Annotated in this window: 41 protein-coding genes and 2 pseudogenes; 13 read left to right on the plus strand and 30 right to left on the minus strand. The window is 38.2% G+C overall.

The window, feature by feature from the left end:
• Nucleotides 1–484 precede the first annotated feature (484 nt).
• The 3 genes from pyrF (at nt 485) to ACFIK6_RS06515 (ending at nt 4,277) form a co-directional block, all read left to right on the plus strand.
• Entirely contained in the window at nt 485–1,330 is an 846-nt protein-coding gene (gene pyrF / locus ACFIK6_RS06505) for an orotidine-5'-phosphate decarboxylase (protein WP_375642277.1), read from the plus strand.
• Nucleotides 1,331–1,679: 349 nt separating this feature from the next.
• The gene (gene hisS / locus ACFIK6_RS06510; RefSeq protein WP_375677476.1) at nt 1,680–3,167 is read left to right on the plus strand and encodes a histidine--tRNA ligase; all 1,488 of its coding nucleotides are present in this window, start codon (nt 1,680–1,682) and stop codon (nt 3,165–3,167) included.
• Nucleotides 3,168–3,731: 564 nt separating this feature from the next.
• Nucleotides 3,732–4,277 (plus strand): replication protein, encoded by a 546-nt coding sequence (locus ACFIK6_RS06515; protein WP_273790937.1) that lies wholly within the window; start codon nt 3,732–3,734, stop codon nt 4,275–4,277.
• 879 nt (nt 4,278–5,156) lie between these two features.
• On the opposite strand, the gene ACFIK6_RS06520 is transcribed toward ACFIK6_RS06515, so the two are convergent.
• Nucleotides 5,157–5,681: a peroxiredoxin gene (locus ACFIK6_RS06520; protein WP_375642279.1), complete on the minus strand. Its 525-nt coding sequence runs from the start codon at nt 5,679–5,681 to the stop codon at nt 5,157–5,159.
• A 217-nt stretch (nt 5,682–5,898) separates the two neighbouring features.
• Between ACFIK6_RS06520 and ACFIK6_RS06525 the strand changes: the two genes are divergently transcribed.
• Nucleotides 5,899–7,527: an alpha-D-glucose phosphate-specific phosphoglucomutase gene (locus ACFIK6_RS06525; protein WP_375642280.1), complete on the plus strand. Its 1,629-nt coding sequence runs from the start codon at nt 5,899–5,901 to the stop codon at nt 7,525–7,527.
• A 1,066-nt stretch (nt 7,528–8,593) separates the two neighbouring features.
• Nucleotides 8,594–8,929, plus strand: coding sequence for a zinc ribbon domain-containing protein YjdM (locus ACFIK6_RS06530; RefSeq protein ID WP_375642281.1), 336 nt, complete (start codon nt 8,594–8,596; stop codon nt 8,927–8,929).
• Between the two features lie 1,042 nt (nt 8,930–9,971).
• Here the strand turns inward: ACFIK6_RS06530 and ACFIK6_RS06535 are convergent.
• From ACFIK6_RS06535 to murJ, 4 genes are all read right to left on the minus strand, one after another.
• A complete protein-coding gene (locus ACFIK6_RS06535; RefSeq protein WP_375642282.1) occupies nt 9,972–10,550 on the minus strand; it encodes a NifU family protein in 579 nt (192 codons plus the stop codon).
• A 59-nt stretch (nt 10,551–10,609) separates the two neighbouring features.
• Nucleotides 10,610–11,101 (minus strand): universal stress protein, encoded by a 492-nt coding sequence (locus tag ACFIK6_RS06540; protein ID WP_375642283.1) that lies wholly within the window; start codon nt 11,099–11,101, stop codon nt 10,610–10,612.
• 63 nt (nt 11,102–11,164) lie between these two features.
• Nucleotides 11,165–12,235, minus strand: a complete 1,071-nt coding sequence (gene trpS, locus ACFIK6_RS06545; RefSeq protein ID WP_375642284.1) for a tryptophan--tRNA ligase — start codon at nt 12,233–12,235, stop codon at nt 11,165–11,167.
• Nucleotides 12,236–12,294: 59 nt separating this feature from the next.
• Nucleotides 12,295–13,866 (minus strand): murein biosynthesis integral membrane protein MurJ, encoded by a 1,572-nt coding sequence (murJ, locus tag ACFIK6_RS06550; protein ID WP_375642308.1) that lies wholly within the window; start codon nt 13,864–13,866, stop codon nt 12,295–12,297.
• A gap of 326 nt (nt 13,867–14,192) precedes the next feature.
• Here murJ and ACFIK6_RS06555 point away from each other — a divergent pair.
• Nucleotides 14,193–14,422, plus strand: a pseudogene (locus ACFIK6_RS06555) (integrase); the annotation flags it as partial.
• Nucleotides 14,423–14,743: 321 nt separating this feature from the next.
• Here ACFIK6_RS06555 and ACFIK6_RS06560 read toward each other — a convergent pair.
• From ACFIK6_RS06560 to ACFIK6_RS06655, 20 genes are all read right to left on the minus strand, one after another.
• Complete coding sequence (locus ACFIK6_RS06560; RefSeq protein WP_375677477.1) at nt 14,744–17,953, minus strand: BID domain-containing T4SS effector; 3,210 nt, start codon at nt 17,951–17,953, stop codon at nt 14,744–14,746.
• A gap of 315 nt (nt 17,954–18,268) precedes the next feature.
• Nucleotides 18,269–20,098, minus strand: a complete 1,830-nt coding sequence (locus tag ACFIK6_RS06565) for a BID domain-containing T4SS effector (protein ID WP_375677478.1) — start codon at nt 20,096–20,098, stop codon at nt 18,269–18,271.
• A 309-nt stretch (nt 20,099–20,407) separates the two neighbouring features.
• A complete protein-coding gene (locus ACFIK6_RS06570) occupies nt 20,408–21,700 on the minus strand; it encodes a BID domain-containing T4SS effector (protein WP_375642287.1) in 1,293 nt (430 codons plus the stop codon).
• 342 nt (nt 21,701–22,042) lie between these two features.
• The gene (locus ACFIK6_RS06575; protein WP_375677479.1) at nt 22,043–22,873 is read right to left on the minus strand and encodes a BID domain-containing T4SS effector; all 831 of its coding nucleotides are present in this window, start codon (nt 22,871–22,873) and stop codon (nt 22,043–22,045) included.
• A gap of 340 nt (nt 22,874–23,213) precedes the next feature.
• Nucleotides 23,214–24,521, minus strand: coding sequence for a BID domain-containing T4SS effector (locus tag ACFIK6_RS06580; protein ID WP_375657026.1), 1,308 nt, complete (start codon nt 24,519–24,521; stop codon nt 23,214–23,216).
• Between the two features lie 313 nt (nt 24,522–24,834).
• A complete protein-coding gene (locus ACFIK6_RS06585) occupies nt 24,835–26,433 on the minus strand; it encodes a BID domain-containing T4SS effector (protein ID WP_375642309.1) in 1,599 nt (532 codons plus the stop codon).
• 10 nt (nt 26,434–26,443) lie between these two features.
• Nucleotides 26,444–26,644, minus strand: a complete 201-nt coding sequence (locus ACFIK6_RS06590; protein ID WP_273723696.1) for a hypothetical protein — start codon at nt 26,642–26,644, stop codon at nt 26,444–26,446.
• Between the two features lie 1,052 nt (nt 26,645–27,696).
• Entirely contained in the window at nt 27,697–29,613 is a 1,917-nt protein-coding gene (gene traG, locus ACFIK6_RS06595) for a Ti-type conjugative transfer system protein TraG (protein ID WP_375677480.1), read from the minus strand.
• A 156-nt stretch (nt 29,614–29,769) separates the two neighbouring features.
• On the minus strand, nt 29,770–31,404 hold the full coding sequence (locus tag ACFIK6_RS06600) for a BID domain-containing T4SS effector (RefSeq protein ID WP_375677481.1): 1,635 nt from the start codon (nt 31,402–31,404) through the stop codon (nt 29,770–29,772).
• A gap of 10 nt (nt 31,405–31,414) precedes the next feature.
• Complete coding sequence (locus ACFIK6_RS06605; protein WP_273723692.1) at nt 31,415–31,630, minus strand: antitoxin VbhA family protein; 216 nt, start codon at nt 31,628–31,630, stop codon at nt 31,415–31,417.
• Between the two features lie 66 nt (nt 31,631–31,696).
• Nucleotides 31,697–32,767, minus strand: a complete 1,071-nt coding sequence (virB11, locus tag ACFIK6_RS06610; RefSeq protein ID WP_375657031.1) for a P-type DNA transfer ATPase VirB11 — start codon at nt 32,765–32,767, stop codon at nt 31,697–31,699.
• Nucleotides 32,764–33,924: a type IV secretion system protein VirB10 gene (gene virB10 / locus ACFIK6_RS06615; protein ID WP_375677482.1), complete on the minus strand. Its 1,161-nt coding sequence runs from the start codon at nt 33,922–33,924 to the stop codon at nt 32,764–32,766. The genes virB11 and virB10 overlap by 4 nt, the downstream gene beginning before the upstream one ends.
• Complete coding sequence (gene virB9 / locus ACFIK6_RS06620; protein ID WP_273723689.1) at nt 33,917–34,783, minus strand: P-type conjugative transfer protein VirB9; 867 nt, start codon at nt 34,781–34,783, stop codon at nt 33,917–33,919. Before virB9 ends, virB10 begins: the two co-directional genes overlap by 8 nt.
• Nucleotides 34,780–35,484 (minus strand): virB8 family protein, encoded by a 705-nt coding sequence (locus ACFIK6_RS06625; RefSeq protein WP_375642295.1) that lies wholly within the window; start codon nt 35,482–35,484, stop codon nt 34,780–34,782. The genes virB9 and ACFIK6_RS06625 overlap by 4 nt, the downstream gene beginning before the upstream one ends.
• The gene (locus ACFIK6_RS06630) at nt 35,438–35,752 is read right to left on the minus strand and encodes a type IV secretion system protein VirB7 (RefSeq protein WP_375642296.1); all 315 of its coding nucleotides are present in this window, start codon (nt 35,750–35,752) and stop codon (nt 35,438–35,440) included. Before ACFIK6_RS06630 ends, ACFIK6_RS06625 begins: the two co-directional genes overlap by 47 nt.
• A 210-nt stretch (nt 35,753–35,962) precedes the next feature.
• Nucleotides 35,963–36,949 carry a type IV secretion system protein gene (locus ACFIK6_RS06635; protein WP_375642310.1) on the minus strand — a complete coding sequence of 329 codons (987 nt, stop codon included), beginning with the start codon at nt 36,947–36,949 and terminating at the stop codon, nt 35,963–35,965.
• Nucleotides 36,936–37,421 carry a type IV secretion system protein VirB5 gene (locus ACFIK6_RS06640; protein ID WP_375642297.1) on the minus strand — a complete coding sequence of 162 codons (486 nt, stop codon included), beginning with the start codon at nt 37,419–37,421 and terminating at the stop codon, nt 36,936–36,938. Before ACFIK6_RS06640 ends, ACFIK6_RS06635 begins: the two co-directional genes overlap by 14 nt.
• Nucleotides 37,418–39,772, minus strand: a complete 2,355-nt coding sequence (locus ACFIK6_RS06645) for a VirB4 family type IV secretion/conjugal transfer ATPase (RefSeq protein WP_375642311.1) — start codon at nt 39,770–39,772, stop codon at nt 37,418–37,420. Before ACFIK6_RS06645 ends, ACFIK6_RS06640 begins: the two co-directional genes overlap by 4 nt.
• 22 nt (nt 39,773–39,794) lie before the next feature.
• A complete protein-coding gene (locus ACFIK6_RS06650) occupies nt 39,795–40,103 on the minus strand; it encodes a type IV secretion system protein VirB3 (RefSeq protein WP_212112790.1) in 309 nt (102 codons plus the stop codon).
• Nucleotides 40,104–40,424: a TrbC/VirB2 family protein gene (locus ACFIK6_RS06655; RefSeq protein ID WP_375642298.1), complete on the minus strand. Its 321-nt coding sequence runs from the start codon at nt 40,422–40,424 to the stop codon at nt 40,104–40,106. It abuts the gene before it with no gap.
• Nucleotides 40,425–40,821: 397 nt separating this feature from the next.
• Between ACFIK6_RS06655 and ACFIK6_RS06660 the strand changes: the two genes are divergently transcribed.
• Entirely contained in the window at nt 40,822–41,547 is a 726-nt protein-coding gene (locus tag ACFIK6_RS06660) for a hypothetical protein (protein WP_375642299.1), read from the plus strand.
• A 1,053-nt stretch (nt 41,548–42,600) separates the two neighbouring features.
• Entirely contained in the window at nt 42,601–42,837 is a 237-nt protein-coding gene (locus ACFIK6_RS06665) for an EexN family lipoprotein (protein WP_375642300.1), read from the plus strand.
• 832 nt (nt 42,838–43,669) lie between these two features.
• On the opposite strand, the gene alr is transcribed toward ACFIK6_RS06665, so the two are convergent.
• Nucleotides 43,670–44,785, minus strand: a complete 1,116-nt coding sequence (alr, locus tag ACFIK6_RS06670) for an alanine racemase (RefSeq protein WP_375642301.1) — start codon at nt 44,783–44,785, stop codon at nt 43,670–43,672.
• A 1,104-nt stretch (nt 44,786–45,889) separates the two neighbouring features.
• Between alr and ACFIK6_RS06675 the strand changes: the two genes are divergently transcribed.
• Together ACFIK6_RS06675 and ACFIK6_RS06680 are read left to right on the plus strand one after the other, a co-directional pair.
• Nucleotides 45,890–46,717: a ferredoxin--NADP reductase gene (locus ACFIK6_RS06675; protein WP_375642302.1), complete on the plus strand. Its 828-nt coding sequence runs from the start codon at nt 45,890–45,892 to the stop codon at nt 46,715–46,717.
• 18 nt (nt 46,718–46,735) lie between these two features.
• A pseudogene (locus tag ACFIK6_RS06680) lies at nt 46,736–47,181 on the plus strand (ferredoxin--NADP reductase); the annotation flags it as partial.
• Here ACFIK6_RS06680 and eda read toward each other — a convergent pair.
• Nucleotides 47,160–47,825, minus strand: a complete 666-nt coding sequence (eda, locus tag ACFIK6_RS06685; protein ID WP_375642303.1) for a bifunctional 4-hydroxy-2-oxoglutarate aldolase/2-dehydro-3-deoxy-phosphogluconate aldolase — start codon at nt 47,823–47,825, stop codon at nt 47,160–47,162. The pseudogene ACFIK6_RS06680 and the gene eda overlap by 22 nt on opposite strands.
• Before the next feature lie 115 nt (nt 47,826–47,940).
• Between eda and ACFIK6_RS06690 the strand changes: the two genes are divergently transcribed.
• The 3 genes from ACFIK6_RS06690 (at nt 47,941) to ACFIK6_RS06700 (ending at nt 52,346) form a co-directional block, all read left to right on the plus strand.
• The gene (locus ACFIK6_RS06690) at nt 47,941–48,858 is read left to right on the plus strand and encodes a rhodanese-related sulfurtransferase (RefSeq protein WP_375642304.1); all 918 of its coding nucleotides are present in this window, start codon (nt 47,941–47,943) and stop codon (nt 48,856–48,858) included.
• Nucleotides 48,859–50,561: 1,703 nt separating this feature from the next.
• Nucleotides 50,562–51,695 (plus strand): type III PLP-dependent enzyme, encoded by a 1,134-nt coding sequence (locus tag ACFIK6_RS06695; protein WP_273788590.1) that lies wholly within the window; start codon nt 50,562–50,564, stop codon nt 51,693–51,695.
• 66 nt (nt 51,696–51,761) lie between these two features.
• Nucleotides 51,762–52,346 (plus strand): GNAT family N-acetyltransferase, encoded by a 585-nt coding sequence (locus ACFIK6_RS06700; RefSeq protein WP_375642305.1) that lies wholly within the window; start codon nt 51,762–51,764, stop codon nt 52,344–52,346.
• 1,086 nt (nt 52,347–53,432) lie between these two features.
• Here ACFIK6_RS06700 and ACFIK6_RS06705 read toward each other — a convergent pair.
• The 3 genes from ACFIK6_RS06705 to ACFIK6_RS06715 form a co-directional block, all read right to left on the minus strand.
• A complete protein-coding gene (locus tag ACFIK6_RS06705; RefSeq protein ID WP_375677483.1) occupies nt 53,433–55,004 on the minus strand; it encodes a DHA2 family efflux MFS transporter permease subunit in 1,572 nt (523 codons plus the stop codon).
• Between the two features lie 22 nt (nt 55,005–55,026).
• Nucleotides 55,027–56,121: an HlyD family secretion protein gene (locus tag ACFIK6_RS06710; protein WP_375642307.1), complete on the minus strand. Its 1,095-nt coding sequence runs from the start codon at nt 56,119–56,121 to the stop codon at nt 55,027–55,029.
• Nucleotides 56,122–56,272: 151 nt separating this feature from the next.
• Nucleotides 56,273–56,665, minus strand: a complete 393-nt coding sequence (locus ACFIK6_RS06715; protein ID WP_375612302.1) for a Fur family transcriptional regulator — start codon at nt 56,663–56,665, stop codon at nt 56,273–56,275.
• Nucleotides 56,666–56,930 lie beyond the last annotated feature (265 nt).

The raw sequence follows: 56,930 nt of genomic DNA on the forward strand, positions 1-56,930 counted from the left end.
TTCCATGTTTTATCTCCTTGAATATGCTGGAGATACAATGTCTTTTTGCCAATTATGTTCCAAAAGGGATAAAGAGCAGATAAAAAGGAATAGGAAAAATATAAAGTTAAGATCGAGATCATCATGGCAAGGCATTTTCTTTTTAAACTCTTGTTTAAAGCGCGCTCATAGAGAGTTTTTGTTGATCATAAAAAGGGGCGTGGAAACGACAACGCTCGCTATTAGGCTTTATACGTTCGTTATAATATGGATGCTTTTTTGTTTATATTCTTTCATAAATTTGAATTTTTGTCTCATGATAATGTCTTGGTCGATAAACATGTGATAAGCGTTACGAATGGGAATATATTTATGTTTCATAAATAAAAGCACATTTTATATAGAGAGCCCTTTCTTTGTGTTTTCGCTATTGTATTTTTTTGACAAATGCTTTTCTTTTTGATTGTATCAAAAAGTTTAAAGAGAGACCTTGTTAGGATATAAAATGTTTTGTTCAACTTTTTTTAAAAATCGTGAAATCTATGGACCACTTTGTATTGGTTTTGATCCGAGCCATAAAGTTTTGCAATCATGGAATTTAAGCTGTGATTATAAAGGTCTAAAAGATTTTTGCGATATCCTCTTAACAGCGGTTGTGGGTAAAGTGGGGATGATAAAGCCTCAAGCAGCATTTTTTGAGCTATATGGAGTGGAAGGGCTTCAAATTCTCAAAGAACTTATTGAAAATGCGCAGGCACAAGGTTTGTTGGTTCTCGTTGATACGAAAAGAGGGGATATTGGCTCTACTGCTGAGGCTTATGGTAAAGCTTGGCTGGGTCCAAGTAGTGCGTTCAAAGCTGATGCCATAACTGTCAATCCCTTTTTAGGATTTGATGCTCTTATTCCTCTGATAAAAGTTGCAGAAGAAACAGGAGCAGGGGTTTTTGTGGTTGTTCAGTCTTCTAATCCAGAGGGGAAACAAATACGAAATGCGCTTATTGGTGATCAAACGGTTTCTGCTCATTTGGCGCAGCGTATTTTTGAATATAATAGCCAATCTTCAAGTCAATATCATTATATTGGTCCTATTGGGGCAGTGATTGGAGCGACATTGGGATCTGAATCAAAAGATACAATCGAGCAGTTAAAAAATAGTCTGTTTCTCGTTCCTGGCATTGGGGCTCAAGGGGGAACAATAACACAATTGACTCAGCAGTTTCCACAAAGACTTTGGCAGAATGTTATTCCCTCTGTATCACGCTCTATTACAGATGCTGGACGAAATAGTGTTGATTTAAAAAATGTTATCAATCATTTTGTAGAACAAGCGCAAAGCACACTGATATCTTGAGGATTTTTGCATCTGTAATCAATCTGAAAAGTTCTGAGAAAGAAGGCTTTTTAGGAGGGGGCTTCCAGTTTATCCAGAATCAGCAGTTGCTTTGTGATTTCTTTCAAAAAGCACGGATGTCTTTTCATTGAATGTTAAGCGGGCATTTCATGTTGAGCAAGAGGCTATGCTCTTATTGAAAGTGCAAATATTTTCAGCAGATTGCCTTAAGGATAAAGGTTTACATCTTTTAAAAGCAAAAGCTTATGCATATTGTTACCAGTTTCCAGTTGATAAAGTTATTGCAGCGTTTGTTTCTATAAGATAGACAAACATTATCTGTGAATACATATTGTTGTTAGAGAAAAACATGTCATCAAAACAAGAAAAAACCAAAGCCCGTTTACCCCGTGGTTTTGTTGATCGTACAAGTGCACAGTTGTATGCCGCTGAAACTATGATTGCGCAAATTCGTGAAGTTTATGAACTTTACGGCTTCGAAGCATTGGAAACACCGATTTTTGAATATACGGATGTGTTGGGCAAGTTTTTACCGGATGAAGATCGTCCCAATGCGGGCGTTTTTTCCCTACAAGATGATGATGAGCAATGGATGTCTTTGCGCTATGATCTAACGGCGCCTCTTGCTCGTTATTTTGCTGAGAATTTTGAAACGTTACCAAAGCCTTATCGCAGTTATCGTCTTGGCTTTGTTTTTCGCAATGAAAAACCAGGTCCAGGGCGGTTTCGGCAATTTATGCAGTTTGATGCGGATATTGTTGGAACACCAACCGTTGCAGCTGATGCCGAAATTTGTATGATGGCAGCGGATAGTTTGGAAAAATTAGGCATTCACCAGCATGATTATGCCATTCGCTTGAATAACCGAAAAATTCTGGAAAGTGTTTTAGAGTTGATTGGTTTGGGGGAAAGGGAGCAGATTGAAAGACGCTTAACTGTTCTTCGGGCAATGGATAAACTGGATAAATTTGGTCCTGAAGGCGTGCGTTTGCTCTTGAGCAAGGGGCGTTTGGATGAAAGTGGTGACTTTACAAAAGGGGCAGAGCTTAAGGATAAAGAGATTGAGTGTATTCTTTCCTTACTGACTGTAAACGCGAAAACGGCAGAAGAAACGCTTGAGGCTCTCAGACAAGTCGTTGGTCAGAGTGCTCAGGGGCTTGAAGGCGTTCGCGAGCTTGAAGAAATGCAAGCAATTTTTGTCGCTAATGGTTATCACAATCGTATCAAGATTGACCCTTCGGTGGTTCGTGGACTGGATTATTATACGGGACCTGTTTTTGAGGCGGCATTGCTTTTTGATGTTCTCAATGATGATGGGCAAAAAGTTGTTTTTGGTTCTGTTGGTGGTGGGGGGCGCTATGACGGATTGGTGGCACGCTTTCGTGGTGAAAATATTCCGGCAACAGGTTTTTCAATCGGGGTTTCGCGTTTGATTGCTGCTTTGCAAAATCTTGGAAAGTTGCCTATGAAGGAGATAACAGGACCCGTTGTGGTGCTGATGATGGATAAAGAGCCAGAGGCAGTTGCGCGCTATCAAAAAATGGTGATGCAGTTGCGTGATGCGGGAATTCGTGCTGAGCTCTATTTGGGGGCATCGGGGATAAAAGCACAGATGAAATATGCAGATCGACGTCAAGCGCCTTGTGTGGTGATCCAAGGCTCACAAGAACGTGAGAGTGGAAAAATACAGATTAAAGATTTGATTGAAGGGGCGCGTTTATCTCATGAGATCAAAGATAATCAAACATGGCGTGAAAGTCGACCAGCACAAGTGACGGTTGATGAAGAGAATTTGGTTCAAACAGTACAAGATATTTTAGCAGTCCAAAAACGATAATGATAAAAGGTTTATAGAAGCGATAGCTTGAAGTATTCTGGAAATTTGAGATTCAATTTTTAAAATCTGTACTTTTCTTGTTTAGGCGGACTTACGTATGCGTTTAAAATCGCGTTTTTTGAGCTGGTATGGCATAAAAGAGAATTTTTTTAAGAGGTAAATAAGCTCCATTTACTAAAAACGTGTCCTTCTGAGGATGCGATGATAACATCTTGGTGAACAAAAAAATTGAGGAACTCAAGAGGTTTAGGGAATACTTTCCCAAAAGTTTATAAAAATATTGACAGTTCATATTGGCTTCATCTTTGAATTCTCATCTATGAGCATCAAATTCTTTGATGTTCTCTTCTTGGACATTACAAAATCTAGCATTATTGCAAAAGAAGGGAGAACGAGAGCGTTTTATCCTAAAAGACTTTTTAAGCTTCAAAAAACAATGGAATGACTTAAATCGAACAATTTTTTACAGGAGCATGGTGGGATGAATTGTAAGCTGCCATAATGGTAACTGACTGATAATGTGCATTATTTCAATAAAATCAATTCTTTAATGGAGAAATGAAAATGGCCCAATATGATTTTACCGTGCTCTATGAACGAAATCCCTTTATTCTTGAAAGACCTGAGAATATTGGAAAATCATTTAAACTCCCTCCTTCAAACTTCGGATTTGAAAATCTTCCGCAAATTACCTTTTCAGGAGCGTCCGATAGCCGGCGTATGATTTTTGGGCTATCATTTAGTGGTATGAAAGCATTTTTGGTGATGTTGTGGCAAGTAGGGAAAATGTCAGATGAAGATGATGTGGATTTATGGTTTGATCAGATAACATTGGATCATGATATTCTTGAGGAATTTTTGACTTGCGATCTTTCAATTCAAGAACCAGAATATCTTGATTTTGAAAGTTTTAAAGAAGGTATCAAAGAATTAGAAACAAATAAAATTGTAGCGAAGGGGACAAAAAAAGATTGTTATTTCATTAATCCAGATATTTTTGGTCTTCCTGAATGTGATGAAGATTTTGAGTTCGATGAAGAGGAAGAGATAGAAGAGGAAGAAATGAAAACACATTTTATGGTAGAATATCCCAATAAACGCCTTCTTTAATCGTTTCTCTCTTAGAGAAAAATAAAAGCTTAGAATAAATGGCTATGAGAACAGCAATGAGTCCGTTTATGGTATGTGGATTGGAATGTTTGCGGGTTTTGTTTTGATTTAATATTCTTCATGAACGGTTTTTTATGCAGAGCAGTTTTTATGCCATATTCGCTTCTTTTTATGAGATATAGGGTAATTTGAACTGTGCGCCTCTTCAAACAAATGTTTGATCTGTATTTTCTTTCTTGATGCTATTGTAAACTTTGCAGTAATGATGTTCATAGCTCTTGTATTTTAGAGCATTTACGAGACGCATGTTTATTCATTTATTCATATGCCAATCTCACTTACTAATGAGCGAGAAAATAGTTTTAAGGGATTCAATATAAGAATGGATAAAATAAAACAATCTTATGATATTCGGCTCCTCTCATTCAATATGCAAAATGATAAATTATCCTTATAAATCAAATTATTGTTTGACATAAAGTTTTTTTCAATATGAGAAATTTACATTGTTCTTGCATATTTCATCGATACGTTAGCTCTTGATGTTTCTGAGAGAGTTTTTGCATGAATTTGCACATTTCGCAATTGCATTCTCATTTTTTGATCGTGTGCAACAGTTTTTAGCTTTTTATTCTTTTAGCACGATGATTGGTTTGGATTTTTTTTACTGGAAATTTTCCAAGCTTTTGCAAAGTCGTTAAAACGTGAAATATTTATTGAAAAAATTATTGCTGGAATATTTTTTCACTGAAAAAGCACAATCAACTTATAGTGTTCGCCTTGACAAATAGATGTTGCAAAAAATAAACGACACAAATTTCCGGAGGAGGAAGGTTTGTGTCGTAAAATTTTGTTTAAATGGATAATTTTTGGGCTGGATTAGCTTTTCAAGGCTTTTAAAACATTTTGTGGTGAAGAAACTTCATAAGGATCTGTTGCACAATTATCTGAAAAACCTGCTTCTTCAAACCATTTCTCAACCACACCATCATTAATAACGGCAGCATAGCGCCATGATCGCATGCCGAAACCAACATTGTCTTTTGCAACTAGCATACCCATTTTGCGTGTGAATTCACCAGAGCCATCGGGAATTAATTTCACGTTTTTGATATTTTGTGTTTTTCCCCAAGCATTCATGACAAAAGCATCATTGACGGAAAGGCAATAAATTTCATCAATACCAGCTTGTTTAAATTCATCATAGAGTTTTTCAAAGTCAGGCAGCTGAAAGGTTGAACAAGTAGGGGTAAATGCTCCAGGAAGAGAAAAAAGAATAACACGTTTTCCTTTAAAGTAAGCATCGCTGTTAACTTCTTGCCACCGATAAGGATTGTTTCCATCTATTGATTCATCGCGTACGCGTGTGTGGAATGTTACATTGGGAACTGTTTTTTTCATCATCTTGATGCTCCTGTATTCTTTTACAAAAATTTTGTTTTAAAACAGCCTTCGTCTTTAAAAACATATGGCAAAAAGCGTTTTAAATAAAAGGGCTTCTTTAAAAATTCTGACTTCTAACGAGTGTGCAAATATTTCACACTTCCGTCAAGTAGAATTAATGGTCGACTTTGGATACTCTTCACCTTAAAATTAAAGGAAAGAATATAAAGGTATGACCATGACCATAAAGACAGTTTTAACCACGGCTTTTGAGGGGCAAAAACCGGGAACGTCTGGTTTGCGCAAAAAAGTGTCTGTTTTTCAGCAACCCCATTATGTAGAAAACTTTATACAGTCTCTTTTTGATAACATTGGGCCTCTTGAAGGAAAAATGTTGATTCTTGGGGGGGATGGTCGCACTTTTAATCGCACTCTTCTTCAGATTGTGTTGAAGATGGCGGCGGCGCATGGTGTTTCTTGTGTTAAAATGGGAAGGGGGGGTATTCTTTCTACACCTGCTGTTTCGCATCTTATTCGTAAAACTCATGCCCATGGTGGACTTATTCTTTCTGCAAGCCATAATCCTGGTGGTCCAGAGGGAGACTGTGGTATTAAATACAATGTTTCCAATGGTGGACCCGCTCCTAATTCTTTATGTGATGCTATTTTTGCAACATCGCAACGTCTTTCCTTTTATAAAATTCTTGAAGCACCAGATATTGATTTAGATAGGCAAGGTACGATCTTTATGGGAGCTATGCGGATTGATATTATTGATCCTGTCGCTGATTATGTTGCTTTGATGCAGGAGCTTTTTGATTTTGACTGTATTGCCAATGCCGTTGCTCGAGGTCTTACTTTACGGTTTGATGCCATGCATGCGGTAACAGGGCCGTATGCTCATGAAATTTTTGAAAAATGCTTAGGATTTTCTGAAGGGACGGTGGTTAATGGTATTCCCTTGCCAGATTTTGGAGGTGGTCATCCAGATCCAAATTTGGTTTATGCCAAGGCTCTTTATGATTTATTGATGTCAGAGCAAGGACCAGATCTTGGCGCAGCCTCTGATGGTGATGGAGATCGTAACCTCATTATTGGTCGTGGGCAATTTGTCTCGCCTTCGGATTCTTTGGCTATTATGGCTGAACATGCACACCTCATTAAAGGATATCGAAAAGGTGTTGTGGGGATAGCGCGTTCTATGCCGACGGGGCGTGCTGCTGATCTGGTTGCGGAAAAACACGGATTAAACTTTTTTGAAACGCCAACGGGATGGAAGTTTTTTGGAACTCTTTTAGATGCTGGGAAAATAACCTTTTGTGGTGAAGAAAGCTTTGGAACTGGCTCTCATCATATCCGCGAAAAAGATGGTTTATGGGCTGTCTTATTTTGGTTAAATCTTTTAGCGGTAACAGAAAAAACTGTCGCACAAATTGTTCAACAGCATTGGTACACCTATGGGCGTTTTTACACGTTACGGCATGATTATGAAGAAGTCGAAGCAGATAAAGCTTTGGCATTAATAGAACATTTGCGGGAGAACTTACCACATGCAGGAACTGAAATTGCTGGCTTTTTCGTCAAAAAAGCAGATGATTTTACATATCATGATCCTGTTGATCAGAGCGTTAGCACGCGGCAAGGTATCCGTATTTTTTTCGAGAATGGAGCACGGTTGGTGGTCCGTTTATCGGGAACAGGGACGTGTGGTGCTACTTTACGACTTTATTTTGAACAATATGAAAGTGATCCGCGCAAACACAATTTTAATCCGCAAGAAGTTCTCCAACCTTTGCAACAGGTGGCACTAAAACTATTAAACATACAACAAGCATTGGGACGAGATCGCCCTGATATTATCACCTAAGATCATTGGAATGTTTTTTGTAAAGCTATGATGATTGATCACATGGGGTATGATTTTAGGGGCGTGATTTCTTTGCTATAAGAGAGAGCCTCCATTTTCAAGCTCGCTTTGTTTTTTCCTCTTTCTTTTACATGTCAATTGAATTCCTAAAACTTCTGGTTTCTTAAAACCGAATGCTGTAGGTAATTATAATCAGGCATAATCGGGGAATTTATGTCCAATGATTTCTAATGGTTTGATAGCAATGTTTGTTTAATAGGGGGATATTCCTCATGCAAAAAAAATACGATCATTGTTGCACCTTTCATATGGTTGTTTTAAAGAAGGCGTCTTTCTCAAAACACTAAAAACGCATCTTATGCGTGTTGCTTTTGAAAGGGATAAGCGGACATCCCATTGAGCAGCACCATTTTTACGCTTATGAGAGAGTAGGTCGGCATCATCATTCACTTTGCCCGCTTTCAATGTTGGCTCTTATATTTGAGAGTATTTAGTATTTTGAATAATCGTTTTACACGGCTCTTCTTATTTGTAACATGCAAGTAAAAGGCTTTGGTTTATTCAATGTAAAAGGGGTTGAGAGAATCTCATCTTATTTATTGGCTCTCATTCAATATACAAAATCATTAACTATGATTATAAAGCAGTCTGTTCTCTAACATTATGACTGTTATCTTTACTTAAATAAAAGGTTAAGTTGAGGGCATCGTTTGCTTGTTTCTCAGTTTTTAGCTCTTTGAGAGCGTTTTATTCAGAGATGTTCCTTTTCTAATTGTTTTTATCCATTCGTTAATTGCATTGGTGATTTGTAAGAAAATGATTTTGATTCATTTATGAGAGAGAATGAAGTGAGTAAATTTTATGATATGCAGGGGGCTTATTTAAGTTATATAATGATCAATCATTTTTATAAACCCATGTATGGTATGTGATGATAGCATTCATGAACACAGTTGGCAGATGAGGGTTGAAACAAAGAGAAATGTTTTTCTAAAATATGGACAATAAGCACTTCTTGCTTTATGACCAGTCATAATGAACGATTTTTCTTTTAAAAGGGGAATTTATGACCCAATATCCCAAATGTCCTCGTTGTGATTGTCTTTATACTTATGAAGATGGTGAAAATTTTGTGTGTCCTGAGTGCGCACATGAATGGCCACAAAAAAACGATGATACGGTTCTTTCCGATACTGTTTATGATGCCAATGGTCAGATTTTAACAAACGGAGATACCGTTATGGTGATAAAAGATCTGAAGGTAAAAGGCGCTTCATCTGTTTTAAAAGGTGGTACTAAGGTAAAGAATATTCGTTTGGTGGATGGGGATCATAATATTGATTGCAAAATTCCAGGAATTGGTCAGACGAGTTTAAAGTCGGAGTTTGTGAAAAAAGTTTAAGCCTTTATCCTCTTGCAATTGTTTTTGCATTTCCTTGGTTTCTATTTTTACATTCTTCTCTAATTGGGCATATTTTCCTCCAATGGCTTCTTTTCTTTTAATATGCGGTTATGGGTGAAGTTGGATGTTGAATTGCATGCAATAGTAAAAGTATGCGCTTTATGAGAAGAACTATGCGGTAAAGTAGATAAACTTATTCTTGCTGAATTAAAGAAATATTCTCATTTTTTTATCAGATAATTTCTCAAATAACTATAATAGATTTGGCTTCAATGTATTTATTTTTTATGGGTAGTTACACCGTTTGCATCATGTTTATGGAAATGAGATTGAAAATGATAGAGGGGGAATTCTTGATTTTAAGAATGGAAAAAGGAAGCTATGATCTTGATAAGGTCGTATTGCCATGCATTTTCCAGCTATTAGAACAGCCTCTTATAAAAGTATGCATGAGAGCTATTAAAATAGTTTTTATTATTATCCAGTTTGTGCTGTGTAAGCGGATGGTTTTTATTGATGCAATAAAAACAGAATTGAAATAAGAAGAATGTCAGAATTCTCATTGCAAGTTGCAAAATGTGATCTGTGTCGATTAACTGCTACAAGAAGTATTTTGCGTGATTTATCGTTGGAAGCACTGAGAAAGATAGAGCAAATGGACACTTTAATCTTACAATGTTTTCCTTTTTTGGGTTTTCTTTTTCTGTAACGGGTCGTGTTAATTGCGTGACAAGATTATGAAACAAAATAAATTTAAAGTGCACATCCATGCCTTGTACTTCTGTGTATGTAAATTGGTTTGTTGAAACAACTTATGCTTCTTAAAGGGGGCTTTGAAACCTTTTTAAGGCATATGTGGAGGTGAACGGTGAGTGAAGGTATCATTATTAGACAGATTTTTTAACAGTACTGTATTTTTATGGCTGCATAGCTTACTTCTAAAATTTCAGGAATAAAATGACGTAAGATTTTTGCACTCCATGTTTGAGCGCTGTTGAAGAGGGGCAAGCGGTGTGGTTATTTTATCTATTGAGGTCAATATTTATTGTGGCATGGCTTCAACGCCTAAAACTTCAGGGATAAAATGGCGTAAAAGATTTTCAATACCATGTTTGAGGGTTGCCGTTGAAGAGGGGCATCCAGCGCAGGAGCCCCGCATATTGAGATAAACAATACCATTTTCAAATCCGCGAAAAGTAATGTCTCCACCATCATTGGCAACGGCTGGGCGGATCCGCGTTTCAAGCAGCTCTTTAATGGTTAAGACAATATCAGCATCTTTTTCGTCATAAAATTCTTCGTTAAGGGCATGGGTTTGTGCTTGTGTTGTAGCGTTGGTGGTAATTACTGGCTCATTGGATAGAAAATGTTCCATGATTGTGCCTAAAATGATGGGTTTGAGATGTTGCCATTCCCCTTCTTTTTTGCTTACGGTGATAAAATCATAGCCTAAAAAAACACCATTGATATTAGGAATATTAAACAGTTTAGCCGCCAAAGGTGAGTTTTTAGCTGCTTCTTCAGGGTCACGAAATTCTAATACGCCTTCAGAAAGAACCACGCGTCCTGGCAGAAATTTAAGTGTTGCAGGGTTTGGTGTGGTTTCAGTTTGAATAAACATAGACTCTCCTTTTATAATGAAGGATTAGGAAGATCTTACATTGTAGAATATTATATTTTTTAGGCAATAGATCTAATATCTTCATCGGCAAGATTGCTAGGAATAACAATGACAGGAATTGAAAAAGCTGTCCCTTTATTTCCGATTAATTGAACAAGGGGTCCTGGTCCTTCTGTATGTCCACTGGCTGCTAAAACAATGAGTGCAATCCTTTTATCTTCGTCGATCAGTTTGGAAATCTCATCAATTTTTTTTCCTTCACGCACCACTATTTCTGTTTCAAGCGCATGGGTGGTGCGGACTTCACTGGCAATGCCACCTAATATTTTATGAGCACTTTGCGTTGATTCTGTGCGCATAACGTTGTTTACACCCAGAAAGTGTTGAAATTCCACACTATCAACGACACAAAGTAACACCAATGTTCTATTGGTATTTTGGGCATGCTGTGCGGCAAACACAACGGCACGCCGACACTCTGGTGTTTCATCAATAATGACTAAGTTCTTTTTCTTGGGTTCTTTTTTCGGATTTTTGGGTTTGGAAATCATGCACTTTCTCTATTTTGTACAAACAATTTTTTTGCTCTCTACAGTTTTTAGTTTTATTATTTTTTATGTATCGTGCAAAAATCCAATAATTTCACGAATTTTTTTCATATTTTCTTCTGCGAGCATACTAGCACGTTTAGCGCCATCATGCAAAACAGAGTCGATATAATCACTTTCTTGATGCAGTCGACGTAATTCTTCTGTTATAGGGGCAAGCTTATGGACAGCAAGGTCGGCTAGAGCTGTTTTAAAATGCGAAAATTGTTGACCAGAAAATTCTAAAAGAATCTTTTCTTTGCTGACGTTAGCAAAGGCGGCATAAATACCAAGAAGGTTATCCACTTCTGGTCGTTCTTTTAAAGCGGTCAGGGTATCGGGAAGAGGAGCCGAATCCGTTTTGGCTTTGCGTATTTTTTTTGCGATAAGATCAGCATCATCGGTCAAATTAATGCGTGAAAAATCTGAAGGATCTGATTTTGACATTTTTTTCGTCCCATCGCGCAAAGACATAACGCGTGTCGCTGTTGTTCCAATAAGCGCCTCTGGGAGGGGAAAAAAGCCTTGTCTTTTTTCTTCATCCGTTTGCATAGAGATACCAAAATTTAATTCGGCAATACGTTGTGCATAGTCGTTGTTAAATTTTTGTGCAATATCGCGTGTAAGTTCAACATGCTGTTTTTGATCTTCGCCTACTGGAACATGCGTTGCACGATAGACTAAAATATCAGCGGCCATCAAAGTGGGATAGGCAAAAAGTCCTAGGGATGCTTTTTCGCGATCTTTACCTGCTTTATCTTTAAATTGTGTCATGCGTTGAAGCCAGCCGATACGGGCAACACAATTAAAAATCCAGGCGAGTTCAGCATGTTGAAAAACACGTGATTGGTTAAAAATAATGTGTTTTTGAGGATCAATACCGGAGGCTAAAAAGGCGGCTGTCACTGTTCTGGTGGATTCGCGCAAAGTAAGGGGATCAGGGTTGACTGTGAGCGCATGCATATCCACAACACAATAGAGGCAGTGATGAGAGTTTTGCAGTTCAACCCAACGCTGAATGGCTCCAAGATAATTGCCAAGATGTAAATGACCACTCGGTTGTACGCCGGAAAAGACAAGTGGTGTGAAGGTATCCATAGGAGTGCTCTTTCCTCAATTAAAGTTATTCGTTTTATTGTTTTTGACAAAGTATGATACTATGAGTGTTTTTTCAAATTTTTAAGCGTGTGAAAAAAGGAACGAGTGTTGAATAAAAAATAGGCACTAAAATAGATCAAGTATATGCCAAGCATGATCCCAGCTAAGGTGCTGGCGCGCAAGAAAAAGGATGCTTGTGAGGATAAAGGAAAAGACAAAAACTCAAAAGCATTCAATCCATAATAGAGGGCTAGTGCACTCAAAAGGGTTGCCATCATGAGACATAATATTCGCTTTATCAGTTGGACGTCGTATTTCCAATAACCGCGTTTGATAAGGACACCCCAAAGCAACAGGGTGTTGACCCATCCAGAGGTAATTTCAGCAATAACAATGCCTCGTGCCGAAAAAGAAGGAAATAATGTTAAGGCGAGACTGATATTGATGAAAACGCAAACACCTGTAAAAATCATCGGTGTTTTGGTATCTTCATGGGCAAAAAAATTAGGAATAAAGACCTTAATAAGAACAAAAGCTGGAAGTCCTAGTCCATAAAGTTCCAGTAATTGTGCAACATGGTGTGTTGATTGACTGGTAAATTGTCCTCGCTCAAAGAGCAAACTGACAATGGGAGTGGAGAGCAGCAAAAAAGCGATGGATGCTGGAAGTGTTAACAATAGCGTTAATTCAATAGAGCGGTTTTGTAAATGGTGGGTTTCTTCATGCTTTTTGCTTCGCAAAGCGCGTGTTAATTCTGGTAAAAGAACGGTTGCAACGGCAATGGCGATTACGCCTAGAGGCAATTGATAAAGACGATCAGCGTACATCAAAGAAGAGACAGCACCCGATTGACTAGAAGCAATGTTGGTATTAATGAGCAAATTAATTTGTGTGATGCCGCCCGTTATGGCCGCTGGGAATGCTAAAGTTAATAGCTTGCGAACATTAGGTGTTAAGTTGGGACGGCGGAAGAAAATTTTCATGCCACTTTGACGCAAAGCAAGGGCAATTAAGGTGAGTTGAAGAAGCCCTGCAGCCAATACACCCCAAGAGAGATTTAAGCCGATATGCCAAGCGTCAAGTTTATAGATCCAAGCATAGGCAAGCACACCAATCAGTATAATATTTAAAAAGAGTGGGGCAATGGCGGCAATAAAATAGCGTCGCAGAGCATTAAGCATGCCCCCCATCATGGCAGCAAGCGACATACAGGTTAAATAGGGAAACATGATCGCAGTAAAGTGAATTGTAGCGTTAAACTTTGTTGCATCTTCGGTAAAACCTGGGGCAATAATGGTTCGTACCAAAAAAGGCATACTCAGTTCCATCGCAATCGTTAACAGTAAGAGCAGCGAAAAGAGAACGCCAAAGACTTCTTCTGCAAATTTGCATGCCGTTTCTTGACCATCTTCAGTGATTTTTTTTGCAAAAAGAGGAATGAAAGCAGCGTTAAAGGCACCTTCAGCAAAAAAACGACGAAATGTGTTGGGAAAACGAAAAGCAGCGTTAAAGGCATCAGAAACAGGACCGGTCCCTAGGGCTGCTGCCATAAGCATTTCGCGTACGAAGCCAAAAATACGGCTCATAAGGGTTCCGGAAGCAACTGTTGCAATTTTTTTTATCAATGTCATAAAGATATATCGGTTTTGTTGTAAAAGAGGAGCGATGATAGGAGAAATAAACCGTTTTAAATCGTAAAAATCTGATCTGTATCCCAATCAAGGATACTTTTTGTAAGCGCGTTTTACGACGGTGTCTATCTTTCTGTCAACAATGGTGTTTAAAGACTTTTTTATGCTCCTTGTTTACTGTTGCATTACAATTTTTATTAGTTGCCATAAAATAATTAAAATTTCTTTTTCAAACTGAAATATGGGAGCGATATCATAACAGTTTGAAGGGACATATGGGGATCTATAATGATAATTTCTCTTTATGGTGTGATGTTGTGAATAGTGCAACCCAATACCGTTCTGTTTTACGTGAGGGGCGTGACCCTATTAAAGAACGCAAATAAAATAAAAGCGTGAAGCAATGTGCAATATTCATTATTTATCCATTATTTAAAAGACAGTGCTTTGAGATGTTTTTAAAAGCCGTAAGGCTGAGCTAAAAGGTGATGGCAAAGCTCGTGATTTGTTTTTACCTTTACGGCTTTATATTCTCCAAAAATTAAGATATTCCCCAAATTAGGTTGCTTTCCGTTTTAGAGATTACATAAATAAGAAAATAGGAAGATATAATCTTTCAACAGCGCTTTGTCTGTTTTTAGCACGACAAGTAATGAAAGTGATTAATTATCATTTTCAAAAATGATTGATCCTTTCATTTTTTTTGTTTGGGTTTCTATTCACTGTTGATGAGGATAAAATCTGAGAAAATAAGATAAATCTGCTCTCTCATGGTTTCTATTCACAGTTGAGGTGCAACTCATTTGCCGATGAAGGCAGGCGGGTAAAGGCTATCATTTTTACCAGAGAGGGAAAAAAGTTAAAGTTTATGAACCCTTTAGATATTCATTGCCATTGCTTTTGTGGGCTTTGTTTTGTGAGGTTGAATATTTTCTTGTCTTTTAGAACTCTGATTGATGTTTTCTGTCATTTTTTGCACTTTAATTGCCTCTTGATCAAGAGTGTAGGAACATTTTTTTTCATTATTTTTCTTTATAGATTGATGCTGGTTTGGTGCTAAGTGCTCATCGAGTTTATGGTTATAAAAACACATGGGTTGTATATGCTCTCCTATCTCTTTTATCTGCTTAACTATTTCCATAATCTCTTTTGCTTTAACGGTTGATGTGCCAAGACTCTTCGCAAGTCTTTCAGGATTATTTTCTTTTATAGCTTCATGCTCGCTTGAGGATAAGCGCTCATTGATTTTTTTGATATAAGTTCTTATCTCCCCCCTTAATTCAGGAGAGTTTGATAAAGTTTCTTGCTGTTGTGCTTTTGACAGGGAAAAGAGATTTGTCATCCAAGCCTTAGGCATTTCTACCGACTGTTCACACCGCCTTTGTTTTACATGATGGGTATGGAGAATGTCTCTTTCTGTTTGTTTAAAAATATTGATATAGCGGTCAATGGTTCTACAGAGGGGAAAAATATTTTCTTCAGCATGGGCGCGCGCGTTGTTTTTTATGCCAAATACATTGCTACCAGAAAGCTTAGAAATAGATTGCGGAGAGGTGGCAATTTGATAGGTGAGCTGTTCTCCTTCAGTATGATTTTCATGGATCATCTCAATTCTTTCCCGCAAAATATGACGATTACCATAAATGATTTGGCACAAAGTTTCGATTTCTTTTCTTCTTGCTTGAATGGAAGCGTTGTTTTTTATCTTTGTGGCAATTTCATTGTTGGTAAGGGGGGCTATTGTTTCTGCGGGGATAAGCACTTCTTGCTGATTTTGAACTTTTGGTGCTGTAAAGGAGAGTGCATCACCGATTTTTAATGTCTGTATTTGCTCTGGGGTGAGATCTTTTTTATTTCCCAAGATAAAAATCCCGTTGGCATCAAGCATGAAGCCATTGGTCCCACTGCCTCTGTAGAAGCCTTTATAGGTATGCCCTTCTTTCGCTGTTATAATAAGATGATGATGAATATTTTCAAATCCAAGATGTTTCATATTGTCCATGAATTCTTTTAAAATAAGTATTTTTTCTGGATTTGAGATATCCTCAAGCAGATGTTTCATCTCTTCCTTATCGTTATGTTTTAGCGATGCAATGCTGGCAAGATTCATGCGTTTTTCTGTTACAAGAGAAAAGTCGAGTGGGTGGCCTGCAATTTGCCCAAGTTTTTCAAAAAACATTCGTTGCGTGCGCCCATTACCTTCTCTAAAGGGGTGCGTATAGTTGAGCTGTATCAACATTTCAGTGACATATTCAACAAATGTTTCGCGGGTTAAGCCTTTTAAGCTATTCGTTTCAGCAAGTATTTTATCTAAATTTTCTAGTCCCTCTTGTATTTGTTGTGCTGAGGCAAAAGAAATACCGGCTTTTTTCATCATTGGCATATAAGCAACGGTACCATCTTCAAATGTAAATGGTTTTTCGCGTGTTTGTCCGGCCCATTCAAAAGTATTTTTAAATAGGGTGTGATGAATATATTGGAGATATGCGGAGGTTAGTTTTTGTGGTGGGGCTTCTTGGCGTAGATGAATGATTGCTTTTGTTGTATCATGGGCACACTGCTCTTTTAATTTTTTATAGTCTTTTATCCCATATTTATTTTTTAAGGTGATACTATTAGGGCAAAAGAAATTACGGTACATTGTCTTATTTTCTTCGGCTTCAGGCGATGAGGATAATTTCTCCTGTAAGGTGAGAGGGACGGTGTTCGTTTTTTTTGTACCAGTGTCCCAGTATGCCATTGCTTTTTTTGGGGGCTGTTTTGTTCTTTCTTGATGATCAGAGCGTTTTTCCTTTGTCATTTGGACAGATATTGGGTTATTTGTCGCTGTATTGCTGGTCTGTAAAATGTTTTTTGGGAAATCTTTTTGCATTTGCCTCATGGAGGAAGCAGATTGAGCCATTGGTTTGGTCTTTTGTTCTTGTTCTTGCAAACTTTGGGGCATAACTTCAATGCTGTCATGTAAAGCATGAGGGGCAATCCATGGTGAAAAATGGGCTTTTTTCTTTGTTTGAATGGATGCGGTATCTTTTCTCTTTTCAGTTATTTCAGCGTTTGTGAGAACAGCTCTTTTTTTTTCTGGAAGAAATGTTTTTTGCTGGGTTTTTTCTGAGTTTTGAGCTTTTGGTGCTGTAAAGGAGAGGGCGTCACCGATTTTTAATGTTTGTATTTGCTCTGGGGTGAGATCTCTTTTATTTCCCAAGATGAAAATCCCATTGGCATCAAGCATGAAGCCATTGGGACCACTGCCTCTATAGGTACCATGATAGGTTTCTCCTTCTTTTGCGACGACAGCAAGATGATAATTTTTCTCACCCAATCCAAGCTCTCTCATAGAGTTGGTGAATTCTTGTAAAATGAGCAATTTTTCTGGATTTGAGATATCCTCAAGCAGATGCTTCATAGGTTCTGGATCGCTATGTTCCATGGCAGCAGTGCGGACAAAGTCTTTACGTTTTTTGCTTACAAGAGAAAAGTCTAGCTTATATCCTGCTGCTTGAGAGAGTTTTTCAACAAACAGTCTCTTTGTGCGCCTATTGCCCTCTCTGAAAGGATGCAAGTGGTGCAAATCTATCATTATTCCAGCGGCTTGTTCAACAAATTCTTCGCGAGTTAAGCCTTGTAAATTATTTTTTTCAGCAAGCGTTTTATCTAACTTTTCTAGTCCCTCCTGTATTTTTCTGCCAATCGCAAAAGGTTTTGTAAATTCTTTTCTTTTCAAAATGGGCATAGAAGCAACAGTGCCATCTTCAAATGTAAAAGGTGCTTGGCGGGTTTGTCCGGCCCATTCAAATGCACGGGAAAAGAGGCGTTGATGAAGATATTTTAGATAGGAGGAATTAAACTGCTCTGGTGGTGGCTCTTGGCACAGTTTTATCATTTCTTTTTTTACATCATCACAACATCGTTCCTTTAATATTTCTTTATCTTTAATGCGGTATTTATTTTTAAGCACTTTGCTATTGGGGTAGAAAAAATTTTGCGCTTCTTCATTGATTTGCTTTGAAATGGCTGCACTAATTGCAGGGTGTTGTTCTTGCAATTCTTCCTGTGTGGAAGAGGCACAATGCTTAGTGTTTTCTTTCATGTATATTTCCTTTCAAGGGTTAACATTATTTTTTGAAAGCTTTTTTACATTTTTTGCCTTTTATTATTTTCATAACGTTTTCTTCAAAGAAGAATGCCCATTTGAATGATTGAAAAAATTGACCTTATTTGCATGGAGCCAAGTTAAGGTTTGTAACTTTTTGAAGTATTATCGTAAAATTTTATCAATGAATTCTGTAAAATAATGAGGTGTCTTATTCAAAGTTTGCTGTATTTCATACACCGTCTTTGATGCAATCTTGGCAAGATAATTGCATCAAAGTTTTGTATGAAAAGCTAACGATTAGGAGACTGATCACGACAAAGCCATTGCTTTTGATGTTTCGGCTCTGCGCGGTCGAATATGTGACTGGTCTTCCTCTTGATGCCGCTTTGCTGTTGAGCGTTCAGGTAACTTTGGCGGTTGCGACAAGCTTTGCTGCTTTTGTAATTTTTTATCGGGATCGTTAAGCGGTTGATGATGTTTTTGTTGCTCTTCCTGATGGTTTTGCACTATAGTTTCTCTTAACTGTTTTACAATTTCAGCATAATCCTTAATGGCGGTACAAAGGGTAGGAAGATTTTCTTCAGCAGCTTTGCGTGCTCCGTTTTTTATACCAAGGACTTGCCTACCAGCAAGCGGCGCAAAAGATGTAGAATCCTTTTCAATTTGAAATACAAGCTCTTCTCCCATACTTGGAATTTTTTGCATATCTTCTAATCTATATTGCAAAACAAATGGATCATTATAAACAATTTGGCACCAATATTGGACCTCTCTTTGACCATATTGAACCGATGGATCTTGTTGAACTCTGCGGGCAATTTCCTGATTTGAGAGAGGCTTTATTTTCTTTTCTGAATTGAGCGGATTTTGCAAACGTTGATTTAAGGGCTCTTTCTCTTGTGTTTGTCGCTGGTGTTGTTGCTCTGTGTAAGAATCTTGTGAAATGTTTTCACTTTTTGTATATTTTGAAGTATACACATAACCATTAATGGCAGCACATAGGGTAGGAAGAGTTTCTTCAGCTTGTTTGCGCGCATGATTTTTTATGCCAAGAACTTTTCTACCAGCAAGCTTAGAAATAGACTTAGGCTGTTCTGTAACATCCCATAAGAGCTGTTCTCCCATATCGGGGTTTTCTTTGATTGCTTCTATTCTTTCATTCAAAATAAGCCGGTCGCCATAAACCTTTTCGGACAAAAAGCGTATTTCTTCTTGATAGGCTACGAGCAATAGCTCTCTTTCCATTGTATTAATAGATGTCTTTTGTCCGTGAGACGGTTTTGGTTGTTCAATTGCTGTGTGTGGAGAGGCAGGTTTTTGGACGACAGTATCGCTTTGTTTTCTGTTTTCCATACGGTGCGGTTTTCGTGAAGGAGGTATCGCATATGTTCCACTGTCTTGTGATGATGAACTGCTTTGTTGTCTGACTTTTATATGTGAGGGTGTTTTGGGTCTAACACTTGGGTCGTGTGTTTCCGGATTTTGGATTTTTGCACCGTTTTGCACTCTGTCTCTCATGCGTGGGGGAGGGGGCGGAGCCACTTTTGTCTGTAGGGAGGGGGACTCTTGAACTGTTTGTTTGTTTTGTTGTCTATCTTTTGCACGTGGTGGTCTTTGTGGAGCCACTTTTGTATGCGGAGAGGAGTGTTCTTGGATTTTTGTGCTGGTTTGCACTCTGTCTCTCATGCGTGGAGGCGTTTGCACAGTAGGCGTTGCATAGAGGTGTTCTCCTTCTTGAGCGACTGTTTTGTCTTGCTCTCTATCTTTTGCACGTGGTGGTCTTTGTGGAGCCACTTTTGTATGCGGAGAGGAGCTTTCTTGGTTTTTTGTGCTGTGTTGTAGATTTTCTCGTGTACGTGGTGGTTTGGGCGGAGCTACTTTTGTCTGTAGAGAAGGTGTCTCTTGGGTTTCAGGCTTTTGGATTTTTACATCGATTGGTGTTTTTTCTTTCATGCGTGGGGGGGGCGGTGGCGCAACCTTTGGGGGGGGTGACAAATTTTCTGGGCGTTTTTGTACAGTTGGTTTTGGTAAACTTTGAGAAACTTGGGGAGGGGGTGTTCTGGTGGGGGATTGTTCTGTCTGTTGTTGAAATTTTTCCATCATTTCACTGATAAAAGGGGAGGGGGTTCTTTTTTTCATGCATGTTCCTTTCAAACTCTTCCAATATTGTTTTTAAATATTATTTAAAAATGTACATTGGTGTTTATTTTTTATGCTTTTTTATTCGATCTTTACGAGAGCGGATATGAAGCTGGATGGTCTTGCACGATTTGACTCTCTTGGTTCAGATCATAATCATTTTCATTCTCTAAAGACTGTTTTCTCCAGTGTTTTGGGTAAAGGACGAGAAAATGAATTTTGTTTCAATTTTCTCTCTTTCTTGGCGCAAACATCTCTGTCCTCGTGTTGCGCCAAGAGATTGGATACGCCATGAAAACTTATGTCTGTTTAGCTGGCAAAAGCCATTGCTTTTGGCGCGGCAGTTTTGCGAGGACGAAAATCTGTTTCTCTTTGTTGTCCAAGGGGTGTTGTTCCTTCATGCGTTACTGTTGAAGAGTCAAGGCGTTGAGCAGACTGTGAGATGCTTTGTTGTTGCTGCAAGTTTTGCGCTCTCTCAGAAGATGCTTCATGGCGTTCTTGTTTTGTCTGCTGAGTTCTTGAAATTTTTTCTCTGACCTGTGTGACAGCTGTTGCATAGTTGTCAGCGGCGTCAATGAGGTGAGAAAGACCCGCTTCAGCATGTCTGCGCGCTTGATTTCTAAAGCCACAAAAACTGACACCAGCGTACTTGTGAAAAGATTGAGGATTTTCGACAAGTTGCTGTGCGAGTGCTTCTATTGTTTCAGGGTTTTGGAAAAGTGTTTCCACTTGTGATTGCAAAATGTTTGCGTTACCAAAAACAACTTTGCACCAATATTGGATTTGAGCATGGTGTCTTTTGACTTTTGAATGTTGTTGAATTTGGGTGAAAATTTCTGTCTCTGAAAGAGTTTGTTTTTCTCTTTGAGAATGAGCCGGTTTTTGTAGAAGTTCAGCGACGGCCGTCTTTCCCATTAAACGTTCATAGTTTTTGAGTTCTTGCTCTGGAGATTGTAAGAGGCTCTCTTTTGCTTGTTTTACAGCTTCTGTGTAACAATCAATGGTGACACTGAGAGCGGAATAACTCTCTTCTGCTTGTCTGCGTGTTTGATTTTTGATGCCCAACATGCTGGTGCCGGAAAGTTTCGCGATACTTTCAGGATGGGCTGCCATGCGCCATGAGAGTTCTTCTCCTGCAGCAGGATTTCTTTGAATTTCCTGCATTTTTTCTTGTAAAATGTCGGGATTGCCATAGGCATTTGCAGATAAACGTTGAATTTCTTCTTGATAGGTTTGAACCAATGAATGGTGTGGAAGCAATAGAATGATTTCTTCCTCTGAGAGAACTCTTGTTGCCCTTTGGGTAACTTGTGAAGTAACTATTGTGTGTGTCGTTTCAGGTTGTTGCTGCCTTTTGGTAGAACCGCTTCTTGTGAGAGGCGTTGTTGCATTTGTTGATGCATGTACAGTTTCTTCTCTTAAAAGAGAGAGTCTTTCCTCATCTTTTTCCGGTATCGTTGATAGTCTTTTGCGTTTGCTTTTTGAAGACGTTTCTTTAGGGAGAGGGGCTCTGCCTGAGACCTCTGCTGCTGCTTTTTCATAGAGCTCTATAAGTTCTTGTATTGAAGGAGATGGAAAAGGGTGAGGGTGATCTTTTTTCATGCATGTTTCCTTTCAAGAATTGTTTTAGAAAACCTCTTTGGTGCACACTCTCGCCCTTTATGCTTTTATGGTTTTTATAAGAAGATATTAAAATTGAGTGGTCTCCAAAGATCTACGCTATTTATGATCATCGTAATGGAGCTTTGTGTCTTTTATACAGTTTTTTTGTGAAATTTTATCAATAAGTTATAGTCAATTACTGAATCCATTTTTAGGACTCTTTTTTGTAACATCTTAAAACAATTTTTGGCGCAACCGTAATGAAACGATTTGCGCCAAGAAACTCACTGAAAAAGAGATTAAACGAAAAATAACAACTATCGTCTTTATACTTATATCCCCTTACATGGCATAAGCCATACCGTGTCTTTGTCGTTGTGGGCTGTGCTCTGGACTCTCCTGGTTTTGTCCTCTTGCGTGATGATGACGATGATGAGCTCTTTCAGCTTGCTGAGAATTTTCTTGATGGCGTCTTTGCTCCGCTTGAGGGGTTTGCAAGAGCCTCTCCTTTGCTTCTGTTACAGCCTTTGTATAACCATCAAGAGCATCAACGAGTGGTTTAAAACCTTCTTCAGCTGCTTTGCGTGCTTGATTTTTTAAGCCAAGTGCTTGGCGGCCAGCGAGTTTATGTATAGATTCAGGATTTTCAGCAAGTTGATCTGAAAGCTCTTTTCCTTTACGGGGATCTGTAAGTATTCCTTGCAAATGCGTCTGGAAAATATTGTCATTGCCATAAACGACCTTACCCCAGTGCACGATCTCTTCTGCATATGCTTGGACATGTGGATTTTTTAAAAGTATGACAGTTATTTGCTCAGATGTGAGGGAAGATGAAGCTCTTCCTCTTTGTTGTGGAGCAACCTCTGTATAGTCTGTTTCAGGATCTTCTTTCCTTTGATGATGGTGTCTACCTCTTGAAGCAGCAGCGCTGCTCACGGATGCGTATGTAACTTCAGCTTCGCGTTTTGGGGGAGCAACCTCTGTATAGTCTGTTTCAGGATCTTCTCTCCTTTGATGATGGTGTCTACTTCTTGAAGCAGTAGTGCTGCTCACAGATGCATATAGAACTTCTTCTTCTGGGGTTGGTGTGCGCTGGTTTCCTCTGTTTGGTTTATTAACTGTTGCATAGAGGGCTTCTGGATTTGCAGAAGGGTGTGGATGATGTTTTTTCATGCATGTTTCCTTTCAATATTTTTAGAAAACCTCTTTGGTGCATTCCCCACTTTTAGTTTTGATAACTTTTGTACAAAGGAAGATATCCAACTGAATGACCTCCAAAGATTTCGCGCTATTCAGGGTCAATGTAACGGACATTTGTGTCTTTTATACAGTTTTTTTATGAAATTTTATCAATAAGTTACAATAAATTACAGGGTCCACTTTTAGAACTATTTTTTGTAATATTTTAAAACAACTCTTGGCGCAATCGTAATGAAACGATTTGCGCCAAGAAATTCAATGAAAAAGAAATTCAATGAAAAAGAAAAATTTATGTACTTTTATGGGGGCTCACTTACATGGCAAAAGCCATTCCTTTTTCGCCATGTCTTTGTCGTTGTGGGCTGTGTTCTGGACTATTTTGTTCTTGCCCTCTTGTGTGATGATGACGATGATGGTGGTGATGTCTGTGTTCTGGGTCTCTTTCTGGACCTTCGTGTTTTTGACCTCTTTCATGTTCATGTGTAAATTGTTTATGGAGCTTTTGGGTGTTATGTATATGTCTCTCAAGAGCTGAGTAAAGGTGGGTAAACTCCTCTTCAGCTTCTCTGCGGCTTGGAGATTTTACACCAAGTATTTTGTGACCTGCAAGCTTACCAGCGCTTTGAGGATTTACTGTAAGGTCCCATAAGACGTTCTCTCCTTCTCGAGGATCGTCAAGAATTTTAGCCAATTGTTGATTCAAAGCATGCTCGTTACCATAAACAACTTTGCATCGCTCTTGGATTTCTCTTACACCATATTGAAAGCTTGTATTTTGTAAAAGCTTTGTTGTAACAACATCTTTTGCGGTTCTGGGAGGGGAGATTTTGCCTCCGCCAACGCCTTGATATATGGGATTTTCTAGTTGTTCAGACTCTTGCCCGCCTTCAGCCCCCATGCCAACCGTTGCATAGACAGATTCGAGTGATTTTTGGGGAGAGAGACCACCACTTTCACCAAATTCAAGCTCTGCATAGAGATGTTCTGGTTCATGGGAAGAATGCCTACCCTGTGCACCTCCACCAACTGTGTCGTAGGGGGACGTTTGCCAACCTTGCGCCTCCAGATCCGTTACTGCATAGGGATCTACGAGTTTGTCGGTGCGTCGCCCATCACTTGGTATTCCACCAAGTCTGTCATAGGGATTTCCTAGTGGTCTTTGGGGAGCATAGATTGTTTCTTCTGGTTGTTGAAGTGTATATTGAGGTGAGTTGCGCTGTTCTTTGGGAGGTTTATTAACCTTTGCATAGAGCTCTTCTACACCAGAAGCTCCTAGGTTTTGTTGGTCAAGTGGCTTTTTGGGAGCATAGATTGTTTCTTCTGGTTGTTGAAGCGTATATTGCTGTGGGTTGCGCTGTTCTTTGGGTGGTTTATTAACCTTTGCATAGAGCTCTTCTACATTAGGAGTTCCTAGATTTTGTTGGTCAAGTGGCTTTTTGGGAGCATGGACCGTTTCTGGTGGTTGTTGAAGTGTGTATTGAGGTGGGGTGCGCTGTTCTTTGGGTGGTTTATTAACCTTTGCGTAGAGGTCTTCTACATTAGGAGCTCCTAGGTTTTGTTGGTCGACTTGTCGATTTGGTCCCTCTACATTGGTAGAAGCGGTTGGGTGACTTTTTTTCATGGCTGTTTCCTTTCAATATTTTTAGAAAACCTCTTTGGCTTTGGCGCATTCCCCACTTTTTGATAACTTCAAGACACAAGGAAGATATCGAATTGAATGACCTCCAAAGATTTCGCGCTATTCACATTGACATATAGTAGATATTTATGTCTTTTATACAGTTTTTTTATGAAATATTATCAATAAGTTATAGTAAATTACAGGATTCATTTTTATGACTGTTTTTTGTAACATTTTAAAACAATTGGTGAGCGCAATGGAGGTAAAATGATTTGCGCCAAGAGTCTGCTGGAAGGCAAAAGTTCACGCGTTTTTAGCCGGTGAGAGCAAGCGATGAAGAGCGACTAACTTTCAAGCTGCGGGCTTGACATTGTACTTCTTGGGTGTTCTTTACAGTATTCGCAATTTCTTTTGCTTTGCTTTCCGATGTTCCAAGGAGGCAAGCTAGTCTGGCATAATCTTTTTCTTGTATGGCTTTACGATCTTCTGAGGAGAGACGATTGTGTAGTTGGCGCGAAAAGTGATGGAGTTCTTGTCGCAGTGAATGAGAATGCAATAAAGCTTCCTTTTGTTGTTCTCTTGGTAAGGCAAACAGGTTTTGTAAATTTTTTTTAGGTGTTTCGACAGTGTGGCTCAGACGATTTTGTTCTCTTTGATGTTGCTCTAAAATTTCTTCTTTTGTTTGTTGTGTTATTATGGCATAATTTTTAAGGGCTTGGCTGAGTTGTGGAGCAGTTTGTTCTGCTTGTCTGCGATTTGGACTTTTCATGCCAAGTATTTTTCTTCCTGAAAGTTTAGAAATGGATTGAGGGTTTTGTAAAATCTCATCGGCAAACTGATTTCCTAAGCTTGGATCTGCCGTTAAGATATCCATTTTTGTCTTTAAGGCGCGGGCTTTACCATAAACGAGTTTTGATAAATTTTCGATTTGTTTTCGGCATGCTTCAACATAAGGATCATTTAAAGTTCTCGTGAATAACTCCTCATGGGTGAGAGGTGCTAATGTCTCTTTTGGGATCAGTGTTTCTTTTAAGCTTTGAACGTTGGTTTTTTGAAAGCAGAGGCGGGCACCGTTTTGTAATGTTTTGACGCGTTCTGGGGGGAGATCATCTTTGTGGCCAACGACGAAAGCACCTTCTACTTCCATAACAAAACCTTCTGCTGAAAAACCTCTAAAGATGCCGTCATAGGGGATCCCTTCTTTTGCGGCAACAACAATACGATTGTTAATTTCATCCAGTCCAGCATTTCTCATTTGGGAGATGAATTCTTTTAAAACAAGAGACTTTTGCGGATGCGTGATATCTTCAAAAAGATCTTTCATCGGTTGGGGATTGCTATATTGCATGGCCTCAATACAAGCTGCTGTCATGCGCCCTTTTGTGATGAAAGAAAAGTCAATGGTATGTCCTGCTGCTTGTCCAAGTTTTTCCATAAACATTCGATTTACGCGCCCATTCCCTTTTCTGAAAGGATGTGCGTGCTCGAGCGCCATAAAAACTTCAGCGGCATTTCCAGCAAATTCTTGGCGCGATAAACCTCTTAAATTGTTCTTCTCATTAAGTGTTTTTTCGAGTTGTTTTAGCTCTTTTTTTATTTGTGGACCAACAGCAAAAGGAACTTCATAACCTTTGGGACGCATCGCCGGCATATGGGCAGAGGTGCCGTCTTCAAATGTAAAGAATGTATCGCGGGTTTGTCCTGCCCATTCAAAAGTTTTGTGGAAGAGGCTCCAGTGGATTAATTTTAAATAACTGGAATCAAATTTTTGTGGAAGTGGTTCATGGCGAAAATTGACGGCTTCTCTGGCGGTATCATGGGCACAGCGCTCATACAGTTTTTTGGGGTCTTTTATGCCATATTTATTTTTAAGTGTTAGGGTACCTTTATATAGATAATTTTGCTCTAACATATAATCTCTCCTAGGTAGGGTGGTGGTTGATAAGCGTCTTAAACGCTACATGTGAAAAATTCCCCTTCGCGTATTCTTTTGAGATTTTTGGTGTTATGATTGGTCGTATTTTTCCCTCAAGTGTATGAATGGTTGTATCAATCGTTTTGTGATACTTTTGAAATGTTTTTGGTGTGAGAAATGCTAAATGTTCTGTTGTGATTGTTTTCATGTATATTTTCTTTTTTCATTTACTTTTGGAAAGCTTTTCTGATGTTTCCTTATGTTTGTTATCTTGTATTGTAAAATACAGGTATTGAGGGCGCTGATATGAATCCCATGAGTGGACAGAAAATGAATTTTCTACAAATTGACTTTGGATAAAACCTTTGTTCTTTGAGGTGTAAGGAAGAGGTCAAAAAGAAAAAACTGCTTAAAATTGTTGTTTTTTCCTTTAACAAAGTTGTTTGCAAGAGCGCTTTGATGAAGATCGTGGATATGATGGGTGCAATCGCCCTTGGTTTGCGAATGGTGTTGGTCCTTTTCATACACAGTACTTAGAGTGGTGAATTTATAGGCAAAAGCAGTTATCAAGAATTTTTCTCCATGATGTTTTTCTTATTGCTCTACATGAACATCTTGTTTATGTGTTTTTTTAAAACAAAATGTTTTTTATTCTGTATTGTTGCTCTTATTGTATTGCGCTGCTGTAAGCTTAATAAGAGAGGAAACTCTTTCTTTGCTTAGGGAGAAAATCCTTTTTTCAGCGCTTTATCTTTAAAATAGAACACGTTATGATATCGTAAAGGGGGAAAAGCTTGTATAAGAATGATTTATTCATTTTGATGTATATCTTAAATGTTTTTGCGAAAAAACGATGTTCTTGAGTGTAGGTATTTTGAGAGTTCTTGTCTCAAAGATCAAATTTTTGTTTTTCTTGAGTCTTGAGATTGGTGATTAGCGTTGTGAAATGTTTTGATTGTTTGTAGGAGATAAATTATACACAAAAAGGCTTTGTAGGAATGTATTTACAGCCTTTCCCAAGTGGAGATGTTGATTTAGTTATTCGGTGATTTGAGGGGGGGGTATTTTTATAAAGACGATGGGCGCTGGTAAAACGATACACAAAATACAAAAAGAAAAAAACACGGATTTTCCTATCATGTTTTTCTTATGTGTGTGAGGAAGTGGTCAAAAACTTTTTGTTAAAGGGCTTTTAAAAAACAGAAATGTATGTTGTTTCTGTGGTTGTTCTTTTCATAATCAAGATCTCATAAGAGGAGGTTAGTTTTTCTTTTGTGGGGCAAAGCGGTTTTTTGCAGCTGCGGCTAACATTTCTTTTCTTCTGAAATAGATGGCGCGACCACATCGCAAAGGGGGGTGACCTTGCATAAGAATAATTTGTTCATCTTGACGCATTTCTTGAATGACCTCATGAGGTAAAATCAGGGCTCTTTGTTGGTAATTGACGTTGTATGAACTCTTTCCTAAAGATAAGCCTCTTGATTTGCTTGTTCCGGTTACTTCAACAGTCATTTGTCCACAGCGTTCTGAAATGTCTTTGGCAGTTTGGAAGTCTTTAATGGCAGCATAGCTGACAAAGGAGCAGCTTTCAAACCATGAACGTGCTCCAGCTTCTCCAAAGTGATTGACCAACTGACCAGAGGATTGATAAAAAAGCATTAAGGATATACCGTATTTACGTCCACGATCGCGCGCTTCTTCTAAAATATTCATATAGCCTAGAAGATCAACTTCATCTAGGACAAATAAAACACGCTTTTTATAGTTGCCGTCTGCTGTAACCATGGCATTGAGAAAGGCGCCAATAATCACACGTCCAATAGCTGGATAACTGTTTAAAATACTTGCGGGGAGATTGAGAAAAACATCTGTATTGCCATTTGCAATATCTGAGGAACAAAAATCATCTCCGCAGACAAGATCTGCGTAATTGGACAAAGAAAGCCATTGAGTGTCTTTGGAAGCGGTTGTATAGACTCCTGAAAAAGTTTGCTCTGCCATTTCTGTAAAAATACCAACCATTTCACGAATAAAAGGAGAGGGGGTTGTTTCTTGAATCATACGTAATTGATTAACAACAGCTGTTTCTGATTGAGAGAGAATGCCACGCAATGTTTTTAAATTGCGCTCGCTGTCTTCATATTCATCAGAAAATATAACATGAGCAAGAAGAGCTGTTAAAAGATTATGGGCTTGTGTCGAGAAATATTCCGCTGAAGAATTGTCTGATTTTTTATCTGTAAGAAGCAACTTAGAAAAGCTTACAATATTCGCTTCGCGTTGTGTGCGTGGTACGCTATCGTCTAAAAGCCAATCGATGACATTAAAATTTTTTGTTAAAAATGAATTGGGATCGAGAACAATGACATTTCTATTTCCCATCTTTTGACGCGCAAATTTGACCATTGGGGCAACTTCTGTTGAAGGATCAAGACAAATAATAGACCCAGGATAGGTTAAACACGTGGGAACTACTGTACTTGTGGTTTTATAGCCACCAGAACCAGCAAAAAAGATCATATGGGTTGAACCAAAATCAAGATTAAAGGTTAGCAAAGGGGCTGTCCCACCCTTTCCCCATGTTGTTTTATTGCCAGGTGCAAAGGGAATTTTGCACACATTGTCTTGATCAACACGGTATCTTTCACCCACAACAATTTGCCCATTGGCAGGAAAGATTTTTGCTGCCTCCCTTAAATTCATCCAAGCTGCTTCACCAAAAACACCTTTTTTTGCACGCTTGACCTTATTTTTAGGTGGAGAGGTTGTTACGAATTGAATGATGGAAAGAAAACCACCAATGATGATGCCAAAGACAACCATGGGGTCCATGAATTGAAGCGCATAGCTCCACGTTATTCCTTGTTGACCAACATAGGGACTTAAACGTTTTATTTCACCACCAATATAGTAAAGAGCGGTTGTTCCAAAAAAGACAACGGAGACAAAAGCGATTATTTTACGTAAGTGCAGTTTTTGCGAGAGACTATACAACAATGAAACAGCAGCCGTTAGTGCTAAGACTAATAAAGGCTCAGAACGAAGAGTCCAATAAATTTGATCGCTCTTTAGTCCATTTGTTATAAATAACAAAAAATGAGGAACAAGGAATATCGTTAAAGCACCTAAAGCGATCGGTGTTAAAATAAGCACCATTTGTGTTTTGGTATATTTCATTATATTCTACTTTCAATTCTATCAGAACATGCTGCGAAAAGCTCTTTTTTCAGGTGTGTGATATTAAACTCTCTCTTTTTTGAAAAAGCACCGATAACGCCAAACAGTTTTCATTTCTTCCCCCTTTTCAATGAAGGTGGAAGGTTTTATCTATTCTCAGCAAGCCATAGCGAATGCTTTGGAACGGTGCATTGTGCATACTTGTGCTTGCTGGTGTACTTCTTTGGTTTGCTTAATAATTTGTGTAATTTGTTTGGCTTTATTTTCTGATACACCAATGCTTTGAGCCAATGTTTCAGAGTCATTATTTTGGACTGCTTTATGTTCATCTGGTGAGAGGCGGGTATTGATGTTTTTTACAAAGTCGGTAAGCTCTTTTTGAAGTAAAGGATTTTTTGTTAAAGCTTCTTGCTGTAATCCTTTTGGCAAGGCGAAGAGGTCTTGCAAGCTTTGACTTGGCATTTTTACCGTTTTTGCACGGCGATTTTGTTCTGTTGCATGTTCTTGAGTAATTTCCTTCTCCGCATATTTTACAGCATGTGTGAAATTTGCAACGGCATTACAGAGCATCTCAAGATGATTTTTAGCGTTTGCGCGTGCCTGATTTTGTAGTCCACATAAACTGAAACCTGCAAGATGAGAAACAGAGTGCGGTGTTCTTTCAATCTGGTTGGCGAGCTGTTGGCCTAAGTGTGGATTTTTGATGATTTCCACCATCTGTTTGTCCAATGTTTTTTTACTACCATAAACAATTTTTGACAATTGTTGGACCTGTTTTAGGCTTGCGTGGACGCAAGAATCTTCTGCAACCATTTTAGCCTTTTCATTTTTTGTCAAAGGGACTAATCTTTCTTCTGGAATGAGAATGCTTTCAAGCTCTTTTGTTTTTGGGACTGTAAAGGTAAATTTGTCACCGGGTTTTAATGTTTTGAGTTGTTCTGGTGTGAGCTGTTCTTTATTGCCGATGATGTAAGCTCCTTTTACATTGCAGGCAAAGCTGTTAAGACCAGCACCTCTATAGGTGCCCGTGTAGGTTTCACCTTCTTTTGTTACCATCACAGGGCGATCATTCACATTGCGTCCAAGTTCTTTCATGCTGCTCATGAATTCTTTTAAAAGAAGTATTTTATTGGGATTGGAGATATCCTCAAACAGATGTTGCATAGGTTCTAGATCACCATTTTCTGCTACAGCGACACTGGCGAGCATCATGCGTTCTTTTGTGACAAGTGAAAAATCAAGCTGATGCCCTGCTGTTTGAGCAAGCTTTTCAAAAAAGACCCGTTGTGTGCGTCCATTGCCTTCTCTAAAAGGATGAAGTTGGTTAAGGGCGTTAAATAAGCTTATCGCTTCAGCGTTAAATTTCTCGCGCGTTAAGCCTTGCAAATTATCTTTTTCGGCAAGCGTTTGATCTAATTTTTGTAAACCGTCTTGGATTTCATCGCCGAGTGCAAAAGGATTTTCCCAGCCTGTTCTTTTCATTTCGGGCATGGCGGCTGTAGTGCCATCTTCAAATGTAAAGGGGAGGTGGCGAAGATGACCAGCCCATTCAAAGGTATTTTTAAACAACTGATAATGAATAGAGCATAGATAGGCGCTATCAAATTTTTCTGGTAGGGGATCTTCACGCAGATTAACCATCGCTTTTGCTGTATCATGCGAGCATTTCTCCAGAAAGGATTGTAAGTCTTTTATTCCATATTTATTTTTGAGTGTTGTGGTGTTTGGATAGACATAATGATGGGGAGAAACTGTCTGCATATTTTTTGTTTTTGCTTTGGCTTTTGGCATTGTGGCCTCCTTATAATGTCGTGTTGTCCATCAGAGTGTTAAATTCCTCTAGCGAAATATTCCCCTTTGCGTATTCTTCTAAAATTTTCAGCGTTTTGGAATGTAGCGTTATGCCCTCTATCGCATGGGTGCTAATGGCTGCTTCAACGGCTTCACGGCGTTGTTTTAGTTCTTCCACTGTCATCGATAAAAGATTTTCTCTGTTTTCTGTTGCTGTGGTTTTCATGCATTTTTCCTTTTGATGTACAATCGTTGCTTGAAAAGAGCCTTTGGCAGCCGGTGTGATCTTCTTTTAATCTCCTCCAAAGATGTTTCGTTGTTTGAAGGGATCATAATAAATTTCTGTGACCTTAAATTTTCCTTCAACTCGGTTGCATTGGATGATGATATCAATCATTGAAATCAACAGTCCTCGAATATCATCACGCTCTAAATCACCACCGCCTTCACTTTCTTTGACCAAAAGGGTCATTTGCTCAAAGGCTGCAAGGGCTGTTGAGGCATGAACTGTTGTAATGGAACCTGGATGACCTGAATTGACATTGCGGATATAATAAAAGGCTGTACCATCTCGAAGTTCTTGCAAAAGAATGCGATCAGGACGCATCCGTAAAGATGATTCAAGCAATTCTTTGGGTCCAACAGAGGCTAAGCCTTGTCCATCTTTTGAATAGAACATTGAGACATGGTTAGGGTGCGGTATCACCAATTCTTGGGTATCTTCAATGGTGATAATACGCTCTTCTTGAGGGATTTTAGCAATTAATGCTTTTGATAATGTTGTTTTACCCGAACCAGTTTTTCCTGCAATTAAAATATTTTTCTGGCATTTTACAGCTTGATTTAAAAAGGAGACAAAGTCTTTATTACAGTAGGCATGAGCTAAGTTGTGCTCAATGATTTTGAGTTCGTTAAAACGAGAATGATAATCATTTAATGGCGTGAAAGATATCTGTTCACAGAGCGAGAAGAGGCCTTTATTTGCCAGCTCTTCGAGAGAAAAACTCTGCGATGATGGTTTACGAATTGTCATACTAATCGTGTCTTTTTCGACAGCCGGCGGAATGACAATTTGAATACGCTCATTTCCTGGTAGAGTTGCAGATAATATTGGGTTTTTATCGGATATGTTTTGCTTGGAATAGGACGCGACAACTTTCGCAATCCCCATAAGCTCATTAAAAGAGAGAGCCGGTGCTTCTATTGTATTCCATCCATCAAACCCTTCCGTCATTACTTGATAGGGACGATTGATAACAATTTCAAAAAGACTATCATCTTTCAAAAAAGCACTAATAGGTTCAAGTTTTGTGAGAACAATCGCAACGGTTTCATCGCTCATGGTATGTAAATTTGAGTTCATTCTAAAGGTACCGCCGAATTTTTGTAAAAGTTTCTTGAAACAGCTCGATTGATAATTTGTTTTTTGTTTTCGATGACTTTCAATTTATAAACACTGGAAAAATCTAAATCGCGGGCAACAAAGATATTCACCATTTCCCCTTGGTTTTTGGATAATGTTGGAGGAATATTGGCGTAATTTTCTACGAGAATGTTTGCGATGTTTTGTCCTGAAGAGATTGTTTCAGTTTCTTCTTTTTCCTGTTTTTTTGATAAATGTTTATTGGCATAGTTTGTCGCATCTTTTATCAGTGATACAAGAAGCGCAGCCCCAATCCTCTCGAGCCAATGGTTATCAATATCTCCATCTATACCAGAACGCCCTAAACTGTCTGTTGCAGGTGAAGCTAAGGATATAATGATACCATTAGGGGTTTTTGCTCTATTCCATAGCACGAAGAGACGTGTTTGACCTTTTTTCAAGCCGGCGCGATATTCACCAACAATTTGGGTGCCTTTATCAAGAAGGACAACACGACCATTGTCTGATAAGATATCTCTGGAGACAATACAACTGGCAAAACCTTGTTGATCACTGTTGATGGCTGTTTCTAAAATACAAGGGATAGAAGTTCCCATCGCGATGATGTAGTTTCGATTGCCGAGGGTTGAAGCACGAATACCTTCAAGCACTGTGGGTTTGAGAAGATGATTAAAACGTTGCGTTGTTTCATCAGGTTTGCTTTCAAGTTGGTGAGGCAAAGCACCATTATTTGTTTGTGAATCTATTTTGCCTTGTTGTGTACTGGCATAAGCTAATACAGGAGCACGTTGTGCTGCTTCCAGCAGTGAGTTATCAGAATTTAATTGATTGATGTTTGGTGTTGGTAGCTCGACTTTTGGCAATAGAGCGTTATTTCGTTGAGGTTGTTCAAAGGGGGGAGGGGTAGGCTTTGCAGGGCGAAAAAGCTCTGTTTGTTTTATAACTTTTCCTTCTTTTGAGGATTCAATTGGTTGTTTTTTGTCTGTAACAAGTGTTGAATAGGCTAAATAAAGACAGACACTGAAAAGAATAATAAGAGCAATAGCTTTCCCCACATTGTTCTGTTGACTTTTTCCTTGAGCATTTTTTATGGTATCGCGATCATTAATGCTTTTTTCATCCACGGTGTTATTCATGGCTGCTTCCTAGGTTCATTTTACGTTGTACAGATGGTGATGTCGTACCTGTTTCAGGGTTAATTCCTTCTGGTACGAACCTTTTATTAAAGATGCACAATACTTCATTTCCACGCCGTAGCGTGAATTGTGCAGCTGTTGCGTGAACAATAACCTTGTTGCCTTTAATCGATTTGGGAATAAGCGCTTCTTGCCCATCAGGCGATACAATGTAAATGGCAGGGATTTCAATGTTGCCTAAAAAAGTAAAGGTTGTTGTTTTCCCATTATCATAAACAGAAGCAGGTTCAATGAGGGATGAGCCTTGGGCTTCATAAGCCCAATTGCGTGGTCCAAAATCTTCATGGATATTTAAAATATCATTGACAAAGTTTTCTTCACGTTGTTTTGCTTTCTCTATTTCGGCTAATTTCTTACGCAAGGCTTCATCTTCTGGATAACGAAACTTTACCAAGAAATACGTCTCATTGCCGGCTGAAACATCGCCTTCACGGACTTGCAGCTCGAATTGATAAGAGCGTTGTGTGCCATCTTGGCGGCTTGTGACAATTTGTAAATTGGTCACAGGTTGGACTTCACGTGGCTTGAGAAAAACAAAGTGACCAGCCGGTGCAACTTGCCAAGCAACGGAATTTCCAATTCCTACATAGGTCACGTTTTCATCATCGGCAAATTCCAGCTGAACTGAAGAGCGAATGGAGCCAATGATTTGTACAACGTTGTAAGGGTCATAATTGACAAATCTGATGCGGTTATCTTTACGTGCACTGACAGGCGCTGTTTCCGCAAATGAGAGGACTGTGTGAAAGCTGAGAGTGATCGTAAAAATTAAAAAGATTGTTTGTAAAAGTCTGATCATTTTATCACCTCTGGATCAGATCTATATTCTGATACTTGAAAACCAAGTGGGTTGATGAGACGGTCAGACGTTGAAATATGTGCGTTTACGTAGGAAAAATTTAAGATTGAAACCCAATGGGAAATATTTTCTTTTTCATTCAAGTCTCTGATCGTTTTATAGTAACGAACTTGGATAAGATCTTTGCTTATAAAAGAGATTGATTTAATTGTGACCGTAGCAATCATGTTATGATAAATATTTTGCGGACTTTCTGGATTATTGCCCGCATACCATTTTGCAAAACGGTTTTGTTCTTTTGGAGAAGATAAAAGAGAAACTAAGCGAAAATTGTTTTCTGCTTCTGATGCTTGAAAACCTTCACGCGCACGAACATATTGGCTGGCAAAATAACGCGTTATCGCTTCATCATAGTCGTTAGGGGATTCTTTTAGGGCGCTTACAGTATCAATAATGCCTGTTGAGTTATCCACGCGGATAACAAAAGGCTCTACCGTTTTCAAAGGCGTCAAAGCTGCGACAGCTAAAGCCAGCGCAATCGTCATCAATCCAAAAAGCACTGTTAAAGCCATGGAAACTTTCATCCGCACGCGCATGCTATGCATGCGATCAATGTCAAATGACCGCGCTTCTTTTATGTATTCTTCAAGGGCATCACTTTTCACGCATAACCTCCACAGTTTTATCAGATCGTGCTTCATGAATAACCGGCTTTAATAAAGCTGTATTGAGTGCCAAATTGGCTGGTGCTTTTTCATTTTCCAAAGTATTGAGAATGATGGGAGTGGTAACAGGCTTTACGCTCTTTTCTGGATGGACAACGTTTTTATTGTCCCAATTCCACTTATCTTTATTTAAAGCACGTGTATGTTTGCCATTACAGCGTGGTGGTTTTTTGGGGCCACTCAAAGAGGCACAACCAGTAAGAGCGATTGTTAGGGCCATAACAAAAGTTATTTTTCGTTTCATTTTTTGAACTCACAAATATCTTGAAATACAATGCATGAGAGCCTTTATTCGGGGCACTTTTACAAGTTTATGTGATGCAAGATTTTGATTGGCTTTGTTGTAAGACCCAAGATGTTAGGTCTTATCTGGAACAGGATCATGGCGCATGCGCCAAAGGGCGCACGCAAGGAAAAAACAAAAATGCTTATTCTTTTAAAGAGGTGCTTTATCTTAAAACCGACCACGACCACCTCCAGATCTTCCTGCTTTTGCCGCCGCACCTGCCGCACCTTTAGAAGCGTTACCGGCAGCTCCTGCGATTTGTAAAGTGGCACTTTTTATTGCGTTACCACTCGTTCTTGCACTATTGGAAAGCATTGTGAAAACCTGTCCTCCTGAAGAAACACCAGCATTAAAGTATGGTCCGCCAGAGGACAGCGCTGTTGCAATACCGGGAAGCGCACGGAAGATAATAACCCCTATGATCGAAATGACGATGACAGGGGGGAAAAGAACGTAAATTGATTCATATGAAACTTTGAGAACCTGTAGGATAACTTGACATATAATTGTTCCAAGCATGATCACGAGAACTTGTAAAATGGTAAAATTGATCAAAGTTGTAATCCATGCATCGGTGTATTTTCGCGTTGCATTAAACAAATATAAACTAATGAATAGAGGCCCAAGACCTATAATCATGACGAGTGCAACTTGTGCAAACATTTGCACAATAAAACCACCTATACAAAAAAGAATAACGGCTAAAAGCATGATAGAACCAAGAAGACCCACAATGATCTTTTCAAAAAACCAAGCATTGTATAAGACCTCTTGATAGCGCGAACTTGCTTTTAACAAAATATAATCAAAAACATTGGAGCTTGCAGGATTGCTGTTAAGCGCATTCCCAATAGCATTGGATAAATCATTGAAGAAAATATCCTTGACATACGTATTAAATGTATCTGCATTCGTTGCCATTGTTGTTACAACAACGATTTTAACAACATTATTAAGAAGACTATGCATAGAAAGTGCAACGCGACCCGTCATAACATTATAGCCATAAAGAAAGATAAAAATGATTGCGGCGAGATTTAAGGGCGCTGAAATAGCAGAAGATAGCCCACTCACCGTTGTGTCCATCACATTATCTAAGGGGTTTAAAATATACCCAGAAACGCTTTCAAAAGGAGAAAAACTAAAGTCTGACATTTGTACGCGTACTTTCAAGTTTTTCTTTTAATTGTTTTTCTTTTTCTTTTAATTGTGCCTCAAGATGTTTATGCTTTTGTTGTTCCTTTTCTTCACGCATTTCGTCTTTTGTTTTCGTATCTCTTGCCTGAATCATATCAAGAGACTGAAGTTTTAAAGAAGCCACTTGAAGATCGGCTTGAAGAAGGACAAGTTTTACTTGAAGCTCTTGTCGAAGGATTTGCAATTCTTCAGGTTTTGTGTCTGATTTTGATTTAATATTTTCAAGTTGTTGACTTATTTCTTTAATTTTTTTTGCAGTATCTGTTGCAGTCTTATAAACGGTTTCAGCTGTTTCTGATTTTGCAGCATCTAATTTTTGTGTATTCTCGAGTGCTTGTTTATAATATTCATCGGCATCGGGTGTCGTTTGTGATATTGCATGAGAAATAAAAGAAAAAGATAACAGTGTAACTAAGCCATATTTTTTCATTGATTTTTTCTCCTTTGATAAAATATGGGCAGCCATTTGTTTGGGTCAGCTCCATATTCGTTGATAATTTCATTCATGAGTTCAATGTTTTTTGTTGTGCCGCTTAAAACGGCGATCTCATCATTCATTCCACGTAAGTTAAGTTCTGCAACGACGGAACTTTGTCCTTGTTTGATGAGAAAACGGCGAGATTCTCTGCTTAACTCTGACTGTATCAGTTCAAATTCACGCTCAGTAAGTTTGAAAGCTTCGACATAGTCATTGTAATTTGCTTTTTGATTTGGAAAAAATATTTGGGTGGGGCATTGCTCAATAATTGTGTGCGCGATTGTTGAGTTCAAAGCATCTTTAGGGCTTTGTGTTGCAAAGAGCATCATGCCATTTTGTTTACGGATCGTTTTGAGCCGATCTTGCGCAAAAGCTTTGAATGAATCATCTTCTAAAGCTTTCCAGAATTCATCAACGACAATAATGATGCGTCGTCCATCAATCAAATCAAGAATGCGGTGAAAGAGATACATCATTAAGGGGCGCCGAATTTCTTCATTGTCTAAGAAATCGGTCATGTCATATCCAATGAACTGGGCATTTAAATTGAGATCATCTTGATCATTATCAAAAACCCATCCTAAATCATTGCCTCTAATCCAGCGTTGTAGCCGTATGGCAATCCCTTCTTTGGATGTGTTGTCAAAAAACAGTTGAAGGGCACCAAGAGAGCGCTGGTTTTTTGGTAAGTTTTCCAAGGAATCGATGGCTTTGGCGATATCTTGTCGCTCTTCTTCTGTTACGATTTGCCCTTCAGCGGTCACCAGCTTTAAGATCCAATTACGAAGAAAGATCTTATTTTTTTCAGTGTATTCCATGCCCTTTAAGGGAGCAATACCCGTGGGTTGTCCATTTTTTAAAGGTTTATATTTCCCTCCTCCAGCTCGTACAAAGATCTCTGCTCCTTGATCTTTGTCAAAAAAAACCATTGTTGGATTGTGCTTTTGTAATTGTGCAAGAAGAAAATTGACAATCACTGTTTTACCAGATCCCGATGGACCACAAACAAACGTGTTGCCAAGATCGCCATAATGAAAATTAAAATAGTAAGGTGAACCAGCCTGTGTTTTTAGTAATGCGACAGCAGCGCCCCAAACATTGTCGTTCAGTTTGCCAACGGGGAAAGAATGGAAGGGCGATAAAGCGGCAAAATTTCTGCTAGTAATGGCGCCTGAACGCGCACGATAGCTAAAGTTCCCAGGAAGCTGTGCCCACCATGCTGCTTCCAATCCTAGATCTTCTCTGGCAATTACGGCTCCCCCATTGGTTAAATGGGCTCGTGCTTTTGATAAGTTCTCAGTCAATATTTTGGGATGATCAGCAAAAACAGCTAAAGAAATGTGATGTTCACCCAAAACAAAACGGTTTGATTCTAAATCATCTAACGCTTCATCCAGTGCATCAATTTGTGAGCTAGCACGGTCAGCCGCATTGATCATTTGATTTTGTTTGCGGCTCATAATCACACTGGCGGCTGCCTTACTTTTAAAGACAAAGGATTGTGTTAAAATGAATTCAAATGGCACCGTAAGCAGACCATCAGTCATACCTGGGCGTGTTTTAGAAGGATACTCTTTCCATCCAAACATGCCCACAAAGCGTTCATTGCTTTCATGGCGAATTTCGATAATTTCTTTCCCAAAAATAACACGATCCGAGTAAATCGTTGAAGCAATAGTTCCAAAGGTGAGAGGAATACGTTCACGTCTTCCCCCCACTAGCTGGTGGAGAAATTCACTTTGTTCGGAAAATAAAAGCCCTTCATGTTCATAGATTGATAGCAGACGGACTTCATACTCTTCCAAACCTTGCATAAGATCTTGACTTAACTCTTCGAGTTTACGAATAGCTTCCTCATCGGGTTCAGATTGTGTTTTCTTCGCTTTGCTCAAGCGCTGAAAAAATGAAACCAGCTTTTCTGTTTTATCCGCTGCCGGATTCCAAAGCAGTGAAATAAACAGATCATTTCTATACAGTTCTTGCGAAACCATTTTCTTTTTATATTTTTCATCTAATGTTGTTGCAAAAGATGAAAGAAAATGACCTTCTGGGTATATCGTTTCACGGCGGCGGATGATGTGAGAATATAAAGCAAGCCGTTCGTCTGCGATATTTTTTAAAAGGGTGTTTAATTGGTTGTGTAAAGAATTTAATTGATCAATATCCGCAGTGTCAAAATTTATACCCTCAACAGCCATCACAACCATTAAACAGCGTGAATTTAAAGCAACGACATGTTGGTTGATGTAGCGTATATAGGGAATATATTCTTCAGGCAAAGTTTCCCGTTTCATTATTGACATCTGTTTCACCAGCTTCGTTCCTTCAGCTTAGTTCCTTATAAGTGCGGATAAGGCGCAAGGGGGAGGTCGAACCTCCTCCCCATCGGTTGAGATTTTTTTGTTTTCCTCGGGTATTGAGCCATGCAAATAATACGCGAAATTGGTTGTGGTCATACTTTGTCACTTCTCGCAAAATAAAGTGCATCCCAATCCCAAGACCAAACATGGTAAAATCACTCGTCAAAATGAAAAGAATGGATGTCGCCATGACATTAAGCGCCATCGCTTCCATTGTAACACCAGCAAACATGGCTGGGCGCGTACAGGCAAGGAAAAGAGTATCTTCGTTCATTTATGTTGTGCCCGCTAATTTACCAACGAGAGTGGGGGCACCAAAAACAATAGCAATCCCCAGAACACAGTAAGCTGCTTTGCGTAAATCAATAAAGCCGTACATCCAGCCAATCCCCACAGCAGCAACACATATAATTGCAATGAGCCTTGCCGTTGGACCCGTCATCATTGTGACAATGTTGTCTAAAACACCATCGAGCTTCCCGAAACCACCTCCACCAGCAGTAGAAGCAGCATAAGAAAGATCAGATACAAAAACTGCCGTAAAAAGCAGCATGGTTACGATAAAAATGATGTTTTGGAATCTATTATCTGTCATTTTACCTCTCTTTAACAAATAATATTTGTTCATATGTCGACATTCCATTGCCTCTAAGAAACTGAAGAATGCTGTCATTTGATGACAGTTAAATTTTCCTCATTTATTTGTTTTAAAAGCCTTGATAGTGGATCTGCTCACTCTCAAACTCTTTTCTTAAAGAGACAGAAGTCTTTTCAAACTGCGATTGTGTTACATGAAAATGGCAATTTTAAGTTGTATATGTTGGTAAAGACAATAATATTAAAACAATGCAAGAAGGAATGTTATTCTTTACAAAATGTAGTTAATATGCAACACAGATATTTGAATTTTTTCTTTAAAAACAATGGGATTGCTGATAAATAATGTGAAAGGATAGAAAAACAATGAACTTTTTGAGCGAGCGTGTTAAGAAATGCTATTTAAATTGATTGTTATTGTTTACATTATGGGTTCCATAGTGTGGGGATTAAGTCAATATAAAGATAAAATGGATTTCAGCATTCTTAAAACATTTGAGATGCAAGATATCCAAGATATTGTCCATCTTTATGGAGAAGAAAAGAAGTTGGGCAAATCTACCACCAAACAGCAATTAGAAAAAAATGAACCAGCTCTCGATTTGCAGAAGAGTGTTTCATTAAATGATGTTGCAAATAATGCTGTTGTTTTTCATGGTAAGGCCTCTGTTACAAGTGGGGTTACATTTAAATTACTGACGCCTGCTGCACAATCTTGGCGCTCATATATCACCCGTGATATTCATCTTTATGGTGTAGACACATGTGCACCACGCCAAAAAGCAAAATTAAATGATCAAGAATGGCCTTGTGGTGCGGTTACAACGGCTTGGCTTGTCACCAAAACACTTGGGCAGGATTTATCCTGTAAACAGGCTCTGATGCACAATGGTGTTTATTATGCGCAATGTTTTGTTCAAGGGGTTGATTTAGCTGAGGCAGGTCTTACAGAAGGTATGTTGGTACTCTCAAAAGAGGGGAAAAATCCTATTCCAACCCAGTACCATCATGCAGAAGAAAAAGCACGCAACAACAAGATCGGTCTTTGGTCAAGTGATTTCACTGAACCTTTAAAATGGCGGCGAGATAATGGGTCTTACAATCCCTTTGCAAATCCGTGATTGGTTTTAACGAACATATTTACTTAAATCTTTTATAGAGAAAACTTTATCAATAAAATTGCACCAGAGCATAGGGCAAAAGACTATGGGGCAAATTTGAATAAACCGTGAGATTATTTTCGTTTGTGAAGTAAATGGATGATACTTCCCTTTTCGAGGGAGGTTTGCTCTCAAAATCGCTTCTCTGTTTTTACTTATGTGTTTTATAAAAGCAGAAAAACTTCATTGTTGGTGGCAAAGCGTTTTTGAGTATTTGTGTTTGAAGGAGAAAGTGAGATGATAAAAAAACGCTTAAGAAATGGATTTTTAGAGCGAAGTTGAAAAAGTAAAAAATGAACAGACCTCAAAATGGGATAACGTTTGATATAACGGATAGCATATTTTACAGTGCCTTAAAAGAATTCATAGCAAAAGTTTTTTTCATCAGAATTTTGTCTTCAGGATTGGATTACGTTTTTTACTTCTTTAAAAGTGATCAATCTATTGCTTTCTTTGCAAAGCTTTCATAATTATCTGCTTTTAAATTCAGACTCCTAAATGATGGATGGATTTTACATAGACTCTATACGAAGAAATCTTCGTAAAAATGATTTGCCTTGTTGATTGTTTTCTACATATCATAAGACGTTTTTATTTAAGCATTCGATGGGGGAAACAATAATCGACATACAGTTAGGTAAAAAGAGCTCATACTTTTTTGTAATGGCTTTGTCCGTTCATTGATCGTGATACTGAGCATTATACTTATAGGCTTTCTATAGGGCGAGGGGCGCGGCTCCTATTGCAATGTCACTATTTGAAATCAGTTGGACAAAACATGAGTGCGCCTTCTGATTTCGTCCTTTTTACTCAGTTTAGGCTTTTTCCTTCTCATTGTATTTTATGACAAACTGATACGATAGCTGTTGTTAGCTCTTCTGGCGTTATTTTACTTTAGAGTGTTCATTTTGAAAGCAAGCATGTGATAGTAAGGATGTATTCTCATATAGTATGAAAATTAAAAACCCATTTAGGGGATGATGTTAACAGATAAGGTATTTAAAGAGGGGTAAAATGAAAAAAATTATTTTATTATGCACAGCTCTATTATTCGTAGTGGGGTGTGAAAAAACCTATAGCGTAGAAGATTTTAAGAAAGATACAAAATTAAGGGAAGAATGGGGAAAGAAGTGTTTTCTTTCAGGACAAACTGTTAAGGAATCTAAAAATTGTCAAAATGTCTTACAAGCAGATACTGAAATGTTTTTCTCGCCAAAGCTTGATTCTACAGACCGTGGTCACGCGTTTTAACGATCATGAATCTTAACAGTAAAGTATGATATAAAAATTCTAAAATAAAGAAATTACGGCTCAACGAATAGTTGCTTCTTTAATTTTTATAACGGAAATTTTTGTCATTTTTCATCTTTCAGGTGAGCTTCCAAAATTATATTTGCAATCCTATTGTTTGTTCCAACGTTGTTAGATTGAGGATTATGATCACGAGAAAACTGGATAGCATTGTCTTATAGAAACAGCCCTTAAGGAACCCAAGCCTATTTCATGGCGGTGTTTGTGAGTGGTATAATGGTAAAGCCTCATAATATAAAATCTATTGTGTTCCACTATCTTTACACTTTTAAAGTAAAAAGGGGCACCATCATTCACTTTGCCAGCGCCTAATGGTATAGCGCACGGCACTTGAGATGGTTCATAAGAGGGAGTATTCTTTTCTTAAATCATTTTTATCTACACATAGTCCAGCTTGTGGTATGCAAGCGAATGATTTTGATTGTTTCACTATGAACAAAGCTGAAAATAAGAGAAACTTACGAGACTGGATGTTTTGTTTAATATATAGAAAATTAATATTTTGGTTTCATTGGGCAATTAATTTTAAAAACTTTGCAATAGATTCTTTTTTGTCAATTTATGGAGAAAAGGCTAAGTTATGGAGAAAAGGCTAAGTTTTTGTATTTTGAGTGAAAGCTACTTCCATAAAACAGTTCATCAATTTGTCTATTTTGAGATTTCTGTGAATGTGCGGTGTCTTCTATGTGATTGATTGTTGTAAAATCTTTCGTAAAAGCCCCTCAATTTTCTAAAATGATGATTTTTATCAATTTATTTTTTTAAAGAGTTTTTATGTGTAAATGTATTTATAGCGGGAGCCAAGAGATGTTAGAATTTCATTGGGAAGGGTACCGGCATCTATAGATACTTTTTCAAGTGTTTGATGGGGTCCAATGAGTTCTACCCAGTCACCTGTTTGAGGTTTTTGATCAAGATCGGTCGTATTTACAATAATGGAATCCATAGAAACCCGCCCAACCATGGGAAGTTTGTGCCCGTTGAAATAAACTGTTCCTTTATTCGAAAGAGCACGGAGCCAGCCGTCTGCGTAGCCTACAGAAATGGTTGCAAGAGTGCTTGGTCTGCTGGTTATAAAGCTTTCTCCATAACCAACAGGTTTTCCTGCATCAACAACGCGGTTTTGAATGACTTGGGCTTCAAGTTTTAAAACAGGCTTCAGAGGTGATGGGTATTTCCCTCGCGGATCAACTCCGTAAAGTGCAATGCCTGGACGAACAAGATCAAAATAAAAATCTGATCCTAGAAAGATACCTCCAGAATTAGCAAAGGAAACTTTGCAAGCAGGCAATTGCGCAAGGATGGTTTTTAAAGTAGCCAATTGTGTATAATTGGATGAATGCGTTTTGTCTTCTCCATTCGCGAGGTGACTGAGAATATATTTTATTTCTGCTTTTTCGAAAATTGTAGGGTGTTTGATGAGTTTTTGTAATTCTTTTTGATCCAGTCCTAATCGGTTCATATGGGTATCGATTTGAACAATTGCTGGAAATTTTTTATCTTTTTTTTGACAAATTTTTTGCCAATTTTCAATGGCATTCCAAGAGTTTAGAACAGGAACAATACCAGATTGTGCGACAAACTCTTCTGCTAAGTGTGGAAGTCCATTCAGAAGGGCAATCGTGACATGTGATGGTAAAATGCTTTTTAATTGGAGTGCTTCTATGATTTGGGCAACAAAAAAAGTGCGACAACCAGCTTGATAAAGGGCAGGAGCAATTTTGTGAGCTCCTAATCCATAGGCGTTTGCCTTTACAACTGCTGAACATTGTGTTGGAGCTACACGTTTGGCTAAAGTGATATAATTGGCAACAATGGCACTGACATCGACGGTTGCTACAGCTGCATAGAGTGATGTATCTATTTCATCATTAACGGATTTTTTCATTTTAAAAGCTTATCTGTGTTCGTGAAATACGGAGTTTTTTGGTTATTTCATTGAGATTTTTTACGATATAGGGAAAGGCACTATTTGCTATGGTCAAAATCATAAGGAGCCTATACTGAATTATGCACCATTAAAGTCGTTTTTTGATGTAAAATGGTACTCTGGATATAAGAGATATTTTAGTTTTATTTGTGTTATTAGCAACACGGTATCTTCTAATAATTTGTAAAACATAGACTTTTGTTTTTTACTTATTTTCCCTAGTTGAGGCATATAAAAAATAAAACATAGTTTATTGTATTGTATCATTTTGAAGAGTGCAAGATTAGGCTGTTGTTGCTGTGGCGATTGTTTTGATTAAATATTGCATTGGCTGCTTATTTCAGAGAAGGTGAAATGATTTAATTACCCACTCTAAATCAATGCATTACAAGTTTTTTTATCATGAGGGGGAAGATCACTCATCTGTGCAATTTGGGATGTCGTCTCATACACTTAAAGTTATTTTGTTAAATGGAAAACAGTGTATAAACACTTTCTGATACATTAAAAACTGTTGATTTAGAAAACCCGTTGATTTGGATATTATTTGTTTTCAAGCTAGATTAGCTATCCAATATTTACGTTCTGTCGTTTGATTGGTTTTAAGTGAAATCAATTTTATCGCTTATAGAGCGCGTTAGATTCATTTATTTATGGATATTTATGGAAAGAGCAGTGTAAAAAGGTCCGTAAGGAAAACAATAGATGTAATACCGGAAATCTTGTTGAAGATTCGTGCGGTTATCATTCAATCAACAAAAATTTTATCTCTCTTATTTGAAGGTTTTGGATCATAAGTTTTGTTAAGTGAGAAAGTGTTATAGCGTTACAATAGAAAAATATGCATTATGTGTTAAAGGGGAAAAGAGCTCCATGACTGTTTAATACTCAAAGTTTTTGTTTTTCTTTGAATGGAATTTGTATCCGCATTTTCCTCATTCGTTTAATAAAGTGTTAATCTTGAGATTTTTGTTTTAAGAAAATTGTTGGCAGATGGTTATGCAAGTACTATATCACGTCAAGGATTCGAAATTTAACGTTCAATAAAATATAGGGAAGAGTATGAATACGTCTGCTACCAATGTTCCGTCAAGCATCAGCAGCGTTGCAAATTTTCCGATTCCTGAGAATGTGTTCGCCCTTACTGTCCAAGAGGTTTGTCACTATACAGATCGGTTATTTAAATTCCGTTTGAATCGTCCGGACAGTTTTCGTTTTCGTTCGGGTGAGTTTGTTATGATCGGTTTGCCAAATGCAGAAAAGCCGGTTTATCGCGCTTATTCGATTGCAAGTCCTTTTTGGGATGAACAGCTTGAGTTTTTTTCGATAAAAGTTCCAGGGGGGCCTTTAACCGAGCATCTCCAAAAAATTAAAATTGGTGATACAGTTCTCATGCGTAAAAAATCTACAGGAACACTGGTTCTTGATGCTCTTATTCCTGGAAAACGTCTTTATCTTCTTTCAACTGGGACGGGGATTGCTCCTTTTGCAAGCCTTATTCGTGATCCTGAAACTTATGAAAAATTTTCAGAAGTTGTCCTTATTCAAACAACGCGCGAAAAGAATGAGTTAATTTATGCAAAAGATCTTGTTTCCTCTTTGCAACAAGATCCACTCATTGGAGAGTATGCACAACAGTTGAGATTTTATCCTATGACTACTCGTGAAGCTTCTGAGCATATGGGCCGTATTACGTCTGTTATGGAAAGTGGGGACTTTTTTGAAACAACTGGCCTTCCTAAAATTCATCCTGATGAAGATCGGGTGATGATTTGTGGTTCTATGGCAATGTTAAAAGATTGTGCAAGGATGTGTGAAAGTTTTGGTCTTGTTGAAGGGGCCAATAATGCTCCTGCTACTTATGTTGTAGAGCGCGCTTTTGTGGAGTAATGAGTGGGAAAGTTGATGCTTTATCTTCTTTCAACTGGGACGGTGGTTCCTTTTGCAAGCTTTATTCGTGATCTTGACATTTATGAACAATTTTCAGAAGTTGTGCTTATTTAAATAACGCGCGAAAAGAATGAGTTAATTTATGCAAAAGATCTTGTTTCCTCTTTGCAACAAGATCCTCTCATTGGGGCACATGCACAACAGTTGAAATTTTATCCTATGAACAGTCGTGAGCTTTCTGAGCCTATGGGGCGTATTACGATTGTTATGGAGAGCGGGTGCTTTTTTGAAACAAGCGGCTTTGAAACAATAGCACTCCCCAAATTTCATCTCGCTGAAGATCGGGTGATGATTTGTGGTTCTATGGCAATGTTAGAAGATTGTGCAAGGATGTGTGAAAGCTTTGATTTTGTTGAAGGGGCTGATGTTCTTGCACTTTACATTATATTGTAGAAAGAGCTTTTTTCGAGGGAGAGGGAAGTTGTGATGCAGTATATGCTAATGCAGTAATCGAATCCCAATCACTTATTGCAATGAGTTGTTGGGGCGCTATCCAAGAACCACCAACGCAGAAGACGTTAGGCAGTTGGAGCCATTGTGTTGCACTTTTTTGTGTAATACCGCCTGTTGGGCAAAACCGGATATCAGAGAAGGGAGATGCTAAAGCTTCGATGAAGGAAATACCTCCAGCGGCTTCAGCTGGGAAAAATTTAAGATATGAATAGCCTTTGTTTAATGCTTGCATGAGTTCACTTGGGGTCATTGCAGCGGGAAGAAGGGGAATTTCACTATTTTTTGCACAATTGATTAATTCATTGGATAATCCGGGGCTTACAATAAACTTGGCTCCAGCTTGTTCGGCTTTGTCGTAATGTGTTGTGTTGAGAATTGTTCCGGCTCCAACAATTGCTTCAGGGACTTCTTGTGTAATTTTCTGAATTGCTTTGAGGGCATTTGGTGTTCGCAAGGTGATCTCAATTGTTTTTAACCCGCCTTTGACAAGAGCGCGAGCTAAGGGTACAGCACTTTGTAGATTGTTAATGAGCAAAACAGGTATAACAGTTTGTCCTTGGAAATATAATAAAAGCTTTTCTCTTTTTTGGCACATGATATTTTTTCTTCTTGAAGATGATATTATTGTTATCGTTTGATTAAGCACAATATGTTAAAGAGTACATGAATAAATCTTGAAATTGAATGAAACGCGCGTTATGGCAAAACACATGGAAAAGAATTTTAAAGTTGCTGCACTTTATTGCTTTGCAGATTTGAAGCATTATCATCAATTACAAAAACCTTTGCAGGATTTATGTCAAGCAAAGGATATCAAAGGCACTCTGCTTTTAGCACAAGAGGGCATTAATGGAACAGTTGCTGGTTCTTGTGCGGCAATTGAGGCATTGGTGGACTTTATTACGGCTGAGCCAGCGTTTCAAATGCCAGAGATTAAATATTCATGGGCATCAAAAATGCCTTTTCATCGCATGAAAGTGCGGTTGAAAAAAGAGATTGTGACAATGGGGGTTGAAGGGGTTGATCCGCTAAAAGTTGTTGGTACTTATGTGGATCCTGAAGATTGGAATGCTCTTATTCAAGATGAAGAGACAATTTTGATCGATACACGTAATGATTATGAATATGCGATTGGAAGTTTTCAAGGAGCCATTGATCCGCAGATTAAAACATTTCGCGAATTTCCTGAATGGGTGCTCAAGAACGAAGCTGATTTAAAGAAGAAAAAGAAAATTGCTATGTTTTGTACAGGCGGTATTCGGTGTGAAAAATCAACAGCTTATGTTCGTGAGCTTGGTTATGAGCAAGTATACCATCTAAAAGGAGGTATTCTAAAATATTTAGAAAAAATTCCAAAAGAGGAAAGTCTATGGTGGGGTGAGTGTTTTGTTTTTGATGAACGTGTTTCTGTTCAACATGGTCTTGAAGAATGTGGACGCGAATTATGTCGCGCGTGTCGTTCCCCTATCAATGCTGAAAGCAAATTATCGCCTCATTATGAGGAAGGTGTTTCCTGTGATGCTTGTTATAACACGCGTAGTGAAGCCGATAGAGAGCGTTTTCGTGAGCGCCATAGGCAGTTTCAATTGTTGAAGTTGCGTGCAATTGATGCTCATCAAGGGACATAAGGATATCGCAGTGTAGGGCTTTAAATTGTGACCTTTTTCTCTTAAATTTAAGAGAGAAGCGTTTTTTAATATTGGTAAAAAATATTTTATAAGACCGGATATTATTCGGTCTTTTTGTTTATGTTAAATTATTTGATTTATAAATGATCATTATAGATTGTTCACTCTCCTGACATTTTATAGGATTGAGTTTTCAAATACTTTTCATTTTAAAATAGAAGAGCCGTTTACCAACAGTGCAGGGAAGGGAGATTTATAGCTTAAGAGAAATGCGTATGAATAAGATATGATTAATAAGAGGCGATGAAAACGCAGATGCTAGGTGGGAAAAACAAAATGATAGTAAGAGGTTATGATTTCAGAATTTAATATAATACATTAATTTATAATGGTAATTTATTTTGATTTGAATAAATAGAGTTAAATATTGTGAACTTTATTGCTTTCAGATTAGATGAGAACAAATCGCGTAAAACTCATTCACTTGTACGTTGCAAATGGGAGCAACGTGTGGACAAAAATCATTTTAGATAAGGTGTTATGAAACATTTCAATGTAGGAGTTTGCAATATTGGGAGTTGGCAGATAGAATGGGGATACAGGTTTGTACTTCCATAAGTATAAAGAGGGTGAGATGTAGTTAATCTATACTACACAAGCTGTATTCTACGGAGAATTTTTCATGATATCTCGCTTAAGTGATGCTGTAAAATGGATGTGGAAGCAGGGATGTTTTTTTAGGATTTAAATAAGAAAGATAATGGTATTTGTTGGAGAAGGACATCATTATCTTTAAAGATGATGGTGCTTCAGTTGTGTTACTATCCCCAGTTTTCAATGTTGGTTATCTTTGCATTTGAAAGGATATATAAGAGGTATTCCTTTTTTCAATTGTTTTTTATTTGTGATGCACAAAAGAATGATTTTAATTGATCCATTGTAAGAGGGTTGAAATAAGAGGATTTTATGATGGGATTTTTGTTTAAGGGTACAATAATAAATTATCATTATAAATTAATGCGTTGAGTAATTTATTTTGCGTTATTTTCTGCTGCGGATATTAGGAGATAGAATAGGGCAAAGAAACGAGGGGCTTTAAAAGCAAGACAGTGATTTATGTTGCACGGATGATGTAAGGGGTGTGATCTCATGAAAGCGGATGGATGGCTTTGTCTGGTGGAGGAGAGTGTTGTTTTTTCGCATCATTTTATCTTTAAGAATTAAAAAATGTTTAAAATTAAAAAAATGATTGAAATGAGCAAGAATTCGTTTTATAGGACTCCTTGCCCAAAGTCGCACGTGCCTGTGGGTGTCCGCTGGTTCTCAAATGGTGAGATTAACCGGTACGGTACCTGGAACTAACCGCTCCAGTCATTCTTACAGCCAATTGCAAGAATGAGGACATCTTGAAGCAACGACGGTGCGGGCCTTTCTGGTGTCTTCCAGTTTTAAATGCTGGGATAACTATAGAGGCACACCTCATTGCCTTCAGTGCGGAAGTGGTTTTCTCAACTCCAATCAAAAAGGCAGATAAAATAGAATAACGCGGCTTCGCGCTGTTCTTTCGCTGCATGCAATGCTAATTTCTGGTTTTTTGTAATCAGAATGGGGATGGTTGTTGTGTGTTTTTTGTCCTTTAGCTTTTGGCAGCTTTGGCTGTCCAAGCATAGAGTGGGGGAACTTTCCCTCAAGGAGAATTGCAGATGGCAACGCAACGTATTCGCGATTTTCTTGCAACACATCGTTCTGAAGGTCCATGCTTAATTGTTGACCTTGATGTTGTTCGTGACAACTATTTAAATTTTGAAAAAGCTCTGCCGCAGTCTCGTATTTTTTACGCAATAAAGGCCAATCCAGCTCCTGAAATCTTGCGTTTGCTGAGTTCTTTAGGATCTTCTTTTGATGCGGCTTCTGTTGCAGAAATTGAAATGGCTTTAAAAGCAGGAGCAACGTCAGAGCGTATTTCTTTTGGGAATACGATTAAAAAAGAGCGTGATATTGCACGAGCATATGCATTGGGAGTTTCACTTTATGCCGTTGATTGTGTTGAAGAAGTGGAAAAAATTGCGCGTGTTGCTCCAGGAGCACGTGTTTTTTGCCGTGTTCTGACCGATGGCAAAGGTGCAGAGTGGCCATTGTCACGCAAATTCGGTTGTGTTCCAGCTATGGCGGTTGATGTTCTAAGACGCGCACACCAATTGGGTTTGCAAGCCTATGGTGTTTCTTTTCATGTTGGGTCTCAGCAAGTTGATCTGAGTGCGTGGGATCGTGCTTTATCGGATGCTGCTACAGTTTTTAAGCGTCTGGAACAAGAGGGCATTTCACTAAGGTTGGTGAATATGGGGGGCGGTTTTCCAACGCGTTATTTGAAAGATGTCCCTACAGAACAAGCTTATGGTACAGCAGTTTTTGATTCATTGAAAAAGCATTTTGGTAATCGTATCCCTGAGACGATTATTGAGCCTGGGCGTGCGATGGTTGGCAATGCTGGTGTCATTCGTACAGAAGTTGTTCTAATATCCAAAAAAGCTGATAATGATAATGTACGATGGGTTTATCTTGATATTGGGAAATTTAATGGTCTTGCTGAGACTATGGATGAAGCCATTCGTTATCCTATTGAGACACCTCATGATGATAAGGTTATGGAGCCTTGTATTTTGGCTGGGCCAACATGCGATTCCGCAGATGTTCTTTATGAAAAAACACCTTATCCGCTTCCTCTATCCCTAACGATAGGAGATGAAATATTGATTCATGGAACGGGTGCTTACACAACAACTTATGCATCGGTTGCTTTTAATGGTTTTGAGCCTTTACGATCATATGTGATCTGACATTTCCTTTTAACTATAGATTTTTTGCTATGCTCGTCATGGCGCTATAAGAGGGCGGTTATAGAGATGAACATGATGAATTTTCAAACAAAAGATGGGGCGTGTTTTACACTTTCTTTGGAGCAAGAAGCCGATAAGCCTTATCGAGAAATTTTGCTTGATTCAACGATGGGGTATGGACGTAAACGTAAATCATCAGAGGCTTTACGTCGTGGTCGTTTGGCTGCTCAAGGGCTTTCTTTTGTGGTTAAAAATGCGCTTGGAGAGCTTGTGGGAAGTGTCCGTCTTTGGCATGTTTCTTTTTCTAAAGGAAAAAATAAAACACAACATGCTTTACTTTTAGGCCCCTTGGCTGTTGCATCTGAATGTTCTGGTATGGGAATAGGATCAATTTTAGTCCGCCATGTAATTGAAACAGCAAAAAACTTGGGATATGGCGCCATTTTTCTGGTAGGGGATTTTGAATTTTATCAACGTTTTGGCTTTTCAAATAGTTTAACAGAAAATTTGGCAATGCCTGGTCCTTATGAAAAACATCGCTTCCAAGCATTGGAACTGATACCACATTATCTTTCTGGGTGTTATGGCACTTTGGTTCCTAGTGGGGAACGAGAAGTTTCAAATCGTTTTCAGCATCATAAAGTGGCTTGAAGATAAGTGTTTATTTCGCTTTTCAACAGCTGGAATTGAGGAGAACATACTGTTTTGACGAGTGCCAAAGTATTTAGCGGTACAAAGTTTTTGGGGAGTTGTATTGCGATTTTATTATATAGCTTTTTCTTTATGTGGCTGGTTTCTTATTTTTGATAACTTCAGTTAAGTGAGTAGGAATATATTTAAAGCTCATTTTTTGAAATAGCGTCCCATTTTATAATACTGAAGGAACCGGATTTTTGAGTGGTATTGTATTCTTTTAAAGCCGGTATCATCATACAGTTTTCTAGTTTTCAATATCGTTGGTAGATCTTGCATCGAAACGATTGGATATTTTACTTTTTTCTTAAACAGTCTTTATCTCCTTGCTTTTTGTGTGCAAGAGAATGGTTTTGATTGATTCAATAGGCAGCAATAGAATCAAAATTGTAAGTATCAGCTTTTTTAAAAGAGTGTAAAAAATAAAATTACATGTTCAAAAGCAGCTTTTTTTAAAAATATATCATTACTTTTTTACGATAAAGGTAAATCCTTTTGCAATTGGCATAAGAGTATCAAATACCAAATGATTTTCTCATGTAATCATTTAGAATCAAAAAAAACGTTATCCTACACATTATAAGGGAAATAGGTGCGTGAATAAAAATCACAAGAATCATAAATCTTTATGAATATTCTTGTAAGAATCAAAGAGCGAAGGGCAAAGAATCTTACAGAATAGTTTTTATGAGGGAGGCAGCGTAAAAAGGGGGTAGATAGATGAGAGATTTAATGACAGGCGCAAATATTCTTTTAATGTTTTGTGCCCTATGGTGATAAATCAAAAATCTTATAGAAATAGCTGCTTTATCTTTATGGTGTGGAGCACTTTAGATAAGCTCTTTGTTTATTATCATCTAAAATAATTTTTGTATGCGAGAAGTTATTTTTAAATGTGTAAAGAGCTCGCATTGAAAAGAATTTTTATCAGAAGAATCATTTAGAATCACATGTTGATTTATACTGTCTCTTGAGAAGAGATAAAGTGCATAGGAAGCGAGGAAAGTGATAAGGATAAAAACTATTTCTCAATTTTAATTAAGCTTAGTGGCTTGGTGGTGAATCCATGAGAGGTGGTATTTTTTTGAGAAACATAGTCATAAATGCCAAAACACCAAAGATAATGGTTATGATAAAGAAAATATCACTAAAAGCCATAATCATTGCTTGTATGCGTACCATACCAAACAATTGAGAAAGAGCCAGAGTATAGGAATCAAAGGTTTCTGTTTTGAAAAGTAAAGTAAGCTTTGAAAGCATTTCAGTTGCTTGTCTGTTTGCGTGGTTAATCGTTTCAGCTATTCGTTCGTAATGGAAGTCTGTGCGTTTTGTCATGAGAGTGCTGATAATGGCAAGCCCTACAGCTCCCCCTAGATTCCGAGTGAGATTAAAGAGTCCAGAAGCATTTTGCATTCGTTCTGGTGGGAGTGTTCCCAAGGCAATATTATTAATAGGAACCATACATAACATTACAGAAGCACCACGGAAAACTTGCGGCCAAAAAAGCTGCCAAAAATCCCACTTATCTGTGATAGAGCTCGCCATCCAAGTGCCTATTGCAAAACCAAAAAGTCCTATTGCCATCATTAAACGTGCATCCATTCGTGCTGAAAGAAATCCTGCAAGGGGAGCCGTTAATAACATGACGAATCCTGAAAGAAACAATGTTTCTCCAATCATAAGGGCATCATAATGGCGGATTTGGCTTAAATAGACAGGATAAAGGTACGTGAGTCCGTAAAGACCTATTCCCAATGAAAAGGAAAAAACGGATGCAGCTGAAAAATTAAAATTAGAAAAAGTAGAGAGATCTACAATGGGTTCTTTTGCTGTAAAAGCACGCCAGAAGAATAAGATTGCAGCGAGAATCATGATAATGAACAAATCCCGAACCAGCCTATTACTCAGCCAATCATGACGCGCTCCTTCTTCTAGAACATACTCTAAAGTTCCCAAGAAAGTAGCCATAGAAATGAATCCTAACCAATCAAATTTCTTCATTAAAGAGGGATTAGCTTTATCAAAATCAATTAATTTCCAAGCGAGAATTGAGATGATGATTCCGCAGGGTACATTGATGAGAAAGAGCCAATGCCATGATGAAAGATGACAAATATAACCTCCCACGGTTGGACCAATGGTGGGGGCTAATGTTGCGACTAGTCCGACGATAGGGGTAACAATGGGACGTTTGGAAGGAGGAAAAAGGACATAGGAGGCAACAAAAACACTAGGGATAATGCCACCACCAATAAAACCTTGCAATGCACGGTAGATAATCATCTCTCCAATAGATGTTGCTGTTGCACAAAGAATAGAAGTAATCGTAAAACCGATCGCTGATAAGGTAAAGAAAACACGTGTTGAAAGTAATCGTCCTAAAAATCCAGAAAGCGGCAACATGATAACTTCAGCGATGAGATAGGAAGTTTGAACCCATGAAATTTCTTCAGAGCTTGCTGTAAGCCCCGCTTGAATTTCAGCTAAAGAAGAAGAAACGATTTGGATATCCAAGATTGCCATGAACATGCCAAAGGACATAGCAATAAAAACCACAATTTTGTGCATTCCTATGCGTTCTTGAGAGTGAGTGGACTCTGGTATGGAAGATGTCATAGTAAGATCTTCTACTTTTTTGTTATAAGAGACTTTTATCTTGTGGCTTTGTACGTGTATCAACTTTCACTGAAACACTCATTCCCGCTCGGATATGTCCGGTTTTTAAGACTTCCTCTGGAATAGAAATACGTACGGGAATGCGTTGGACAATTTTTGTAAAGTTACCAGTAGCATTTTGTGGAGGCAAAAGAGAAAAAACAGCGCCTGTTGCGGGCGAAATAGAAAGCACTGTTCCTGTAAAAACCTCATTTTTGAAGGCATCAACAGAAATATAAGCTTTTTGTCCGGCATGAATGTCTTGTAATTGTGTTTCTTTATAGTTTGCTTCAATATAAAGTGCATGTATGGGAACTAACGCTGCAAGATGTTGGCCATTTACAACAAAATCCCCCATTTTTGCTGTTAAATTCCCTATAATTCCATCAAATGGCGCTCGTATAATGGTCGAATCAAGGTCACGTTGTGCTTTTTCACGCGTGAGTTCTAAACTCTTTGTTTGGCTTTCTATTTCACTTCGTTGTGCTTCTAGTACCCGGATATTTGCACGTGCTGCAGCGATTTGTGCATCTGCTCTGTTAATATTCGCAATGGCTTGTTCATAAGCTGATTTGGCATCATCAACCTCGGATTGAGGAGCATAACGATTGGCTTTCAGTTCTGTTACACGTTTTAAGGTGAGTTGTGCATTGGTTGCTATGGCTGAAGCGGCTGCTTTTTGCGCTTTTGCATCATCTAAAGCACTATGAGCGGCTGTGATTTGTGCATCAATGCGTAGAAGTGTTTTTTTCTGTGTGTTAAGATGCGCTTCTGTTTGATCTAAGGCTATTTGATAATCACCATTGTCTAGGTAAAATAAAACATCGTCCTTTTTTACAACTTGATTGGCTTTAATGGCAATTTTTTCAATATATCCATTTAATTTAGTCGCAATAGCGGCGATATCTCCTTGCACGTAGGCATCTTCAGTGGAGAGTATATAACGCCATTGCGTTATATACTTATAGCTAAACCAAAGCACAAAAAGTGCAAAGACAATAAGAAGAGCCTTGATTACTTTCTTTCGTTGCGTTTTATTGAAATTTTTGGTTGAAAAAATTGCCTCAGCTATGGACATGATTTTATACTTTCAATATTTATATTCCAATGAGTATAATAGACCCGATCAGTAAGATCGGGTGATATACATGCAAGGACGATAAGAGCTTTTCAAACAATAAGATAATTTCGAAACATAATGCTAAATATATAAACTTGCAAGTTAGAGGTTATTTTATTGCGCATTTTTTGCAAAGACCCCGTACTTCTAGGGTGCTTTTGTGGGCTTGGAAGTCAACAGCTTGAACCATCTGTTTTAAACTTGATACAATCGTCTGATTTTGTATTTCGTTGACTGTGCCACAGTTTTCGCAAATGATAAACGTTGTAAGTTCATGTTGACAGTTTTCAGGGTGTAAACAGACCATAAATGCATTTACACTTTCAAGACGATGAATACACTTTAACTGTACGAGTTTTTCTAACGCACGATAAACCTGGAGAGGTGCACGAAAACCTTCTTCGCGTAAGTGATTGAGAATCGCATAAGCACTTAAAGGCCCTTTTGCATTTTTTAAAGTGTTTAAAACCAATGTTTGGTTACGCGTCAGTTTAGATGACATTGACATCTTCCTTTTGCTCTCATGGAAAAGCATAAAACGTGTAAGATGTTTATGCAATGGTGATTATAGAATATGTACTCTATCTTTCTTAGCCTTTTACATGACATCATTGCGATATGTAAGAAAAGTTGCAATCGTTGTAAGGGCAGGGGTATTATAATCTGAAAGCCGCGGTTATCTAGCAAGGAATTTTTATAGGCTTTTTATTTTGACAGTAACGTCTTGAAATAGGAATTTTTGTTACAATATTTGATTAGTGTTTTTT

Origin of the sequence: Bartonella sp. AS69XJJH, from assembly GCF_042195585.1 — a bacterium.
In the GTDB taxonomy this organism is placed as follows: Bacteria; Pseudomonadota; Alphaproteobacteria; order Rhizobiales; family Rhizobiaceae; genus Bartonella.

Coding starts and splice junctions, on each gene's coding strand:
- traG (WP_375677480.1), bottom strand. CDS start 29,613: ATGAAATATACCAAAACACAAATGGTGCTTATTTTAACACCGATCGCT.
- ACFIK6_RS06535 (WP_375642282.1), bottom strand. CDS start 10,550: ATGTTTATTCAAACTGAAACCACACCAAACCCTGCAACACTTAAATTT.
- ACFIK6_RS06705 (WP_375677483.1), bottom strand. CDS start 55,004: ATGACATCTTCCATACCAGAGTCCACTCACTCTCAAGAACGCATAGGA.
- ACFIK6_RS06700 (WP_375642305.1), top strand. CDS start 51,762: ATGAACATGATGAATTTTCAAACAAAAGATGGGGCGTGTTTTACACTT.
- murJ (WP_375642308.1), bottom strand. CDS start 13,866: ATGACATTGATAAAAAAAATTGCAACAGTTGCTTCCGGAACCCTTATG.
- ACFIK6_RS06710 (WP_375642307.1), bottom strand. CDS start 56,121: ATGTCCATAGCTGAGGCAATTTTTTCAACCAAAAATTTCAATAAAACG.
- ACFIK6_RS06515 (WP_273790937.1), top strand. CDS start 3,732: ATGGCCCAATATGATTTTACCGTGCTCTATGAACGAAATCCCTTTATT.
- ACFIK6_RS06665 (WP_375642300.1), top strand. CDS start 42,601: ATGAAAAAAATTATTTTATTATGCACAGCTCTATTATTCGTAGTGGGG.
- ACFIK6_RS06640 (WP_375642297.1), bottom strand. CDS start 37,421: ATGAAAAAATATGGCTTAGTTACACTGTTATCTTTTTCTTTTATTTCT.
- ACFIK6_RS06575 (WP_375677479.1), bottom strand. CDS start 22,873: ATGAAAAAACATCATCCACACCCTTCTGCAAATCCAGAAGCCCTCTAT.
- ACFIK6_RS06650 (WP_212112790.1), bottom strand. CDS start 40,103: ATGAACGAAGATACTCTTTTCCTTGCCTGTACGCGCCCAGCCATGTTT.
- ACFIK6_RS06530 (WP_375642281.1), top strand. CDS start 8,594: ATGACCCAATATCCCAAATGTCCTCGTTGTGATTGTCTTTATACTTAT.
- ACFIK6_RS06630 (WP_375642296.1), bottom strand. CDS start 35,752: ATGAAACGAAAAATAACTTTTGTTATGGCCCTAACAATCGCTCTTACT.
- ACFIK6_RS06715 (WP_375612302.1), bottom strand. CDS start 56,665: ATGTCATCTAAACTGACGCGTAACCAAACATTGGTTTTAAACACTTTA.
- ACFIK6_RS06590 (WP_273723696.1), bottom strand. CDS start 26,644: ATGAAAACAATCACAACAGAACATTTAGCATTTCTCACACCAAAAACA.
- ACFIK6_RS06635 (WP_375642310.1), bottom strand. CDS start 36,949: ATGTCAGACTTTAGTTTTTCTCCTTTTGAAAGCGTTTCTGGGTATATT.
- ACFIK6_RS06675 (WP_375642302.1), top strand. CDS start 45,890: ATGAATACGTCTGCTACCAATGTTCCGTCAAGCATCAGCAGCGTTGCA.
- ACFIK6_RS06580 (WP_375657026.1), bottom strand. CDS start 24,521: ATGAAAAAAAGTCACCCAACCGCTTCTACCAATGTAGAGGGACCAAAT.
- ACFIK6_RS06690 (WP_375642304.1), top strand. CDS start 47,941: ATGGAAAAGAATTTTAAAGTTGCTGCACTTTATTGCTTTGCAGATTTG.
- ACFIK6_RS06600 (WP_375677481.1), bottom strand. CDS start 31,404: ATGCCAAAAGCCAAAGCAAAAACAAAAAATATGCAGACAGTTTCTCCC.
- ACFIK6_RS06570 (WP_375642287.1), bottom strand. CDS start 21,700: ATGAAAAAAGATCACCCTCACCCTTTTCCATCTCCTTCAATACAAGAA.
- ACFIK6_RS06560 (WP_375677477.1), bottom strand. CDS start 17,953: ATGAAAGAAAACACTAAGCATTGTGCCTCTTCCACACAGGAAGAATTG.
- ACFIK6_RS06655 (WP_375642298.1), bottom strand. CDS start 40,424: ATGACAGATAATAGATTCCAAAACATCATTTTTATCGTAACCATGCTG.
- virB10 (WP_375677482.1), bottom strand. CDS start 33,924: ATGAATAACACCGTGGATGAAAAAAGCATTAATGATCGCGATACCATA.
- ACFIK6_RS06625 (WP_375642295.1), bottom strand. CDS start 35,484: ATGAAGCACGATCTGATAAAACTGTGGAGGTTATGCGTGAAAAGTGAT.
- trpS (WP_375642284.1), bottom strand. CDS start 12,235: ATGGATACCTTCACACCACTTGTCTTTTCCGGCGTACAACCGAGTGGT.
- ACFIK6_RS06585 (WP_375642309.1), bottom strand. CDS start 26,433: ATGTTAGAGCAAAATTATCTATATAAAGGTACCCTAACACTTAAAAAT.
- ACFIK6_RS06520 (WP_375642279.1), bottom strand. CDS start 5,681: ATGATGAAAAAAACAGTTCCCAATGTAACATTCCACACACGCGTACGC.
- ACFIK6_RS06605 (WP_273723692.1), bottom strand. CDS start 31,630: ATGAAAACCACAGCAACAGAAAACAGAGAAAATCTTTTATCGATGACA.
- virB9 (WP_273723689.1), bottom strand. CDS start 34,783: ATGATCAGACTTTTACAAACAATCTTTTTAATTTTTACGATCACTCTC.
- ACFIK6_RS06565 (WP_375677478.1), bottom strand. CDS start 20,098: ATGAAAAAAAGAACCCCCTCCCCTTTTATCAGTGAAATGATGGAAAAA.
- virB11 (WP_375657031.1), bottom strand. CDS start 32,767: ATGAACTCAAATTTACATACCATGAGCGATGAAACCGTTGCGATTGTT.
- ACFIK6_RS06525 (WP_375642280.1), top strand. CDS start 5,899: ATGACCATAAAGACAGTTTTAACCACGGCTTTTGAGGGGCAAAAACCG.
- eda (WP_375642303.1), bottom strand. CDS start 47,825: ATGTGCCAAAAAAGAGAAAAGCTTTTATTATATTTCCAAGGACAAACT.
- ACFIK6_RS06660 (WP_375642299.1), top strand. CDS start 40,822: ATGCTATTTAAATTGATTGTTATTGTTTACATTATGGGTTCCATAGTG.
- pyrF (WP_375642277.1), top strand. CDS start 485: ATGTTTTGTTCAACTTTTTTTAAAAATCGTGAAATCTATGGACCACTT.
- ACFIK6_RS06645 (WP_375642311.1), bottom strand. CDS start 39,772: ATGTCAATAATGAAACGGGAAACTTTGCCTGAAGAATATATTCCCTAT.
- ACFIK6_RS06540 (WP_375642283.1), bottom strand. CDS start 11,101: ATGATTTCCAAACCCAAAAATCCGAAAAAAGAACCCAAGAAAAAGAAC.
- ACFIK6_RS06695 (WP_273788590.1), top strand. CDS start 50,562: ATGGCAACGCAACGTATTCGCGATTTTCTTGCAACACATCGTTCTGAA.
- hisS (WP_375677476.1), top strand. CDS start 1,680: ATGTCATCAAAACAAGAAAAAACCAAAGCCCGTTTACCCCGTGGTTTT.
- alr (WP_375642301.1), bottom strand. CDS start 44,785: ATGAAAAAATCCGTTAATGATGAAATAGATACATCACTCTATGCAGCT.